56 protein-coding genes and 1 pseudogene (1 of these 57 running past the window's edge) are annotated in these 57,671 nt (G+C 45.0%); 5 read left to right on the top strand and 52 right to left on the bottom strand.

The window, feature by feature from the left end; translation table 11 throughout:
- From WJQ40_RS13020 to WJQ40_RS12965, 12 genes are all read right to left on the bottom strand, one after another.
- A protein-coding gene (locus WJQ40_RS13020; protein ID WP_337540736.1) for a sugar ABC transporter substrate-binding protein crosses the window boundary here: on the bottom strand, positions 1-838 show its 5' portion. It extends 497 nt beyond the left edge of the window; 838 of the gene's 1,335 nt are visible here — the first part of the coding sequence; the start codon lies at positions 836-838; its stop codon lies off the left edge, out of view.
- A 61-nt stretch (positions 839-899) separates the two neighbouring features.
- A complete protein-coding gene (locus WJQ40_RS13015; RefSeq protein ID WP_337540734.1) occupies positions 900-2,729 on the bottom strand; it encodes a TIM-barrel domain-containing protein in 1,830 nt (609 codons plus the stop codon).
- Positions 2,726-3,757 carry a LacI family DNA-binding transcriptional regulator gene (locus WJQ40_RS13010; protein ID WP_337540733.1) on the bottom strand — a complete coding sequence of 344 codons (1,032 nt, stop codon included), beginning with the start codon at positions 3,755-3,757 and terminating at the stop codon, positions 2,726-2,728. Before WJQ40_RS13010 ends, WJQ40_RS13015 begins: the two co-directional genes overlap by 4 nt.
- A gap of 207 nt (positions 3,758-3,964) precedes the next feature.
- Entirely contained in the window at positions 3,965-4,741 is a 777-nt protein-coding gene (trpA, locus tag WJQ40_RS13005) for a tryptophan synthase subunit alpha (protein WP_337540731.1), read from the bottom strand.
- Positions 4,734-5,924, bottom strand: a complete 1,191-nt coding sequence (gene trpB / locus WJQ40_RS13000) for a tryptophan synthase subunit beta (protein ID WP_337540730.1) — start codon at positions 5,922-5,924, stop codon at positions 4,734-4,736. The genes trpA and trpB overlap by 8 nt, the downstream gene beginning before the upstream one ends.
- A 3-nt stretch (positions 5,925-5,927) precedes the next feature.
- Positions 5,928-6,524, bottom strand: a complete 597-nt coding sequence (locus WJQ40_RS12995; protein ID WP_337540728.1) for a phosphoribosylanthranilate isomerase — start codon at positions 6,522-6,524, stop codon at positions 5,928-5,930.
- The gene (trpC, locus tag WJQ40_RS12990) at positions 6,521-7,312 is read right to left on the bottom strand and encodes an indole-3-glycerol phosphate synthase TrpC (protein WP_337540727.1); all 792 of its coding nucleotides are present in this window, start codon (positions 7,310-7,312) and stop codon (positions 6,521-6,523) included. The genes WJQ40_RS12995 and trpC overlap by 4 nt, the downstream gene beginning before the upstream one ends.
- Positions 7,309-8,328 (bottom strand): anthranilate phosphoribosyltransferase, encoded by a 1,020-nt coding sequence (gene trpD / locus WJQ40_RS12985; protein ID WP_337540726.1) that lies wholly within the window; start codon positions 8,326-8,328, stop codon positions 7,309-7,311. Before trpD ends, trpC begins: the two co-directional genes overlap by 4 nt.
- 29 nt (positions 8,329-8,357) lie before the next feature.
- Positions 8,358-8,930: an aminodeoxychorismate/anthranilate synthase component II gene (locus tag WJQ40_RS12980; protein ID WP_337540723.1), complete on the bottom strand. Its 573-nt coding sequence runs from the start codon at positions 8,928-8,930 to the stop codon at positions 8,358-8,360.
- Positions 8,927-10,390 carry an anthranilate synthase component I family protein gene (locus tag WJQ40_RS12975; protein ID WP_337540721.1) on the bottom strand — a complete coding sequence of 488 codons (1,464 nt, stop codon included), beginning with the start codon at positions 10,388-10,390 and terminating at the stop codon, positions 8,927-8,929. The genes WJQ40_RS12980 and WJQ40_RS12975 overlap by 4 nt, the downstream gene beginning before the upstream one ends.
- A 360-nt stretch (positions 10,391-10,750) precedes the next feature.
- Positions 10,751-11,710 (bottom strand): D-2-hydroxyacid dehydrogenase, encoded by a 960-nt coding sequence (locus WJQ40_RS12970; protein WP_337540719.1) that lies wholly within the window; start codon positions 11,708-11,710, stop codon positions 10,751-10,753.
- A gap of 25 nt (positions 11,711-11,735) precedes the next feature.
- A complete protein-coding gene (locus tag WJQ40_RS12965; RefSeq protein WP_337540757.1) occupies positions 11,736-13,085 on the bottom strand; it encodes a glucose-6-phosphate isomerase in 1,350 nt (449 codons plus the stop codon).
- Positions 13,086-13,452: 367 nt separating this feature from the next.
- Between WJQ40_RS12965 and WJQ40_RS12960 the strand changes: the two genes are divergently transcribed.
- Positions 13,453-14,262: an Rpn family recombination-promoting nuclease/putative transposase gene (locus WJQ40_RS12960; RefSeq protein WP_337540718.1), complete on the top strand. Its 810-nt coding sequence runs from the start codon at positions 13,453-13,455 to the stop codon at positions 14,260-14,262.
- A gap of 6 nt (positions 14,263-14,268) precedes the next feature.
- On the opposite strand, the gene WJQ40_RS12955 is transcribed toward WJQ40_RS12960, so the two are convergent.
- The 3 genes from WJQ40_RS12955 to WJQ40_RS12945 form a co-directional block, all read right to left on the bottom strand.
- Complete coding sequence (locus WJQ40_RS12955; protein WP_337540716.1) at positions 14,269-14,862, bottom strand: TIGR01440 family protein; 594 nt, start codon at positions 14,860-14,862, stop codon at positions 14,269-14,271.
- Between the two features lie 15 nt (positions 14,863-14,877).
- Positions 14,878-15,705 (bottom strand): HAD family hydrolase, encoded by an 828-nt coding sequence (locus WJQ40_RS12950; RefSeq protein ID WP_337540714.1) that lies wholly within the window; start codon positions 15,703-15,705, stop codon positions 14,878-14,880.
- A 109-nt stretch (positions 15,706-15,814) separates the two neighbouring features.
- Complete coding sequence (locus WJQ40_RS12945) at positions 15,815-16,468, bottom strand: hypothetical protein (protein WP_337540712.1); 654 nt, start codon at positions 16,466-16,468, stop codon at positions 15,815-15,817.
- Between the two features lie 154 nt (positions 16,469-16,622).
- On the opposite strand from WJQ40_RS12945, the gene WJQ40_RS12940 reads away from it, so the two are divergent.
- Together WJQ40_RS12940 and WJQ40_RS12935 are read left to right on the top strand one after the other, a co-directional pair.
- Positions 16,623-16,871: a TIGR03905 family TSCPD domain-containing protein gene (locus tag WJQ40_RS12940; RefSeq protein ID WP_118798513.1), complete on the top strand. Its 249-nt coding sequence runs from the start codon at positions 16,623-16,625 to the stop codon at positions 16,869-16,871.
- A 28-nt stretch (positions 16,872-16,899) separates the two neighbouring features.
- On the top strand, positions 16,900-17,967 hold the full coding sequence (locus WJQ40_RS12935) for an undecaprenyldiphospho-muramoylpentapeptide beta-N-acetylglucosaminyltransferase (RefSeq protein ID WP_337540755.1): 1,068 nt from the start codon (positions 16,900-16,902) through the stop codon (positions 17,965-17,967).
- A 7-nt stretch (positions 17,968-17,974) separates the two neighbouring features.
- On the opposite strand, the gene WJQ40_RS12930 is transcribed toward WJQ40_RS12935, so the two are convergent.
- Complete coding sequence (locus WJQ40_RS12930) at positions 17,975-18,589, bottom strand: DUF4358 domain-containing protein (protein WP_337540710.1); 615 nt, start codon at positions 18,587-18,589, stop codon at positions 17,975-17,977.
- A gap of 107 nt (positions 18,590-18,696) precedes the next feature.
- Here WJQ40_RS12930 and WJQ40_RS12925 point away from each other — a divergent pair, with 107 nt between their 5' ends.
- Positions 18,697-20,193 carry an MBOAT family O-acyltransferase gene (locus WJQ40_RS12925; protein ID WP_337540707.1) on the top strand — a complete coding sequence of 499 codons (1,497 nt, stop codon included), beginning with the start codon at positions 18,697-18,699 and terminating at the stop codon, positions 20,191-20,193.
- A gap of 10 nt (positions 20,194-20,203) precedes the next feature.
- Positions 20,204-21,280, top strand: coding sequence for an SGNH/GDSL hydrolase family protein (locus tag WJQ40_RS12920; RefSeq protein WP_262575334.1), 1,077 nt, complete (start codon positions 20,204-20,206; stop codon positions 21,278-21,280).
- A gap of 34 nt (positions 21,281-21,314) precedes the next feature.
- On the opposite strand, the gene WJQ40_RS12915 is transcribed toward WJQ40_RS12920, so the two are convergent.
- From WJQ40_RS12915 to WJQ40_RS12740, 36 genes and pseudogenes are all read right to left on the bottom strand, one after another.
- The gene (locus WJQ40_RS12915) at positions 21,315-21,992 is read right to left on the bottom strand and encodes a P-II family nitrogen regulator (RefSeq protein WP_337540705.1); all 678 of its coding nucleotides are present in this window, start codon (positions 21,990-21,992) and stop codon (positions 21,315-21,317) included.
- Complete coding sequence (locus WJQ40_RS12910) at positions 21,989-23,521, bottom strand: DUF1538 domain-containing protein (protein WP_337540704.1); 1,533 nt, start codon at positions 23,519-23,521, stop codon at positions 21,989-21,991. The genes WJQ40_RS12915 and WJQ40_RS12910 overlap by 4 nt, the downstream gene beginning before the upstream one ends.
- Positions 23,522-23,671: 150 nt before the next feature.
- Positions 23,672-24,769, bottom strand: coding sequence for an ABC transporter substrate-binding protein (locus WJQ40_RS12905; protein WP_337540703.1), 1,098 nt, complete (start codon positions 24,767-24,769; stop codon positions 23,672-23,674).
- 118 nt (positions 24,770-24,887) lie between these two features.
- Positions 24,888-25,913 (bottom strand): sugar ABC transporter permease YjfF, encoded by a 1,026-nt coding sequence (locus tag WJQ40_RS12900; protein WP_337405783.1) that lies wholly within the window; start codon positions 25,911-25,913, stop codon positions 24,888-24,890.
- Positions 25,913-27,013, bottom strand: a complete 1,101-nt coding sequence (locus tag WJQ40_RS12895; RefSeq protein ID WP_118798596.1) for an ABC transporter permease — start codon at positions 27,011-27,013, stop codon at positions 25,913-25,915. The genes WJQ40_RS12900 and WJQ40_RS12895 overlap by 1 nt, the downstream gene beginning before the upstream one ends.
- Positions 27,013-28,524 (bottom strand): sugar ABC transporter ATP-binding protein, encoded by a 1,512-nt coding sequence (locus tag WJQ40_RS12890; RefSeq protein WP_337540700.1) that lies wholly within the window; start codon positions 28,522-28,524, stop codon positions 27,013-27,015. Before WJQ40_RS12890 ends, WJQ40_RS12895 begins: the two co-directional genes overlap by 1 nt.
- A gap of 152 nt (positions 28,525-28,676) precedes the next feature.
- Positions 28,677-29,726, bottom strand: a complete 1,050-nt coding sequence (locus tag WJQ40_RS12885; RefSeq protein WP_118798506.1) for an ABC transporter substrate-binding protein — start codon at positions 29,724-29,726, stop codon at positions 28,677-28,679.
- Positions 29,727-29,881: 155 nt separating this feature from the next.
- Positions 29,882-31,327, bottom strand: coding sequence for a sensor histidine kinase (locus WJQ40_RS12880; protein ID WP_337540699.1), 1,446 nt, complete (start codon positions 31,325-31,327; stop codon positions 29,882-29,884).
- Positions 31,324-32,991 (bottom strand): response regulator, encoded by a 1,668-nt coding sequence (locus tag WJQ40_RS12875; RefSeq protein ID WP_337540698.1) that lies wholly within the window; start codon positions 32,989-32,991, stop codon positions 31,324-31,326. The genes WJQ40_RS12880 and WJQ40_RS12875 overlap by 4 nt, the downstream gene beginning before the upstream one ends.
- A complete protein-coding gene (locus WJQ40_RS12870) occupies positions 32,978-33,673 on the bottom strand; it encodes an L-ribulose-5-phosphate 4-epimerase (protein ID WP_118798504.1) in 696 nt (231 codons plus the stop codon). Before WJQ40_RS12870 ends, WJQ40_RS12875 begins: the two co-directional genes overlap by 14 nt.
- A gap of 56 nt (positions 33,674-33,729) precedes the next feature.
- Entirely contained in the window at positions 33,730-35,325 is a 1,596-nt protein-coding gene (locus tag WJQ40_RS12865; protein WP_337540695.1) for an FGGY-family carbohydrate kinase, read from the bottom strand.
- A 47-nt stretch (positions 35,326-35,372) separates the two neighbouring features.
- Positions 35,373-36,869 (bottom strand): L-arabinose isomerase, encoded by a 1,497-nt coding sequence (gene araA, locus WJQ40_RS12860; protein WP_337540693.1) that lies wholly within the window; start codon positions 36,867-36,869, stop codon positions 35,373-35,375.
- A gap of 105 nt (positions 36,870-36,974) precedes the next feature.
- On the bottom strand, positions 36,975-38,084 hold the full coding sequence (locus WJQ40_RS12855; protein ID WP_262575328.1) for a GntR family transcriptional regulator: 1,110 nt from the start codon (positions 38,082-38,084) through the stop codon (positions 36,975-36,977).
- Entirely contained in the window at positions 38,071-40,074 is a 2,004-nt protein-coding gene (locus WJQ40_RS12850; protein WP_337540690.1) for a PAS domain-containing protein, read from the bottom strand. Before WJQ40_RS12850 ends, WJQ40_RS12855 begins: the two co-directional genes overlap by 14 nt.
- A gap of 83 nt (positions 40,075-40,157) precedes the next feature.
- Entirely contained in the window at positions 40,158-41,792 is a 1,635-nt protein-coding gene (locus WJQ40_RS12845) for an AMP-binding protein (RefSeq protein WP_337540688.1), read from the bottom strand.
- Positions 41,793-41,794: 2 nt separating this feature from the next.
- Positions 41,795-42,586, bottom strand: coding sequence for an acetyl-CoA carboxylase carboxyltransferase subunit alpha (locus WJQ40_RS12840; protein ID WP_337540687.1), 792 nt, complete (start codon positions 42,584-42,586; stop codon positions 41,795-41,797).
- 1 nt (position 42,587) lies between these two features.
- Positions 42,588-43,442: an acetyl-CoA carboxylase, carboxyltransferase subunit beta gene (accD, locus tag WJQ40_RS12835; RefSeq protein ID WP_118798490.1), complete on the bottom strand. Its 855-nt coding sequence runs from the start codon at positions 43,440-43,442 to the stop codon at positions 42,588-42,590.
- Positions 43,443-43,446: 4 nt separating this feature from the next.
- Positions 43,447-44,754, bottom strand: a complete 1,308-nt coding sequence (locus WJQ40_RS12830; RefSeq protein WP_337540685.1) for an acetyl-CoA carboxylase biotin carboxylase subunit — start codon at positions 44,752-44,754, stop codon at positions 43,447-43,449.
- Between the two features lie 3 nt (positions 44,755-44,757).
- A complete protein-coding gene (gene fabZ, locus WJQ40_RS12825; protein WP_118798594.1) occupies positions 44,758-45,174 on the bottom strand; it encodes a 3-hydroxyacyl-ACP dehydratase FabZ in 417 nt (138 codons plus the stop codon).
- A 4-nt stretch (positions 45,175-45,178) separates the two neighbouring features.
- The gene (locus WJQ40_RS12820) at positions 45,179-45,601 is read right to left on the bottom strand and encodes a biotin/lipoyl-containing protein (RefSeq protein WP_337540684.1); all 423 of its coding nucleotides are present in this window, start codon (positions 45,599-45,601) and stop codon (positions 45,179-45,181) included.
- A gap of 4 nt (positions 45,602-45,605) precedes the next feature.
- On the bottom strand, positions 45,606-46,844 hold the full coding sequence (fabF, locus tag WJQ40_RS12815) for a beta-ketoacyl-ACP synthase II (protein ID WP_337540682.1): 1,239 nt from the start codon (positions 46,842-46,844) through the stop codon (positions 45,606-45,608).
- Between the two features lie 11 nt (positions 46,845-46,855).
- Entirely contained in the window at positions 46,856-47,584 is a 729-nt protein-coding gene (gene fabG / locus WJQ40_RS12810; protein WP_337540680.1) for a 3-oxoacyl-ACP reductase FabG, read from the bottom strand.
- Positions 47,578-48,477 carry an ACP S-malonyltransferase gene (gene fabD, locus WJQ40_RS12805; protein ID WP_337540678.1) on the bottom strand — a complete coding sequence of 300 codons (900 nt, stop codon included), beginning with the start codon at positions 48,475-48,477 and terminating at the stop codon, positions 47,578-47,580. Before fabD ends, fabG begins: the two co-directional genes overlap by 7 nt.
- Positions 48,465-49,406 carry an enoyl-[acyl-carrier-protein] reductase FabK gene (gene fabK, locus WJQ40_RS12800; protein WP_337540752.1) on the bottom strand — a complete coding sequence of 314 codons (942 nt, stop codon included), beginning with the start codon at positions 49,404-49,406 and terminating at the stop codon, positions 48,465-48,467. The genes fabD and fabK overlap by 13 nt, the downstream gene beginning before the upstream one ends.
- Positions 49,407-49,413: 7 nt before the next feature.
- Positions 49,414-49,635, bottom strand: a complete 222-nt coding sequence (locus tag WJQ40_RS12795; RefSeq protein ID WP_118798483.1) for an acyl carrier protein — start codon at positions 49,633-49,635, stop codon at positions 49,414-49,416.
- Positions 49,636-49,865: 230 nt separating this feature from the next.
- Positions 49,866-50,843 (bottom strand): hypothetical protein, encoded by a 978-nt coding sequence (locus tag WJQ40_RS12790; RefSeq protein WP_337540676.1) that lies wholly within the window; start codon positions 50,841-50,843, stop codon positions 49,866-49,868.
- Between the two features lie 120 nt (positions 50,844-50,963).
- Positions 50,964-51,524 (bottom strand): hypothetical protein, encoded by a 561-nt coding sequence (locus tag WJQ40_RS12785; protein ID WP_337540750.1) that lies wholly within the window; start codon positions 51,522-51,524, stop codon positions 50,964-50,966.
- A 30-nt stretch (positions 51,525-51,554) separates the two neighbouring features.
- Positions 51,555-51,736 (bottom strand): annotated as a pseudogene (locus WJQ40_RS12780) (hypothetical protein); the annotation flags it as partial.
- Between the two features lie 26 nt (positions 51,737-51,762).
- The gene (locus WJQ40_RS12775; RefSeq protein WP_337540674.1) at positions 51,763-52,605 is read right to left on the bottom strand and encodes an endo alpha-1,4 polygalactosaminidase; all 843 of its coding nucleotides are present in this window, start codon (positions 52,603-52,605) and stop codon (positions 51,763-51,765) included.
- Positions 52,606-52,620: 15 nt separating this feature from the next.
- A complete protein-coding gene (locus WJQ40_RS12770) occupies positions 52,621-52,914 on the bottom strand; it encodes a hypothetical protein (RefSeq protein WP_337540749.1) in 294 nt (97 codons plus the stop codon).
- Positions 52,915-53,048: 134 nt separating this feature from the next.
- Positions 53,049-53,624 carry a methylated-DNA--[protein]-cysteine S-methyltransferase gene (locus WJQ40_RS12765; protein WP_337540672.1) on the bottom strand — a complete coding sequence of 192 codons (576 nt, stop codon included), beginning with the start codon at positions 53,622-53,624 and terminating at the stop codon, positions 53,049-53,051.
- Between the two features lie 10 nt (positions 53,625-53,634).
- Positions 53,635-54,672 (bottom strand): YeiH family protein, encoded by a 1,038-nt coding sequence (locus WJQ40_RS12760; protein ID WP_337405761.1) that lies wholly within the window; start codon positions 54,670-54,672, stop codon positions 53,635-53,637.
- Positions 54,673-54,813: 141 nt separating this feature from the next.
- Complete coding sequence (locus WJQ40_RS12755; protein ID WP_262575310.1) at positions 54,814-55,455, bottom strand: nitroreductase family protein; 642 nt, start codon at positions 55,453-55,455, stop codon at positions 54,814-54,816.
- Positions 55,456-55,727: 272 nt separating this feature from the next.
- Positions 55,728-56,561 (bottom strand): carbon-nitrogen hydrolase family protein, encoded by an 834-nt coding sequence (locus WJQ40_RS12750; RefSeq protein ID WP_337540669.1) that lies wholly within the window; start codon positions 56,559-56,561, stop codon positions 55,728-55,730.
- A gap of 43 nt (positions 56,562-56,604) precedes the next feature.
- Positions 56,605-57,306, bottom strand: coding sequence for a hypothetical protein (locus tag WJQ40_RS12745; RefSeq protein WP_262575308.1), 702 nt, complete (start codon positions 57,304-57,306; stop codon positions 56,605-56,607).
- Between the two features lie 58 nt (positions 57,307-57,364).
- The coding region (locus WJQ40_RS12740; RefSeq protein WP_337540666.1) for a Fic family protein at positions 57,365-57,671 on the bottom strand (307 nt) is incomplete at its 5' end.

Raw genomic sequence — 57,671 nt, 5'->3', positions numbered from 1 at the left:
AGTCACCCATGCCTCCCATCTGTGCTTCTGTAGGCTGTACATTCGTATCTGTAACCTTACTGATCATCATGGTTGCTGCTTTCAGATTTTCTTCTGAATTAATAGTAAACTCTGTCTTATCTGCATTTAAGACACCTCCGCCATACTGGGCTGCCACCTTAAAAAATTCATTAAAGGTAATTGGCTGGTAAATGCCATAAATATCATCACCAAGCGCACTGATCTTCTCACAGGCATCCATGGCATCATCCCATGTCCAGTCGTCTGTTGGATAAGCAACTCCGGCCTGATCAAACAGGTCTTTATTATAAATTAGAACTACGTTTGAGAAATTTCCAGGAACACCGTACTGCTTGCCATTCACAGAAAACGCATTCAGTGCTGTTGCATTGTATCCACTGGTATCAATACCGGTCAGCTCTGCCAGGACTCCCTTATTTGCATAGGCAGCAAAATTTTCGATATTTAACTCATAACAGTCCGGTGCAGTACCGCCTGCTACTCTTGTCTGCATCTGTGTAAAATAATCATCATACCCGATTGTTTCAATATTTACTGTAATGTTGGGATACTCGTCATGAAAAGCCTCATACATTTTCTGAAGCGTTTCCTCATTTCCACCGGAAGCATTGAAATTCGCATAAGTAATTTCCACTGCTTCTTCAGTTGTCTCTGTTCCAGCCAGATCAACGGCTTCCTGAGCCTCTTCTGCTGAGGCTGTCTCTTCTGCAGCTGCTGTATTTTCAGAAGCTGCACTGTTATCTGTAGATCCGCATCCCGCAAGCAGTGATGCTGTTAATACGCCTGTTAATAAAAGTGAAATTAATTTTTTTCTCATAATTGTATGCTCTCCTTTTTCATTTTAAACGGTTAACCTCCCATGTTTCCCTGTATGAAATTCAGAATATGTCCTTTGTATCATCCCCCTTTACCATGATTGTTTTTCCATTATGATCCACAGGGATCATGGCATCTGCCTTTATATAAACCGGCAGTCTGGATTTTCTGTCTGATTCATGCCATTTCTTTCCTTCATAGCATCTGCCGGTAAAAAGATCATGCCATTTTCCTTCCGGCAGATATACCTTTCTGGATGTCTGATTCTCTTCCATAAAAGGAGCAACCAGCAGGCTGTCTCCAAACAGGTATTCATCCTCTATGTCTGTCACAGCTCTGTCAGCCTGATAATCAAATACAAGCGGCCGCATCATTGGTCTGCTCTCACGGACTGCAGTCTGTGCAGATTCATAAATATAGGGCAGTAACGCTTCCCTGAGCATATGCCAGTATCGCATTTCCTCGATAAATTCCGGCTTGTTATATGCCATTGCTATATTCCAGGGGCTTCTTTCATTATTGCCCTCAGCTCCCGGCATCAGTTCCCTGAACTGACCTCCATCCGGTTCTGAATGCCACTGCATAACCGGAGTAAATACTGCCATCTGGGTAGATCTTCTGTACAAGTCAAGACTGGGCAGCGGTCCCGCAAATCCCCCTATATCAAAGCTCCAGAAAAGAATCCCACTCATGGCAGATGAAAGAGCCGCCCGAAGTACATTCTTTAACTCATCATTGGTTGACTGGTGATCTCCTGCCCATAAGATAGGGGTTCCGGAAGCACCTGCATATCCGGCACGGCTGAACAATACCTGATCCTCTGTAATAAAGTGACTATACGCATTGATATAATCCTGACAGTACTGGTTCTTGCCCTCTTCTCCATCTGTTCCATCTGAAAATAATACATCTTTGGAATAAATGAACTCTCCGCCATCTGTTTTGAATCCATCCACGCCTATATCCGTCAGATACTGTCTCTTACGAAACCAGAATTCCCTTGTTTTTTCATTGGTAAAATCCGGTATGTAGGAGCCTTCAAACCAGTTTCCTTTCGGTATTTCATACGGTGTTCCATCCTTATTGAGAACTGCCAGTCCATGCTCTATGGCATATTCCTTATCAAGGTCAAGCTGCTCTGATGTTCTGTCAGGTTCCATTCCTTTAAATACCGGTATCTGCCAGAGTACCAGCTTCTTTCCTTTTTCATGAAGTTTTTCGATCATTCCTTTTGGATCCTTCCAGTAAGGACTGTTTCTGAAATCAAAATCCTCATAGCTGAATCCTTCTTTGGACTTCTCCGGCTTATATTCAGCTCCGTTCCAGATGTAAAAAGTCGCTTCATCACTCCATGCCTCCAGCACGATCACACTTGCAGGAAACCTATATTCTTCCAGCTCTGCAAGCAGCCTGTCTACATCTGCCTCACAGTTCCAGTGATTGGCCGATACCCAGATTCCAAATGCGTATCTTGGCGGCAGCTTAGGTTTCTGGAACAGACCCACATAATCCTGTATGATTTCTCCAATACTTCCAGTAAAAACAGTAACCTCTGCTTCTTTCGGGATCTCACATATAATTTCATCCTGCAGGGAAATCACTGTCTTTTTTCCGGTTTTGATATAAATACCAAGACCGGAATCTGTAATAAAAAACGGTGTCACGCAATAGCTGATATTTCCCTGATTACAGAACTTTTCAATTACCTGTGTCTCTACGGTCTTTCCTTTCTGATTAACAGAATCGAACTTTTCTCCAAGACCATACACACCCTGATATGGTACGTCGATCACAAGCTTTTCTGTTTCAGTCCGCCTGATCTGTGCATACAATCCGTTTCCCAACGGAATTCTCTTCTGATACCCCTGTCCTTTTATTATTTCAAAAATCATGTTGTCTCCACTCTTTTTCTGATACTTTGTCTTTCTATTAATTCTACCGGAAATACTTCTTCCACTTTTTCCATCTTGGGATTTTCTATATTCTCGATCAGTATTTCAACGGCACGCTCTCCCTTGGCTGATATGGGCTGTTTCACTGTCGTAAGTCCCGGCGTCGTGTACTTGGAGATATCAAGATCATCAAATCCTATAATGGATACCTCCTCCGGTACCCGGATGCCTTTTTCATAAAAACCCTTCATCAGGCCGATCGCCAGTACATCCGCTGTGGCAACGACTGCCGTAATATCTGCCTTCGTATCCGCAAACCAGTCAGCTGCCCGGACACCACTTTCATAATCCACAGTTGCTTCATACAGATTTTCACCAGAAAAAGTGAGTCCATTCTGCTCAAATGCCCGCAGGAAACCGCGATAACGTTTCTGCATAACACCATCTTCCTGTAGATGACCGGTCACCAGTCCAATCCTTCTGTGTCCCTGGCGGATCACATATTCTGTCGCCTGATAGGAACAGTCTTCGTCATCAATCCTCAGCTTATGAAAATAATCATATTTACAGTAACTGTCGATCAGCACAACCGGCACGTCCAGTGTTTTCAGTTCGCTGAAGAAACAATTCTGGTAGGTTCCAATGATGATCACCCCAGCCAGATTCCTTTCCTGGATCAGATGAAGGTAATCCTCTGTCACATCCGTAGCGGAAATAATAACATGATAGCCCCGCTGCCTTGCAGCATATTCGATGCTTCCCAGTAATTCACTGTAAAAAATATTATGGAACATCAGCTTGCTTCCCGGCTCTGTCTGGGGAACAACAACCCCAAGCAGCTTCGTATCCTTAACGGATAATCCACGGGCATTCAGATCCGGTACAAAACCAAGCTCATCTATCACTGCCAGTATTTTCTGTCTGGTTTCTTCTGATACTTTTTTCTTGCCGTTTAATACATAGGATACTGTGGCAACGGATACATTTGCTGCCGCTGCTACATCCCTGATGGTTACTCTGTTTTTCATATCTGCTCTTTTCATACATATGGGAATACGGTTTTGTTAACCGGTTAACTAAATTATATTCCATTTATGTCTGGTGTCAATCCGATTTCCATAAAAAAATACATTTTGTTTGAAATATACAAATTTCAGAATTATATTTTGGAACAATTTCCTATGACATAATAAATGCCCCGGAGGGTTCCGGGGCACTTACACATTTATTCAAATTTACAGTGCGTGAACCGCATCTGTCATGGACTTCACATATTCTCCGACAGGGCCTGCTGCCTCTTTCCCGTACTGGGCGATCAACTTCACGATCGCAGATCCTACGATCGCACCATCGGAAATACCGGCCATCTTTGCCGCCTGCTCCGGAGTGGAAATACCAAAGCCTACAGCACATGGTACGGAAGAATTTTCTCTTACCAGCTTCACGAGAGAGGAAATATCTGTTCGGATCTCGCTCCGCACACCGGTCACACCAAGGCTGGATACGATATAGATAAACCCTTCCGCCTCTCTGGCAATCATAGCCACTCGGTTTTCTGAGGTAGGTGCGATCAAAGAGATCAGCTCCACACCATATTTCTTACAGATATCTGAAAATTCTTCCTTTTCCTCATAAGGAAGATCCGGAAGGATCAGGCCATCGATTCCAATTTCTGCACAGGTGGAAATAAATTTATCTGCATCATAGGAAAATACCACGTTAGCATAGGTCATAAATACCATGGGAAGGGTGAGCTCTTTTCTCAGCTCCCGCACCATGTCAAAGATCTTGTCCGTTGTCACACCGCCGGTCAGTGCCCTTAAGTTTGCTCCCTGAATGACAGGACCTTCTGCAGTAGGATCAGAAAAAGGAATTCCAAACTCGATCAGGTCTGCACCATTTGCCGCCATACTCTTTACAACAGCCTTGGTGGTTTCCAGATCCGGATCTCCACAGGTAATAAATGGAATAAATGCTTTGCCTTTTGCAAATGCTTCTTTGATCTTACTCATTGATATCCTCCCCTCTGTAACGGGCGATGGCTGCACAGTCCTTGTCACCACGGCCGGAAATGGTAATTACCATAATTTTATCCTTATCATAGCTTCCTGCGATCTTCATGGCATGAGCCACTGCATGGGCGCTTTCGATCGCTGGGATAATGCCCTCGGTACGTGACAGATATTCAAAAGCGTTTACTGCTTCATCATCTGTTACCGGCACGTAGCTTGCCCTGCCGGTATCATGGAGCCATGCATGCTCCGGCCCGATCCCGGGATAATCAAGTCCTGCTGAGATCGAATAAACCGGGGCGATCTGTCCATATTTATCCTGGCAGAAATAGGATTTCATGCCATGAAAAATACCAGGCCGTCCGGTATTAATGGTTGCTGCTGTCTCGAAGGTATCGATTCCTCTTCCGGCAGCCTCACAGCCGATCAGTTCCACATTTTTATCTTCAATAAAGTGATAGAAGGTACCGATAGAATTGCTTCCGCCTCCCACACAGGCAAGCACAACATCCGGCAGCCGTCCTTCCTTTTCCATGATCTGCTGTTTGATTTCTTTGGAGATCACAGCCTGGAAGTCCCTGACCATGGTCGGGAAGGGATGGGGCCCCATAACAGAGCCAAGGCAGTAATGTGTATCATCCATCCTGCTGGTCCACTCTCTCATAGCCTCGGAAACAGCATCCTTCAGTGTCGCTGTACCGGTCTTTACCGGAATCACTTCCGCACCAAGGAGACGCATACGATATACGTTCAGTGCCTGACGCTTCGTATCCTCTTCACCCATGAAAACCACACACTCCATGCCAAGCAGAGTTGCTGCCGTAGCTGTGGCAACACCATGCTGCCCGGCACCTGTTTCAGCGATCAGTCTTGTTTTACCCATTTTTTTCGCCAGCAGAGCCTGACCAAGTACATTGTTGATCTTATGGGAACCGGTATGGTTCAGATCCTCTCTTTTCAGATAAATTTTGGCACCGCCCAGATCCTTTGTCATCTTTTCTGCATAATAAAGACGGCTGGGACGGCCTGCATAATCATTGAAAAGAGCAGTCAGCTCTCTGTTAAATTCCGGATCATCCTTATAATGGTTATACGCTTCTTCCAGCTCGATCACGGCATTCATCAGTGTTTCCGGAATATACTGACCACCATGTACGCCAAAGCGTCCTCTTGATTTTGACATCTGTTACCTCCTCACGGCATCCATAAATGCCTTCATTTTCTCATAATCTTTAAATCCATCTGTTTCCACTCCTGAGCTGACATCTACAGCATAAGGATGAAAACATTCTATTGCTTCTTTTACATTCTCAGGTGAAAGCCCGCCTGCCAGGAAAAACGGTTTCTCCTGCTCCTGAAAAAGTGACCAGTCAAAGGTTTCCCCGGTTCCTTTCCCATTGTCGAGCAGAGGATAATCTGCCGGAAAAGCAAAAGCTCTGTGGATATCCTCGCTGCTTCTGACTGCAAATGCCCGGATAATACAGTGATCACCGGCTCTTCTCAGTTCTTCAATATAAGCTTCGTCTTCCTGCCCGTGAAGCTGTGCGATCTGGATCGTTCCCGACTGAAGCAGCCGGATCACATTTTCTGCCGGTTCGTTGACAAATACACCAACCGCCGGAATTGCCGGATCCAGAAGGCTTCGAAGACGTGCCGCCTCTTCAAAGGTGACATACCGCATCTTCCCCTTCAGGAAAACAAATCCGATATAATCCGGCATCAGTTCATTGGCATAGCGGATATCCTGTTCCCTCCGAAGGCCGCATATTTTAATTTTTGTCATGACCGGATTCCTTTCAATGTATCAAGCATGGCTTTTTTATCCTGGGAACGCATCAACGTCTCCCCGATCAGCACACCATTCACACCGGCTTTCCGCAGTACACCAATATCCTCGGCTGTTTTGATCCCGCTCTCTGCTACGAAAAGAACAGAGGGAGGAACCAGACTGCGAAGCCTTTCGGAATTGTGGACATCTACTGTGAAATCCTTCAGATTTCTGTTGTTTACGCCAATGATCCTGGCTCCTGCCCGGAGCGCCATGGCTATTTCCTCTTCATCATGGGCTTCCACCAGTGCTGACAGACCAAGGCTGTCACAGATCCTGATGTACTCCCGGATCGTTTCCTCCGGAAGAAGTGCACAGATCAGAAGCACTGCGGATGCACCAAGAAGTCTTGCCTCGTAGATCATATATTCATCTACGGTAAAATCCTTCCGGATACAGGGAATGGAAACCGCTTCTGTGATCTCTTGCAGGTACCGGTCACTGCCAAGAAACCTCTTTGGCTCAGTCAGTACGGAAATACAGGATGCACCTGCTCTCTCGTATTCTCTTGCGATCTCCACATAGGGAAAATCTTCTGCGATCAGTCCTTTCGACGGGGATGCCTTCTTACATTCACAGATAAAACTGATATCGCCTTCTGCCAGTGCTTTTTCAAAAGGGAATCCGGAAAGAGGCTCCATAGCCAGTGCCTCCTTCTTTACCTCAGAAAGCGGCTTTTGCTTTTTGGCTTCCTCTACCCGCACCTTTGCATGCTCTGCAATGGTATGTAAAATGGATGTCATGAATTGCTCTCCTTAATAAATGCTTCCAGTGTTTCCAGTGCTTTGCCACTGTCGATCAGTTCTCCGGCAAGCCGGATGCCATCTGCAAAGCTCTCTGCCCTGCCGCCAATATAAAGGGCTGCACCGGCATTTAAAAGAACTGCATTTCTCCTTGGTCCTTTGTCCTCACCCTTCAGGATCGCACGTGTGATCTCTGCATTTTCTGCCGGTGTGCCGCCAAGCAGATCATCCTTTTTGCATGTTTTCATGCCAAATTCTTCAGGTGTAATGGTATAAGTCTGGTATTCTCCGTCTTTAAACTCGCAGATCAGAGTAGGGGAGCTTGCAGAAATCTCATCCAGCTTGTCGGTTCCATATACTACCATGCCTCTCTTTACACCAAGGCTTGTCAGTACTCTGGCAAGAGGCTCCACCAGTGACTCATCATAAACACCAAGAAGCTGCATATTGGGTGTTGCCGGGTTGGTCAGGGGGCCAAGGATATTGAATACGGTACGGATTCCAAGCTCCTTACGGATTGCACCAACATACTTCATGGAAGTGTGGTACTTCTGTGCAAAGAAGAAGCAGATACCCACCTTCTTAAGAAGCTCCACACATTTCTCCGGAGTCTGGTCAATATTTACACCCAGTGCTTCCAGGCAGTCTGCTGTTCCGCAGAGGGAGGAAGCTGCACGGTTTCCATGCTTGGCAACCTTCACGCCGCCTGCTGCGATCACAAGGGCAGAGGTTGTGGAAATATTGAAGCTGTGTGCATTATCACCACCGGTTCCTACGATCTCCAGCACATCCATATCGTGCTCAACCTTTAACGCATGCTCTCTCATAGCTGCTGCACAGCCTGCGATCTCATCGATCGTCTCTGCCTTGGTACTCTTGGTAGAAAGTGCTGCCAGAAAAGCAGCATTCTGTGTGGGGGAAGTCTTTCCGCTCATGACCTCGTTCATAACTGCATAGGCTTCGTCATAAGTCAGATCCTGTTTGTCAACAATTTTGATAATCGCTTCTTTAATCATGTTTTTCGTCCTTTCTCTTTCCTGTATTTTTATTTCTGAAGGTTTAAAAAGTTCTGAAGAATCACTCTGCCATCCGGCGTCAGGATTGATTCCGGATGAAACTGCAGTCCGTACACAGCTTTTTCCCTATGCTGGACTGCCATGACTTCGCCATCCTCTGTTTCTGCGATCACCTTAAGGCAGTCCGGGATCGTATCTCTGACTGCTGCAAGGGAATGATATCTGGCTACCGGGATCTTCTCATAAAGCCCCTTAAAAACAGGCGATGTGAGATCCAGCTCTGCCAGTGACTGCTTTCCGTGCATCAGCTCCTTTGCATAGGAAACTGTAGCTCCAAATGCCTTGCAGATCGCCTGGTGTCCAAGACACACTCCAAGGATCGGGATCTCCCCAGCCAGTTCCTTTACCACATCAATACAGATCCCTGCATCCTCCGGACTTCCCGGTCCCGGTGAAATGATGATGGAGGAAGGCTTCAACCTCCGGATTTCTCCCGGTGTGGATACATCATTCCGGATCACCTGGATATCCGGATCAATGGATCCCACGAGCTGAAACAGGTTATAGGAAAAGCTGTCATAATTATCAATTAAAAGGATCATTCCGTTACCTCCTTTGCCAGCTCCAGTGCCCTTACCACAGCCGTTGCCTTATTCAGACATTCCTGATACTCCTTTTCCGGAACAGAATCGGCTACAATGCCGGCTCCGCTCCGGATAAATACCTTATTATTTTTCTTGTAGGCAATCCGGATAGCGATACAGGTATCCAGGTTGCCAGTGAAATCTATATAACCAATGGCTCCGCCATAAATGCCTCTTTTATTGTTTTCCAGATCATTGATGAGCTGGCATGCCCGAAGCTTCGGCGCCCCGGAAAGTGTTCCTGCCGGAAGAATGGAATCGATCGCTGACAGGGCATCGCAGTCATCCCTGATCTCTCCCCGTACCGTTGATCCGATGTGCATAACGTGGGAATATCTTTCAATACAGTGATATTTCTCTACTTCAACGGATCCGAACCTGCTGATCTTTCCAATATCATTTCTTCCAAGATCTACCAGCATATTGTGCTCTGCCAGTTCCTTTTCATCGGCAAGCAGCTCCTTCTCCAGTCGGAGATCCTCTTCCTCTGTCTTTCCTCTTGGCCTCGTGCCTGCAAGCGGGAAGGTATGCAGTACACCATCCTCCAGCTTGACCAGAGTTTCCGGTGAAGCTCCTGCTACCTCCATATCGCTGCTGGAAAAATAAAACATATACGGTGAAGGATTTAACGTACGCAGGATCCGATAGGTATTTAAGAGACTGCCTTCAAATCCAGCTTCCAATCGGTTGGATAATACGATCTGGAAGATATCTCCTTCCTTGATATGGTGCTTTGCGTTTTCCACCATTTCGCAGTATTCCTCTTTCTGGAAAAGCGGAGTTACCGGTGTAGTGCAGTGTCCCGGGATATCTTCCTTTGGCTCACCGTTCTTGATCAGATCTGCCATACTGCAAAGCTCCAAAGAAGCTCTGTTATATTCTGTTTCCAGATGCTCCAGATCAATGTTGACCATCAGGATGATCTTCTGTCTGAAGTTGTCAAAGGCGATCACCTTGTCAAACAGCATCAGATCCACATCCTTAAAGCCTTCCGTATCCTCAGCATCCAGTCGCAGTGTCGGCTCTGCATACTTTAGATAATCATAGGAGAAGTAGCCTACCAGTCCGCCGGTAAAGGAAGGAAGGTAGTCAAACCTCGGACTCTTGTGATCTGCAACAACCTGTCTGATATAGCTTCCCGGATCCGTTGTTTCAAAGGTAAGGGATCCAATCTTCATCTGTCCGTTCAGGCAGGTGATCTCAAGACTCGGATCATATCCAAGGAAGGTATATCGGCCCCACTTCTCGTTGTCTGCAACAGATTCCAGCAGATAACAGTGATCTGAAACATTTTTCAGGATCTTAAGTACCTCTATGGGTGTTTTGATATCGGAAAGAATCTCCATGCTGACTGGTGCTGTTCTGTAGATTCCCTGTTTTCTGATTTCCTGTAAGTCATTGAGAGATGGTGTGATCATATGTCCTCCTGCTTCTTCCTTATGGCAATAAAAAAATCCCTGACAGAATCTATGATTCTGTCAAGGACGAATAAGCTTTACTACTATCCGCGGTGCCACCTTGATTTACAGCCTGCGCTGTACTCTTACGAGATACTAACATATCCCTGACAACTGACGTATGTCTCACGTTGCAGAATACTCGGCTCTTAAATATATGCCTTTCCCTGCACCCTCAGCGGTCCATTTGATGACTTGTTTTCCACCTGCTCTCAGCAATCACAGGCTCTCTGTAGGAGCATCATCACCGTTATCTCCGCTTCAACGGTTTCGGTGTTCTTAAATTTTCTTTATCATACTGCTTCTGTATGAAATTGTCAATTACAAATTCACAATATTTCTGTTCTCGCCGCTTAAGAAAGCTTTGATGTTTTCTGCAGTCTCGTTGACACATCTGATCCGTGCTTCTACACTGGCCCATGCCATATGCGGCGTAATGATCAGACGGCTGCTGTCCTGAATCCTGCTTAAAGGATTAGATTCCTTCATAGGCTCGGTACTTGTTACATCAAGTCCGGCTCCTGCAATCTCACCCTCCACCAGCGCTTCGTAAAGATCCTCATCACAGATGACGGGGCCTCTTGCCACATTAACCAGAACTGCAGATGATTTCATCTTTTTCAGTGCCTCTTTGTTGATCAGATGTCTTGTCAGATCACTTAACGGGCAGTGCAGGGAAAGAACATCAGATTCTGTAAGAAGAGTATCAAAATCCACTCTCTCATAATCGGTACAGCTGCTCTTTCCGGTTACAGAGTAAAAGATTACCCTGCATCCAAAAGCGGCTGCGATCTGGGCTACCTTTCTGCCGATATTTCCCATGCCGACAATACCCCATGTCTTTCCTGCAAGCTCAAAGAACGGAAGATCAAAGTTGGAAAAACGGCTCTGGGCTGCATAGGTTCCTGACTTTACATAGTCATCATAACGTTTTAATTTCTCCAGTACATACAGGCAGAGTGCAAAGGTGTGCTGTGCAACAGAATCGGTAGAATATCCTACGATATTGGCAACCTTGATCCCTCTGCTCCTGCAGTATGCAATATCCACATTGTCAAAGCCTGTGGCAAATTCACAGATCAGCTTTACATTCGGTGCATCCTTCAGGGTGCCTTCATTTAAGGGTACTTTATTAGCTACAATGATCTCTGCGTCATGGATACGCTCTACGACTTCATCCGCTACGGTATTTGGATAAACCACTGCTTCTCCAAGGGAAGTGATCCTCTCGATGGAAATGTCAGTCCCAACGCTGTTTCTTTCCAGTACTACAATCTTCATAATTTTTCTGTTCCTTTATCTGTTATTACAGTCTCTTTAACAGTTCTTCTCTCTGTGCCTCATAGCCGGGCTTGCCAAGAAGAGCAAACATATTCTTCTTATAGCTTTCCACACCAGGCTGGTTGAAAGGATTTACGCCAAGCAGATATCCGCTGACACCGCAGGCAAACTCAAAGAAGTAGAACAGCTCACCAAGATAGAACTCATTTACTTCAGGAACCTTTACCATAAGGTTGGGAACCTGTCCGTCTGTATGTGCAAGAATGGTTCCGTTCATAGCGCTCTTGTTTACAAAGTCAACGCTCTTTCCTGCCAGATAGTTAAGTCCATCCAGATCAACAGGCTCTTCCTGCAGTACGAGCTCTTCTCTGCTTGTTTCAATATTGATCACGGTCTCAAACATATTTCTGGAACCATCCTGAATGAACTGCCCCATGGAGTGAAGGTCTGTGGTAAGGTCTACACTTGCCGGGAAAATACCCTTCTGATCCTTGCCTTCGCTCTCACCGTAAAGCTGCTTCCACCACTCAGATACATAGTGAACGCTGGGTTCATAGTTTGCAAGGATTTCGATCTCCTTACCCTTTCTTAACAGAATATTACGGATTGCTGCATATTTCAGGGAATCGTTCTCTTCAAAAGGCGCATTTAATGCTGTTTCACGTCCTGCTCTGGCACCCTCCATCAGCTTGTCGATATCAGCACCGCTGACTGCGATCGGAAGAAGACCCACTGCGGTAAGTACAGAGAAACGTCCACCGATATCATCCGGAACAACGAAGGTCTCATAGCCCTCCTCTGTTGCAAGGTGCTTTAAGGATCCCTTTACTCTGTCAGTGGTTGCATAAATTCTCCTGGCAGCCTCTTCCTTGCCATACTTCTTCTCCATCATTTCCTTGAATACACGGAATGCAATGGCTGGCTCAGTTGTTGTACCTGACTTACTGATCATGTTGATGGAAAAATCCCTGTCTCCGATCACATCCATCAGATGTCTGATATAAGTAGAGCTGATAGAATTTCCTACGAAATAGATTTCAGGAGTCTTTCTGATCTCTTTGCTTACCACGTTATAGAAGCTGTGACGTAAGAACTCAACGGCTGCTCTGGCACCCAGGTAGGATCCGCCAATACCGATCACAAGCAGTACCTCGGAATCGCTCTGGATCTTGGCTGCTGCCTTCTTGATTCTTGCAAACTCATCCTTGTCATAATCTACCGGCAGATCGATCCATCCAAGGAAATCATTGCCTGCACCTGTCTTTGATACAAGCAGTTCCTTTGCATCTTCTGCCAGTTTCTTCATGGAATCAACTTCATGATCCTTAATGAAGGGAGCCGCTTTGGAATAGTCAAATGTTACTTTGCTCATAATATACACTCCTTTTATTATTATATTGATAAAACTTTCCCTTTAAATCTTTTCTAGTGTATCAGAGAATATCGATTTTTTCAAGATTTCTGCATTTTTACCGGACTGGCAGATTGCACAATACAAAATCTTGATCTCCTTCCGTTCTTTCCTACATCCTCTTGTATAAAAACTGTATATCTGACTGTTTATGCTTCCCGGTGCAGCAATTTTTTTCTACTTGCACGATATAGAGCTGGCTGATATACTGCATTCAACACAGAAGAATTATTTCAATTTCACTCTTGTTCCTTTTGGAACATCCTTCCGGTTTTCACCGGATATTTTCGCTTATTACTTTTCACACCATTCTAAGGAGGATCTTATTTTCATGTCTGACAATCAAAACAACTTCCAGCTCCCGGAACGTGGTGCTCTCACCATCCCTATGACCAATGACTACCTGTTCCGTGCTCTCCTGCAGCGAAACAACAGGGTACTTACCGGCCTCATTGCCTCGCTGCTCCACCTTTCTCCATCAGAAATTTCTTCCGTGGAGATTACGAATCCTATCGTACTTGGCGAATCCACCAGTGATAAGACCTTTTTCCTTGATATCCGGGTAGTTCTTAACCAGAATACCCTGATCAACCTGGAAATGCAGGTCATTAATGAACATAACTGGCCGGAGCGCTCCTTAAGCTACCTCTGCCGGGAATTTGATCAGCTTTCTGCTGGACAGAGCTACGAATCGGTGAAGCCTGCCATCCAGATCGGTCTTCTGAATTTCACACTGTTTCCAGAACATCCGGAATTTTATGCCACCTATAAACTTTTGAATGTAAAAAATCATACTGTTTATAGTGACAAACTGCAGCTGTCTGTGTTAGACTTAACGCAGATACACTTAGCAACTGATGAGGATAAGGCCTGTCATATCGACTTCTGGGCTTCCCTCTTCAAAGCCAGAACCTGGGAGGAACTGCATATGCTTTCTCAAAACAATGAATATTTAAAAGAAGCTTCAGAAACTGTCTATCATCTGACACAGGAGGAAAAGGTACGCCTGCAGTGCCAGGCCAGAGAAGATTACTACCGGAGAATGAAGGGCATTCAGGAGAAGATTGAGGCACAGGAAGAATTGCTTGCTCAAAAGGATGCTGAAATCGCTGCATTAAAGAAGCTGCTTGCAGAAAAATAGAGGCGCTTACAAAAGCGCCTCATCATATACTGCCCTGCTGCCACCTACGAACTTTGCCCGTGTTCTGGCACATACCAGATGAGCATTTCCGATCTGTTTCACTTCTATTCTTACGGGTACTGCCACAGGCTGCAGATGCATACCGATCAGGGTATCCCCGATATCCATACCTGCCTGTGCTGTGATCTTTTCTACTGCTACAGGCTCCTTAAACCGTTGATAGGCAGTAGTTCCAAAGGATCCGCCGGCCTTGGGCTTTGGTACGACATTTACTCTGGTCAGATGATCCCGTTTCATCAGTTCCTTTTCCACGATCACTGCACGGTTCAGATGCTCACAGCACTGTGCTGCCAGAAACAGCCCATGTGCCTGCGTTACCTCATAGATTCCTTCAAAAACCGCCTGTGCCGTCTCCACGCTGGAAAAGGTTCCGATCCGCTCTCCCACAATCTCACTGGAAGAACAGCCAACGATCAGAATATCACCCGGCTCTGTTTTCGCCTGCAGGAGCAGCTGCTCTGTTGCCCTGCCGGCTTCCTCTTTTACTTCCTCCAGAAAGGAAGCTGTCATTTTTCTGTCTGCCATCCCTTTTGCTGCCATATATCCGTTCCTCCTTCATTTACCAAGCAGCTGATAGATCCCTGCTGCCACACCATCTCTGTCATGATGGGGCACGACCATATCTGCCGCTTCCATAGCCAGCCCAGAAGCATTCCCTACGGCAATTCCAACGCCTGCCTCTTTCAGCATATCCGCGTCATTGTCCGCATCGCCAAAGGCTGCCACTTCCTCGATGGACAGGCCAAGCTGATCTGCAATAAATCTGACTCCATTGTGCTTTCCACTGTATAATGAAGAGATTTCTATAAGCTGTACTATTGAGGATGTAATGTAAATATCTGGAACCTCTTTTTCCAGAAGCGCCCAGATGGCTTCCTTGACATCCTCATTTTTCACGATAATATCCATGCTGTTCAGCTCTTCTTTATGGGAAAGCAGAAATGCCCTGATATCCGGCTCCATCTGTCTGGTTCTCTGAACATAATCAACCGCCTGTCTGGTCGCTCCAAAGCGTACCGGATCCTTCACATATTTCTCTCCGGCAAAGGCTTTTCCCCGGATAAAGCCTTCATATGTCACGTCACCTTTCTCTGTCAGTGAAAGAATCCTTTCCACACTTTCCGGTGAAAGACAGGAGCTCTTCAGACATTTCCCTGTGGAAATTTCATAAACCTCTGCCCCGTTACAGGTGACCGCATATTCAATTCCGGGAATCCCTGTCACTTCCCCGGGCAGAGAGGAAAAAGCACGTCCACTTGCTATGACCACGTGAACCCCCTTTTCAATAGCAAAGCATATCGCTTTTCTATTTTCTTCCGACAACATTCCCTGTGCATTTAATGTCGTTCTGTCCATATCCAGGGCAATACATTTTACAGACATGTGATGAGCCGCCTTTTCTTTTGTACTCTGCTCTAATAGTATAAAATCCTGCCCCAAAAGTCAAACACCCGGTCTGCTGCTTCTGCATATAAAATATATGTCAGCACTTCTATCCTATCAGTTCCCGTAGAAGCTCCTCCAGTTCATCCCTACGTATCTGTGACAGATCAAGCCTGTTCTCCTCCTGTACAAATTCTTCTGTATCTGCTGGCCGCTTCTCTTTTTCCCTGCTTTCTTCCTCCATCGTTTCCTGCAGTCTTGGCATCAGATGATTCTCCAGATAATCCGTAAGCTCTATTTTCAGGGCTTCCTTCCGTCCTGCTATATCTACCGCTCCAGAAAGTGTAAAATAGAGATAAAGCTCCAGTATACTGATCACATAATAGGGAATAATCTGAAACAGAGTCCCACCCGCTGAAAGACACCGGCAGACACAGATCCCTGTGACCAGTATGGAAAGCATCATCATCTGTCCTGCCATATTGCTTATCCTGTTCAGAGAAATCCCTGAAAAGGTGAGCTTTCTAATAAACCTGTCCACAAAAACGCCAGTATTGACTACCCTTCCGTTTAACTGACAACAATTGATATATTTCAGCCTGCACTGTTTCAACGGTCGGTTCTTAGTAGCTGCCATATTCTCTGTTTCCTCAAGGAGATGGGAAAGGATCACTCCCGGAACGATCTGGCATATAATACTACAGACAAAGAATAAGATGATCAGAAACAGTAACAGTTTATATTTCCATAATGAGTACAACATAACATTCCTCCTTAAAAATTCTTCTTCTATTATATAATTGCTGTCTGCAAAGCGGTGCATAAATGCATCACCATTTCTCGACAAATTCTTACATGCTACTTTAAAAATTGCAGATCATTGGGTATAATACTTTATCAGAAAGGTGGTACTTATTATGAAATATCAGACAAAAGGAACCTGTTCCACTTCTATTGATGTAGAGGTAGAGGACGGAATTATTAAATTTGTACAGTTCTATGGCGGCTGCAACGGAAATCTTCAGGGAATTTCCCACCTTGTAGAAGGTATGAAGATTGATGATGCCATCAGTAAGCTGAAGGGAATCCGCTGTGGTTTCAAACCAACCTCCTGTCCTGACCAGCTCGCCAGGGCACTGGAAGAGATCAAAAACGGCAATCAATAAACAGGAGGCTCTCATGAGCGATACAGAAATCAAAAAAATCGTGCTGACAGGCGGTGGAACCGCCGGGCACGTTACCCCCAATATTGCGCTGATTCCCCATCTGAAGGAGCTGGGTTATGAAATATCCTATATTGGCTCCTATGACGGAATTGAGAAGAAGCTGATCACAGATTTTAATATCCCTTACTATGGAATTGCGACCGGCAAGTTCAGGCGCTATCTGGATATGAAAAATCTGACTGACCCCTTCCGTGTCATCAAGGGCTTTGTACAGGCCAGAGATCATCTGAAGAGGATCCGTCCCGACATTGTCTTTTCCAAAGGCGGTTTCGTCAGCGTACCTGTCGTAAGGGCAGCTGCAACTCTGCACATTCCCTGTATCATCCATGAATCCGATATGACACCGGGCCTTGCCAATAAGCTGTGTATCCCGGTTGCCAAAAAGGTATGCTGCAACTTCCCGGAGACGGTATCTGCCCTTCCTGAAAGCAAAGCTGTCCTGACCGGCTCCCCGATCCGTGAGGAACTGCTGAAGGGTGATAAGGTTGCTGCTCTTGATATCTGCGGCTTTACAGCCAACAAGCCTGTCATCCTTGTAATAGGCGGAAGTCTTGGCGCCGCTTCCATCAACAAAACCGTACGGGACGCACTCCCGGAGCTGTTAAAGGATTTCCAGATCGTCCATATCTGCGGCAAGGATAAAATTGATAATATGCTGCTTCATACAGAAGGCTATGTGCAGTTTGAATATGTAAAGGCAGAGCTGAAGGATCTCTTTGCCCTTGCAGACGTAGTCATTTCCAGAGCCGGCGCCAATTCCATCTGTGAGCTGCTTGCCCTAAGGAAACCGAACCTCCTGATCCCCCTTCCTGCAGCCAGCAGCAGAGGTGACCAGATCCTCAATGCCAGATCCTTTGAAGCCCAGGGGTACAGCATGGTCATGAATGATGATGATCTTTCTCCTGCCCTTCTTACAGAAAAAATAACAGAGCTCTACTTTACAAGACAGACCTATATTGAGGCCATGAGCAGAAGCAATCAGCTCCATGCCATAAAAGCCATTACTGACCTGATCGAGGAAACCGTTAACCGCTGAAAAGCGGCTAATCCTCGAACAGGGCAATTTTTCTCTCCATCATATCGATCGCTCTCTCATTTTCTTCCTGACAGCGGCGTACCATTTCCTCCCGTCCGGAATCCTTCAGATCACTGATATTTGCTCCAAGCTGCACAAAGCAGACATAATTTCCAATAGTTTCAATTCGGGAGGCAAAGATCTTTGCCTCATCCATGGGCTGTTTTTCATAAATGTTCAGCAGAACCTCCCTGTAATCATTCAGATACGTTTCCACATCCTCCACATAGTCTTCCTTTGCCTTCACCAGTATAAGCATATCCACTCCTGCTTCAGAACGCTGGTATTCTGCCAGAAAGCAGTCGTACATACTTTCTGATATGCCGGTCCGTTCCGCGAATTCTTCCTCCGTAAGCATTGTATCTGGCCAGTAATCCTGCAAAAGGATCCCTTCCACACTGTCACGCAGCTCCATGACATCTGTGACGATCCTGTATTTACTGCCTGAAACCAGTGTATTTACCGCTTCACTCCCGGCTTCATCCTCTGCATAGGCCCGGCTGTCCTCTCCGGTATGATCCCTCTGACAGCCTATTGCCGTAACACCCAAAAACAAAAGTACCATGAACCAGTATTTACCCATTTTGTGTACCCTCTTTTCTTATTTCTTTCCGTTCACAGTATTTCCATGCATTAGACAAATTATGCCGGTCCATGCTATACTATAGCGAAGGTTCTGGAGGATATTTTATGCTTTTTAATTCCTATATATTTATCTTTATATTTTTGCCGCTCGTACTGGCTGGCTGGTACTTCCTGAATAGCAGAGGCTTCTATCAGACCGCCACCTGTTTTCTTGCCGCCATGTCACTCTGGTTCTACGGCTATTTTAACCCGTATTATCTGGGTATCATACTGGTCAGCATACTCGGCAATTATCTGCTCAGCTTCCTGCTCAGGTTTTCCAGGACAAAGCTGTCCGACCGCATTTTTCTTCTGGCAGGACTTGCCTTTAATCTGGGCTTTTTATTTTATTTCAAGTATTATGATTTCTTCTTTGAAAACATCAATACCGTTTTCCATACAAATGTGGCCATGCATAATATCCTGCTGCCTCTTGGTATCAGCTTTTTTACCTTCCAGCAGGTTTCCTTCATCGTAGACAGATGCCAGCATAAGGCTGAACATTATCCTTTCATTGATTACGTCACCTTTGTTACCTTTTTCCCACAGCTTGTTGCCGGTCCTATTGTTCTTTACAAAGAAATGATGCCGCAGTTTGCCGATAAACATCTTCGGAGCTTCAATCGGGAGAATTTTGCAAAAGGCATCGCCCTCTTTACTCTCGGACTTTCCAAAAAGGTACTGCTGGCAGACGTTCTTGCTCTCCCTGTAAATTACGGTTTTACCAACACTGCTTTTCTGGATTCGCCCTCTACACTCCTTGTGATCCTGGCATATACCTTCGAAATTTATTTTGATTTCAGCGGCTACAGTGATATGGCCATGGGCCTTGGTCTTCTGTTCAATATCAAGCTGCCGGTGAACTTCAATTCCCCTTACAAGGCCTGTACGGTCAAGGAACTGTGGCAGAGATGGCATATCACCCTATCCCGTTTCTTTATCCAGTATGTGTATATTCCCCTTGGTGGAAGCCGTAAGGGAAAGGTGCGGACCCTGATCAATACCTTCCTCGTGTTTTTCTTAAGCGGTCTGTGGCATGGCGCCAACTGGACCTATGTGGCATGGGGTTCCATGCAGGGACTTCTTGTGGTATTTGACAATCTGCATCTGATCGGTGTCAGAGGCAGCAACGAAAAAGAAAAAGCCAGATTTTATATTCCAAAATGGCTTGGTGTTTTCTTCACCTTTACCTTTTTCAATCTGTCCCTGTTCTTTTTCCGCAGCGACAGCATGACAAACGCCTTTACTATGTTCCGTAATCTTTTCTCCTTCCGTTCTACCGGATACCTGACAAAGATTGCAGCTCAGCTTGATATCCCTGAGTTTTACCTGATCAAACAGGCGATCAATCTGTTCCAGCCTTCCCTGCTGAACACTGCCTACCTGATCCTGTTTGTTCTGCTGCTTGTGATCAGTGCTGTTCTGATCAGCCGGAAAAATGCCCTGCAGCTCGTAGAGGAGAAATCCCTGACCGGAAAATTCTCTCTGGTGATCGTTGTTCTCTTCTGCTGGTGCATCATTTCCTTCTCTCAGGTCAGCACCTTTATTTACTTTAATTTTTAAAAGGATTTTTATGATGGCAAAAAGATTTTTGAAATATTTTTTTACAGGAACTGCAGTTTTACTTTTATTGTGTATCCTTCTGGTTGTGACATTTGATCCCTTTTATCAGTATCACAAGCCCCTGCCGGGACTGAAGGCAGTTCTGACAGACAAGGAATACCAGTGCGCAGGCTCGTTGAAGAACTTTGACTACGATGCCGTGATCGCCGGTTCTTCTGTATCTGAAAACTACAATAATCACTGGTTCGACGAAGGTTTTAACTGCACCTCCATCAAGGCGATCCGGTCTTATGGCGCTACCGCAGATCTCTGCTATCTGCTGGATATCGCTTTCCAGGATCATTCGATAAATTATGTTTTTTATAACCTGGACCCCTCCGCCCTCTGCGCCGACCCGGTCACTACCTTTGAAAGCACCGGCTGTCCTATGTACCTCTATGATGACAATCATCTGAACGACATTGAATATCTCCTGAATAAGGATGTGCTTTTTGAAAAGATCCCCTACATGATCGCCCAGTCACTGACCGGTGACTACGACGAGGGGAACTCCTACAACTGGGCTCAGTGGAAATCCTTTAATGAGGATATGATCCTGGGACTTTATATCCGGAAAATGAACATTGAAGACATGAAGCCGGAAACCTGCTATCAGGATAAGCTTGACGGAAATCTTGCCCTGCTCTGTGCAGAGATCGAGGCCCACCCTGAAACACAATTTAAAATTTCCATTCCACCATATTCCATGCTCTGGTGGGACAATATCTACCGGAACGGAGAAACGGAAAGCTACCTGTACAACATGGAGCAGGCCATGGAAAAACTTCTTACTTATGAGAATGTGGAACTGTATTATTTCCTGAATGACAGAGAGATCGTAACAGATCTGGACAACTATATGGATCTGCTTCACTTCTCCCCGGAGATCAACCAGTACATCTGTGACAGTATGATCAGGAATGATCACAAAGTCACAGAGGCAAACTGCCATGAGATCATAGAAGATTCCCGCTCTCTGGCTTATCAGGCCGTTAACGAGCTGATAAAGCCCTATGAGGACAGGATCAAAGTGGATATTTATGACTGATATGAGAGCCTGCCACTTCTGACCGAAAACCTGCTTAGTCCTCCAGCAGTCGCAGGCCTGCGGTATCAGTAACAGGCAGGGAAAATACGATGGATTTTGCCTTGGTATCCAGTCCTGCCTGTTCCATCACAGCCTTCATGATATCATTCTTCTGCTCCTTCTTTGCCACGATAAAGATCATTTCCTTCTCGGCCGCCAGAGACACGCCCATAAATTTCTCGGCCTGCTCCATACCGGTGCCCTTGGCATGGATCACCGTGCCGCCATAAGCTCCGGCTCCTCTTGCTGCGTCCATAACCATTTCAATATATCCCTGATTGGCGATCACAATCACAAGTTCATATGTAGTATCCTTCAAGGCTGATTCCTCCTCTTTCTGAAAATCCTGACCCACTGTGAAAAACTGTAGTGCTTTCTTCCCCCCGATACTGCTGAAGGGCACGATAAAGGCAATACCGCCTCCCGGTGCATCGATCTGCAGCTTTTTCTGCAGACTCTTCTTCGTCTTATAAAAATTCTCATCTGTCAGTGCAGAAAAGATCACTGCCTTTTCTGTCGCTTCCAGTCCCAGATAATCAAGCACATCTCCTGAGGCAGTTCCATCTCCCAGGGTGACAAGCATGATCTGCAGCCCCTCCTCCTCATAAAGATGAAGGTATTTTCTGACCTGGTTCCTGTCCACGATCGTTGTCATCAGATTTAGTTTACTCATAATTCAATAATCTCCATATCTCCATAGGCTTCCAGTGTCGCTGCCATACCTGCTGCATGCTTCTTCAGATTCTCTGCCTTAATTCTGTAGATCACACCAAGGATCTGGATCGTGATCAGCGGTGTCATGGCTACCATGGCCACTACACCAAAGGCATCCGTAATGATATTACCACCCACACTGCTGCAGGCACCCATGGCAAAGGGCAGCAGGAAGGTTGCCGTCATAGGTCCGCTTGCCACACCACCGGAGTCAAAGGCAATCGCTGTAAAGATCTTCGGTACAAAAAAGGTCAGTATCAATGCTACGGCATAACCGGGAATGAGAAACCACATAATAGAAATCCCTGTCAGTACCCGGATCATTGCAAGGCCTATGGAAACTGACACACCAACAGAAAGACTGGTTCCCATGGCTCCTGCCGAAATTGCCCCATCCGTCAGCTCCTCTACCTGTTTGGTCAGGACAAATACTGCCGGCTCCGCCTGTACAATGAAATAACCGATGATCATACCGATCGGTACGATAATAAACCGGTAGGGCAGTCCTGCGATCACCTGTCCCAGATAATTGCCGGCCGGCATAAATCCTACATTGACTCCTGTTAAAAACAATACCAGACCTACATATGTATAAACAAGACCAATCCCGATCTTGATCAGAGTCTTTTTCTTGATATCCCTTGCGATCAGCTGAAAAATGCCAAAGAAAACAATGATCGGCAGAAGAGAGACCACCATTTCTTTCATATACTCCGGAATTTCTGTCGCGAACATATGCCAGAGCGCTACAGAGTCCTGGATTTCCGGAATAGCCTGCGGTACATAATCCATACTGTCCGGATGATAAATAAGTCCAAGGATCAATACAGCGATGATCGGTCCGACAGAACAGAGTGCCACCAGGCCAAAGCTGTCATCTGAGGCATGCTTATCACTTCGGATCGCACTGATACCAATACCAAGAGCCATAATAAAGGGAACTGTCATAGGTCCTGTCGTCACACCTCCGGAGTCGAAAGCAACTGACAGAAAATCTGCCGGTACAAACACCGCCAGCCCAAAAACGATCAGATAACAGATCACCAGCATTTTAGGAAGTGAAATAGAAAGCAGCATACGGAGTAATGCTGCTACCAGAAAGAAGCCGACCCCTGCCGCTACCGCCAGGATCAGTACCATATTGGGAACAGAAGGAACCTGCTGTGCCAGCACCTGCAGATCCGGTTCTGAAAGCGTTATCACAAATCCCATGATAAAGCCAACCAGAATCACAATGCTCAGCTTTTTACTCTTTGTCATTGTTGTTCCAACCCTCTCTCCCATAGGTGTCATGGAAAGATCCACACCAATAGAAAAAAGCAGCATTCCCACGATCAGAAGCACTCCGCCTATAAGAAACGCCATCACAATACTTGGTGAGATCGGCGCAATGGTAAAGCAAAGCAGAAGTACAATCGCTATGATAGGAAATACTGCCTTTAGGGTTTCTACAAATTTTTCTTTGAATTTCGATCTGTTAATTCTCAATAATAATCGTCGCCTTTCTGTTATGCTCTTTCCTTTGTTGATTTTCAGTATAACATAAGAAATTGCTCACATTAAGCGGATTTACAGAATTTTAATTATTCAGACTATTTTTTAACATTTTCTTTACAGAGGCAACAGCTGACAAGATTCTTATTCCTGTATCATCTCCCCGGTTACTACAGTAACCGGGTATTTTTTGCCACCGACCATCACTTCAGGAACCGTATCATCATGGGTCAGCATCCCCTCCTGGACATAGGAAAACTTCTCTGGTGTCTCTCCCCGCTCCAGCTTTCCGATCACCTCCTGTACCATGGCTCCCTGCTCTGGATTACACTCTCCGATGCACGATATCTTATCCTCATATACATACTCCATGGCTTCCTTTTTCACACCGTCAAAGGATATCACCATGATCTCACCCGCCTGAAGATCCGAACCTGCTTTCTTTCCCGCTGCTTCAATCGCTTCAATGGCTCCAAAAGCCTCATTGTCATTTTCACAGTAAACAACATTCAGATCTTCATACATGTTAAGAAGTTCCGCCATCACTTCCCGGCCTTTAGTCTGGGTAAAGTCTCCTGGCACCTCTGCCAGAAGCTCCCAGCCGTTCTCCTCTGCTGCCCTGGCCAGTCCCTTTGTTCTTCCGATCTGTGCAGATGCTCCGATCGTCCCCTGGATATTGACAATGTGGATTTCAGATGGATCAATGCCCTTCCGGATCGTATACTGTCTGAGCCATTCTGTGACCTTCCGTCCCTCCAGTTCAAAATCTGAACCGACCCAGCAGGTAAACAGGGAATCATCCGTAGCATCTACCTGTCTGTCCAGAAGGATCACGGGAATCCCGGCATCCTTTGCTTCCTGGAGCACCGTATCCCATCCGGTCTCTGTCACCGGTGCCAGCACAATATAATCCACATCCTGCTGGATAAATGTCCGGATCGCCCGGATCTGATTTGACTGCTTCTGCTGTCCGTCTTCAAAAATAAGCTGGTACCCATTTTCAGCTGTAAAGGTCGTTTTCATGGACTGTGTATTGGCACTTCTCCAGTCTGATTCTGCTCCAAGCTGGGAAAATCCGATCACGACCGGCTTCGGCGCCGGAGAGGTTTCTGCTGGAACCATTTCGCTCTTTTTGTCACAGCCTGTAAGAAGAGAAACTGCTGCCAGCAGACAGATACCTGCCTTTAAGATTCTGTTCTGTAAACGCATTTCTTTTTCCCGTCTTTCTGTAAACTTATACATGCTATTATACCTGATTCACCGGGATCTGGAAACAAAAAGAGGCAGCTGCCGGTAGAACTTTTCCGCCATCAGGCAAAAAAGACATCTGTCCCTGCAGTTACCTCTGCTGTCTGTTTCCTTATTCTGATTTCAGCGCTTTTTTCTTCTTGGCAATTACCACACTCTGTACAACAAGGAAGAGACAGAGCATTGCTGCAATGGTAATTCCTGTCCACCACGCCTGGTCAAGACCTGCAGAAGATACAATGTTCTGAATGGTGCTTAAGGAAAGAACACCAAAGAATGTACCGATGATATTTCCAACACCGCCTGTCAGCATGGTTCCACCGATAATGGAAGAAGCAATGGCATTCATTTCCATACCGCTCGCATGGGAAGCGGAGCCGGAGCCTACATGCAGGAAATATACGAATCCACCGATTCCTGCCAACAGTCCGCAGATCAGATGAGAAAGGAATCTCGTTCTCTTTACATTGATACCAAGCATCAGGGCACTCTGTCTGTTGCCGCCTACTGCATAAAAGCTTCGTCCAAGCTTTGTCCAGCGGAGGACACAGAACAGAACGATCACAATGATCAGGGCAGCTACCACACCTATTTCCACGTAAGCATTTACATACTTGCCAAGCTTGTTTACCGATCCCATACCTGGTACGATCACGCGGGTTTCCTTCAGTGCGACAAAAGCCTCGTTGGCTACGTTGAAGGGAGCACTGTTTACGATAGTTGTCATGCCTCTTGCAAAAAACATGCCCGCCAGTGTTACGATAAACGGCTGGATATCCAGATACGCTACCAGATAACCCTGTACCGCGCCGAAGGCAAGGCCGATAGCCAGTGCGATCAGCATGGATACGAATACATTTCCCTGGTGATAATCCAGATATACCGCACAGCACATGCTGACAAGGGCTGTCACACCACCCACGGAAATATCAATTCCTCCTGTGATCATAACAATGCTCATTCCACAGGAAAGTATGATAAGAGAAGCATTAGCATTTAAAATATTAAAAAATGTCTGCGGCTTTAAAAAGCCCTTTCCCTGAAACAGGATCGCTCCAATATACATGGCAAAGAATACAACAACAGTGATCGTCAGAAGCAGATTGGTGTCTGACATATTGGATATTTTCTTTTTCATTATGCTGCCTCCCTTCTTCCTGCTCCTGCTTTGATCTTCTTAAAGGTGGCAGTGAACCAGTCACGTACTACCGGTGTACTGAGTACCACCAGTACGATTACCACTACTGCTTTATAGGCAGAAAGGGCATCTGACTGTACATTGAACTTGTACAGTGTAGTTGTCAGGAACTGAATAACATAAGCACCAAGAATAGATGCTGTCATATTGAATTTGCCACCACTTAAGGAGTTGCCGCCAAGTGCAACTGCCAGAATGGCATCCATTTCAATATCCTTTGCAATAACGGAATAGTTAATGGAGGACAGACGGCTTACCTTGATCAGACCGGCTACTGCTACACATACCCCAAGAATAACGAAGGTCAGGAACTTGATAAACGCCGGGTTCAGACCATTTAGTCTTGAAGAGTTTTCATTGATTCCCACTGCCTGAGTATACAATCCCAGATTGGTGAACTTCATCACCAGCATGATCACTGCCACACAGGCTGCTGCAATAAAGAACGGTGTAGGGATCGGGATTCCCGGAATAAATCCTCCAAAATAGGAAAATGTCGGATCACTGATGATCGGCAGTTCATTGTTGTTGACCCATGCTGCAATGGAACGCCCTGCCGTAAACAGGATCAGCGTGGCAACCATCGGCTGGATCTTGAAATAGGCTACCAGGATCCCATTAAAGGCTCCACAGAGCATTGCTGCCACACAGGCTACCAGAAATGCCACGATGATCGGTGCCTGCAGAGTATCCGGTCTTGAATTTGTTCCACAGAGAACTCGTAGTATCACACTGCCGCTGATAGCGATCGTTGCACCCACACTGATGTCCTGTCCACCAGATGCCGCTGTAACCAGTGTCATACCGATCGCCAGGATTGCAAGCTCTGATCCATAGTCCAGGATCGTCATCAGATATCCTGAAAGAACCGGATCTCCTGCACTGTTATATCCCAATGAGATCTTATAAAAGGACGGATCAGCGATCAGATTGAAAACTGCCAGAAGCAACAGCGCTGCAATGGGGATAAATATCTGTTTACGCAGCAGACTGCCAAAGAAATCAGCCGCCCCGGATTTTTTTCTTACTTTCGTTGTCATCATTTTTCACCTCCGGCAATCGTGCTCATAATCTTATTCTGTGTCAGATCCTCTCCGGAAAGCTCTCCTACCACCTTGCGATCCCTCATAACGATCAGTCTTGAACAGGTACGGAGCATTTCATCTGTTTCCGAAGAAATAAAGGTAACGCTCATTCCTTCACCGGCAAGCTTTAATACCAGCTTCTGGATATCCACCTTGGTTCCTACGTCAATTCCTCTGGTCGGCTCATCCAGGATCAGATATTCCGGATGGGTCATAAGCCACCTTGCCAGGATAACCTTTTGCTGGTTTCCTCCAGACAGAGATTTGATCGGTGTCTCAGGAGATGCAGTCTTAATATCCAGCAGCTTGATATATTCTTCTGCAAACTTTTCTTTTTCTGCTTTTGAAAAAGGCTTAAAGAATCCACGAAGCACCTGCGCCGCCAGAATGATATTTTCCTTTACGGAAAGATCACCTACGATACCATCTCTCTTACGATCTTCAGGCAGATAAGCGATTCCATTTTTCATGGCTGCCAGCGGACTGGTGATCTTCACTTCTTTTCCATTCTTCTTTACTATGCCGCCAAGCACCTTGTCGGCTCCAAAAATAGCACGGACGCATTCACTCCGTCCAGATCCCAGAAGTCCAGTGAAGCCATTGACTTCTCCCTTCTTAATATAGAAGTCAAAGGGCTTGATCCCGGCATTGCTGTACAGCCCTTTCGCTTCCAGCACCGGTACAGAGTCATCTGAAGCTTCTGCTTTACTCTCACCCTTAATATCAGAAAGATCATCCAGCTCCTTGCCAAGCATTTTGGAAACAAGCTGTACTCTTGGAAGATCTTTGATTTCATATTCTCCTACCAGCTTACCGTCACGAAGTACGGTGATCCGGTCACAGACCTCATAAACCTGATCCAGGAAATGGGTAACGAACACAATTCCTACCCCTCTGGACTTCAGATCCCTCATGAGTCCAAAAAGCTTTTCCACCTCCTGCTCATCCAGGGATGAGGTAGGCTCATCCAGGATCAGCACCTTACAGTTCATATCTACAGCCCTTGCAATCGCTACCATCTGCTGTACTGCGATCGAGCAGCTTGCAAGCTGCTGGGTTGCCTTTGCAGGAATATCCAGATTTTTCAGGATCTTATCTGCATCTGCATTCATCTTTTTCCAGTTGGTCAGGGCACTGCTCTCCCGGCCGATATACATATTCTCAGCCACGGAAAGATTCGGACAGAGTGTGATCTCCTGATACACTGTACTGATTCCGAGCTTCTGCGCTTCCTGTGGAGAATGAATGGATATTGCTTTCTCTTTTCCTTTGATGAAAATCTCCCCTTCATCCTTGGTATAAACACCGGTCAGTACCTTGATCAGGGTAGACTTTCCGGCACCGTTCTCTCCCATCAGTGCATGGATTTCTCCCTCCCGGAGAGTAAAGTCCACTCCCTGCAGGGCACGTACACCGGGAAAGCTTTTATGTATGTTCTTTACTTCTAATACCGCATTGTCTTTCACTGTCTGTTCACCCCTTATTTCTGATTTCCAAATGATCCGCAGAACCATTTATTTTTGGCTCTTCCTGGAGAAAAAAAGCGCAGTGCATGCGTACCACCTTCATTTACTACGCCGCGCTGCGCTTACTTTCTGTCGTCTTTCTTCAGTCCGTTTTAGATACCGTACTGATCTACATCTGCCTGGGTAATGGTAGAAGCATCGAATCCCTTCTCATCCATGATGATTGTCTTCTCGGAGATTGTCTCGCCTGCTTCAATCTTCTTGATGATATCGTCAATATAGGAAGCCTGGAAAGGATTGCACTGTCCATCATAGTTCCAGTTCTGGTTCAGCAGCTCTTCCAGAGCCCACTTGTTACAGTCAAAGCCCATTACGATGACATCCTTGCCTACACCGTGAGGAATGTTTGCCTTATCCAGTGCTGCAACAGCACCCTTTGCCATATCGTCATTCTCTGCATAAATTACGTTGAAGCTTTCACCGGAGTCAATGACTGACTGTACGATCTGCTGTGCCTTCTCTGCGTTCCACTCTGCTGTCTGCTGGGTAACCAGTGTCCAGCCGTCATTTGCTGCTGCATCATTCAGAGCACCGGTACGTCCCTGCTGTGCAGCTGAACCCATAACGCCCTGTAAGTGGATGATCTTATACTCGCTTAAATTCTGTCCCTTTAACCAGTCAACTGCCGTCTGTCCTTCCTTTGCCATATCGGAAACGATAGAAGCTTCATAAAGACTCTCATCCGCGTCAATGGTACGGTCAAAGAGGATAACTCTGATTCCTGCATCCTGTGCATCCTTTAATACAGAATCCCATCCAGCTGTATCAGCTGCAGAAAGAAGAAGATAATCAACACCGTCCTGGATAAACTTCTGGGCTGCTGTGATCTGCTCATCATTCTTAAGGCTGTATGCAAAGGATGCTTCATATCCGTTTGCCTCTGTGAACATGTTCTTCATATCCTTGTCATTTGCTGTACGATAACCGGATTCATTAGGATCATTATTGATGATGCCAACCTTGATCAGCTCACCTGCTGCAGATGTATCTGCCACCTCTGCTGTCTCTGTTGTTTCTGTTGTTTCTGTTGTGTCAGCAGCGGCTGCATCAGAAGATGCTGCGGTATCTGCTGAACCTCCGCATGCGGTAAGTCCAAGTACCATGGCTGCGGTTAAAATAGCTGCTAAAAATTTCTTCTTCATGGAAAACCCTCCCTTAAAAAAGTTTTACTGTGTTTTGATGATATTATCTTATCCTCAAAACACAGTAAATTCCATGCACATACTTCTTACGAAGGTTCAATATTCTATTCAGCTCAGACCCGGGGTTGATTTTTTTCCGAATTCGGTTTGATTTTTTATTTCCACTGATCCGGCAGGCTTATGCTTACACATGTTCCTTCTCCGTAAGTACTTTCAATGGAAATTCCATACGTCTCTCCAAAGTTCAGCCGGATCCTTTCATTCACATTATAAAGACCATAGATCTCCTTACCGGTATAGGAAAGCTTCTGTATCCCGGCACGTACCTCATTAAGCCGCTCCTGTATCATCCCGATACCGTTATCCCTTACATACAGGACAAATCCATTTTCACTCCTCTCTCCGGTAATGGTGATCGTTCCCTGCCCTCTTTTATTCTTGATCCCGTGATAAAGGGCATTCTCCACAAGGGGCTGGATCGTGATCTTAGGAATTTTATATTCATAAAGATCCTCAGGTACAGTAATTTCATAACGCAGGATGTCCTGATATCTGACCTGCTGGATCTCCAGATAGCTTCTGACATGGGCAAGCTCCTCCCGGATAGGGATAATATCCTTGCCCTGATTCAGACTTGTCCGGAAGAAATCTGAAAGATTGCCCACCATGCTGACGACCCGCTTCTGATCCCCTGCCTCTGCCAGCCAGACGATCGTATCCAGTGTATTATACAGAAAATGTGGATTGATCTGTGCCTGCAGCAGTTCAAATTCTGCCTTCCGCAGCCTTATCTGTTCCGTTGTCACCTGATCCAGGAGTTCATTGATCTTATCTATCATGGCATTCAGGGAATCACTGAGCATCCGCGCCTCTGCACCGCTTTCCGCTGCAGCCCTGACACTCAGATTTCCTTTTGCCACCTGATTTGTTACCCTGCTGATCCTGGTGATCGGCATGGTAATACTTCTGGGGATATAATAAGAAAGGATAATGACAAGGAGCAGGAGCAGACCCATTCCCAGCAGGGAAAAACGAACCAGATTCATGAAAAATGTCTGATATGCCGCCCTCGACTGCTGAATCCCCCTGACCTCATAGTATATGTACTGGGACATCGTATCTCCAACCAATGAGGTGACGATCTGGACATCATTTTCCCAGATTTCCATATTGTCCTCATAACGGCTTTCCTTCTGGAGATTTTCCTCGATCCTGTCTACATAAATCCGCAGATTGCTCAGATATTTATTCACACTGTCGAGCCTGGCTATATTATCCTCTGCCTCTGTTATCTCTTCCAGTCCGACTACGATTCTTTCAGCCTCTTCTATCATGGAATCCAGTTCAGATTCCTCCACAGTCTTATTTCCTACGATAAGAAGATAGGTTTCATAGTCGAAATCCTTCTTGAAGTCCAGGCTGAATTCACTGGCAACTACAGTAGAATTGACCATATCCTCATAATTATGGTTCATGTCCCACAGATTATAAAAAGTAAATACCAGAAAGATCAGAAGCGGAATCAGCAGAAACAGATAGGAATACCGGATCTTGGTGGCAAGAGAAGATCTGTAATAAATATCCTTCAGTCTTCTGATCATAAATCCTCTCCCTCTGCTGCCCTGCCTCCTCTGTACTGAGTTGGTGTCATTCCCTGTGTTTTCTTAAAGAGATAAGAAAAATAATGGGGATCCTTATACCCTACCTCCATACTGATCACACTGCTCTTCTTACTGCTGCACCTAAGCAGCTCCTTCGCCCGGTTCATCCGGTAATCGGTCAGATACCTGATCAATGTCTGTCCTGTCTGCTGACTGAAGATCATACTCAGATGATTAGGGGAAAAATTCACATGGGACGCCAGAAGATTCAATGACAGCTCTTCCTGCGCATAATTATCTTCAATGTAATGGATGACTTCGCTCACCACATCCTCATAGCGGCTGCTCGCCTTTTTCTCACGCAGCACAAGTGCCTTTTCCATAATCCTGACAATATAATCCATGGCACTTTTTTCATCCTGCAGAATGGAACTGTCCTGATCCGGTGCCTCGATCTCGTCTTTCTGCAATCCAAGCCCCTTTAGGAAATCCACAATACTGAAATACGCATCCATGGTGATATACTGACGGAAGATCCTGGATTTCATGGCACCTCCGTCCAGCTTGCCGAAAAATTCATCTACAAAATAAACAACCTCATCCAGATCTCCTGTCCGCAGAAACTCCTGCATTTTCGTACGGTCGATCTGTTCCGGATTCACAGCGCTGATCCTAAAGTCCTCATGCTCTGCAGCACCTTCCTGCATAAGCAGACTGCTGTCCAGGATACAGCTTTCTGCTACCAGGTACCTGTGCGCAAAGGCATGACTGGCATCCTCAAAGGACGCAGGGATCTCCCGCAGCCTGTTGACCGGAGTGCCGATTCCACCAAAATAACGCAGATTCACATAACTGGAGAGCACCTCTTTCACATCGCCCAGATATTCCTTCTGGTAAGCAAGCAGCTCATCTTCAGAATCTGCCTTAAAAAGAAATGCTCTGCCCTCCAGCGCCCTGTCGAAAATAAGCACATGCTCAGGCTCTGCCAGCTTTGCAATTCTTTCATCCACGACAACAATGCTTCCGGAATACTCCTCATAATCATGCTTCATAGACTGTATCTTCAAAAGGACGATGCTGTACCAGGGAGCCATGATCTTCAGATCAAGCTTATCCGCTACAGAAAGAAGCTCCTCCATGGAACAGTCCCCCGTTACCAGATGCTGGAACAGATCCATCTGATCCCGCAGGGAATTTTCTTCCATTTCCTTCTGATACTTTTCACGGATTTCCTTTTCCTTCTGTTTATCCAGGATGATTTCAGCTACTGAATCAATCTCCTGCAGCAGCGTCTCGCCATTAACAGGCTTCAGCAGATATCTGGCTACTCCGATTTGGATCGCCTCTTTGGCATAATCAAATTCCTCATACCCGGAAAGAATGATGATCTCTGTTTCCGGAAGCTCCTTTTTTACGAGACGGCTTAATGCGAGTCCGTCTACAAAGGGCATTTTAATATCTGTGATCAGGATATCCGGTCTTGTCTTCTGAATCAAAGGAAAGGCAAGCTCTCCATCGCTTGCCTCTCCACAAAACTCATAGCCATGAGCCTGCCAGTCTATATTGTTTTTGATCCCTTCCCGGATGATAAATTCATCCTCAGCTAAAAATACCTTCAGCATATTCTCTTCCCCTGTCAGACAAAAGCTTTTAGTTCTGCCCATAATAGGCATTTGCACCATGCTTTCTGTAATAGTGCTTATCCTGCAGCTCCTGCGGTGCCGGTGCAACCTTAGGATTGATGGTTTCTGTCCGGTACGCCATTTTAGCAACTTCTTCGAGGACGACAGCATTGTGTACCGCATCCATGGCATCCTTACCCCAGGCAAAGGGACCATGGTTCTTGCACAGAACTGCCGGTACTGCCATGACCTCCTTATTCATTCTCTGGAATTCATTGACGATCAGATGACCGGTATTCTCTTCATAAGCCTCATCGATTTCTTCCTTTGTCAGGCATCGCAGACACGGAACCTCGCCGTAAATATAATCTGCATGGGTCGTTCCATAGCAGGGAATACTTCTGCCTGCCTGCGCCCAGCTTGTCGCATAGGAAGAGTGAGTATGTACGATCCCTCCGATCTCCGGGAATGCCTTATATAGCTCCAGGTGGGTAGGAGTATCTGATGAAGGTCTCAAATCTCCTTCTACTTTATTTCCCTGCAGATCCATGACAACCATATCAGCCGGTGTCATCTTCTCATAATCCACACCGCTTGGCTTGATAACAAACAATCCGCTCTCGGTATCAATGGCGCTGACATTTCCCCAGGTAAAGGTAACCAGTCCATACTTTGGAAGCAGCATATTCGCTTCGTATACTTTTTGCTTTAAATCTTCTAACATTCTTCTGTCCTCCGGATTCTTCTTTTCCTCTGCAGGGCCGACTGCCCTGAAACAGCTCAGCCCTTCAATGCCTCCACAGCTGCTCTCTCTGCGGAAAGCCCCTTCATATAACGCTCCATGAAGCTTTCAAAGCCCTTCACCTCAACAGGATCCGGTGAAATACTGCTGCCGCTTTCTCCGGCAAAGACCTCTCTGTTTAGAAATGCCTGCAGCTCTTCATTCTGCTCCTTTTCCTGCATATAAGCTGCAAGGAGAGCGATTCCCCATGCACCGCCTTCTCCTGCTGTCTCCATGACAGAAACTGGTGTATTCATGGCTGCTGCCGCGATCCTCTGTCCGACTTCTTTGGTCTTAAACAGACCGCCGTGGCCAAACATCCTGTCAACCTTCACATCCTCCTTCTCAAACAGCAGATCAAGTCCTGATTTTAATGCTGCCAGGGAAGAATAAATATGGGTTCTCATAAAGTTTGCCAGGGTAAAGTGATCCTCAGCCTTTCTCATAAAGAGAGGAGCCCCTTCTTCAAAACCGGTAACCGGCTCTCCTGAGAAATAATTGTAGGAAACAAGACCGCCGCAGTCTGCATCTCCTTCCAGTGCTTTCTGGAACAGGGTTGTATATAAGGTATTCTTGTCTACCTTGTGGCCAATGCTCTCTGCAAATTCATCAAAAATATTGACCCATGCGTTGATATCAGAGGTACAGTTGTTGCAGTGTACCATGGCAACGGGTGCCCCATCCGGTGTAGTTACCATATCGATCTGCGGATAAACAGAAGACAGAGCCTTTTCCAGTACGATCATGGCAAAGATACTGGTTCCTGCAGATACATTACCGGTTCTGACCCCGACACTGTTGGTTGCTGCCATGCCGGTTCCTGCATCTCCCTCCGGAGGACAGAGCGGAATTCCCGCCTCCAGTCTGCCGCTGACATCCAGAAGTGCTGCTCCCTCCTTTGTCAGGACGCCAGCCTTTTCTCCGGCTGTCAGGACACCCGGCAGGATCTCTGTCAGCTTCCAGGAAAATCCACAGGATGCGATGAGTTTATCAAACTTATCCACCATTTCCGCATCATAGGTGCCGGTTGTGCTGTCAATCGGGAACATACCGGATGCATCACCTACACCAAGCACCTTTTCCCCTGTCAGCTTATAATGCACATAGCCTGCCAGTGTGGTCAAAAATGCGATATCCTTTACATGTGCTTCCTGATTCAGGATCGCCTGATACAGATGGGCAATACTCCATCTCTGTGGAATATTAAAGGAGAATTCCTTTGTCAGCTTCTCTGCCGCTTCCTCTGTAATGGTATTTCTCCAGGTACGGAACGGTACCAGCAGCTCATCCTTTGCATCAAATGCCAGATAGCCGTGCATCATGGCTGAAAATCCGATGCCCTCAAATCTACTGACAGAAACGCCGTAGGTTTTGTCAATATCCTTCAGAAGATCCTGATAGCAGTCCTGAAGCCCGCCCCAGATATCCTCAAGGGTATAGGTCCAGATCCCATTATCAAAGCGGTTCTCCCACTCATGGCTTCCACTGGCAAGGGGCTTTCCTTCCTCATCAATCACAACTGCTTTGATCCTGGTAGAACCAAATTCTATTCCGAGGAAAGATTTTCCCTCTTCAATTAATTTTTTTGCTTCCATTTCACAAGTAACCTCCTTTTGCTTCTCTTATTACCATACCACAAAATTTAGCGGTAAAACACCTCTCCGAGCATCAAATCTCTCTTAAAATCACGGATTTTTGTGTCCTTGTCAATATAAACAGCCTCTACACCCATAGCAGCTGCAAAATCACCAATCTGCTCTGCTGTCAGATCATAGGTGAATGCCGTATGATGGGCGCCGCCTGCCAGGATCCATGCTTCTGCTCCGGTATACATATCCGGCTGTGGTGTCCAGAAGCTGGTTGCAACAGGAAGCTTTGGCATAGGCTTTTCCACCTTCTTGCACTCTACATCATTGATGATCATACGGAACCGGTTGCCGAGATCTATAAGGGATACTGCTATACCGCTTCCTTCCTTGGAGGTAAATACCAGTCTTGCCGGATCCTCTCTGTCACCCATGCTTAAGGGCTGACACTTGATACTGATAGGGCCATCTGCGATAGAAGGGCAGATCTCCAACATATGGGCTTCCAAAATGCCTTCCTTTCCCTTCACCAGATTGTAGGTATAGTCCTCCAGCATGGAAGTTCCCTTCGGGTTCTTCATGTCACCGGTCATGATCTTCATCAGTCTGACCATGGCTGCCACCTTCCAGTCACCCTCTGCACCAAAGCCATAGCCCTTTTCCATCAGTCTCTGGATGGCAAGCCCGGGAAGCTGCTTCAATTTCCCAAGATCACCAAAGTGCGTTACGATCGCCTGATAGTTCTTTTCCTCCAGGAAACGCTCAAAACCGATCTCGATCTGTGCCTGGACAGCCACATGCTTCTTAAATTCCTCCGGATCTCTTCCCTCCAGAAGAATATTGTATTTCTCATAATACTCATCCACCAGCGCATTGACATCAGAAGCAGAAACCGCATCCACACTTTCTGCGATCTCATTGACAGGGTATGCATCTACTTCCCAGCCAAATTTGATCTGTGCTTCTACCTTGTCACCTTCGGTAACCGCTACATTTCTCATATTGTCTGCCACACGCATGACACGGATATGGCTGCTCTCCACGATACCTACCGCTGTTCTCATAAAGGATGCGATTCTGCCGACTACCACAGGATCAGACCAGTGGCCAACAACAACCTTTCTCTCGATCCGCATTCTGCTGACAATATGACCATATTCCCTGTCACCGTGGGCAGACTGGTTTTCGTTCATAAAGTCCATATCAATGCTGTCATAGGGAATTTCTTCATTGAACTGGGTATGGAAATGCAGCAGGGGCTTACGATACTCCTGCAGACCCAGGATCCAGGATTTTGCCGGTGAAAAGGTATGCATCCATGTGATCACACCGGCACAGCTTTCATCAAGATTTGCCTCATTAAAGGTTCTGCGGATCAGTTCATTAGTGATCAGCGTAGGCTTCCAGACCACCTCATAGGGAAGAAGTCCGGATGCATTCAGTGCATCTACGATCTTATGGGAATGCTCTGCTACCTTTGCAAGGCACTCCTCTCCATAAAGATCCTGGGAACCGGTGCAAAACCAAAATACATAATTCTTTTTCTGTAACATACAAGATACCTCCTTACAATACATGAAATAATCGTCTTTTATACTGTAATGGTATAACTTGTATGCTTATCTTTACAAGTTGTTTTTTCGCAGCCGCCATCCTTGTCAGCGTCTGTCAAGACAGGAATTTCCGATCACCAGCTCCGGCTCAATCAGGATCTGTTCGCTCTCCAGACCTTCCCTGTGGTGGATCAGATCAAGCAGAAGCTCTGCCGCCATCTCTCCCAGCTTTTCCTGCGGGTGAACAATGGTCGTCAGGTGAAAGCCGTCACCTGCAGCCATAAAGGAATTGTCGTAGCCGGTAACAGAAATGTCCTCCGGCACCCTTTTTCCCATATCCTGCAGTGCCTGTATCACCTTCATGGCAATCTGGTCATTGTAGCATACGACGCTGTCCATGGCAGCCTGCTTCTGTACCAGCCTGCATATCCCATCATAAGGGTGCACCCTTCTGTCCTCCGTATAAAACCAGATCACCCTGTCCGGATCATAGACAAGTCCGGCCTCCTGCAGCGCCTGTACATAGCCACGGTGCCTGTTCTGTCCCTGCATATCATCTGACTTGAACACGCCAATGATATTCCTGTGCCCGGTCTCGATCAGATATTTCGTGATCAGATAGCCACCAAGGCAGTCGTCCATCAGCACCTTTGGCTTTTCACTGAGCTGATCAAAGCACCCCTGGATAAACACATAAGGAATCCCGTATTCCTCCAGCTTCCCATAAAGCTCCGTATGACGACAGTAAATATGGCTCTTGCTTGGCTCTATGATGATCCCCTCAATGTCCTTCTGTAAAAGCTCCTCCAGGCACTTCGCCTCCTGGCTTCTGGAGTTCTTTGTATTTTTCAGGATAATACTGTACCCCTCTCTGGTCAGTACCTCATCGATCCCCTGAATGACCCGAGGAAAAATATAGTCCGACAGATAAGTAGTGACAACAGCAATATTTCTGGAATTTCCTGTGTGCATCACTCTTTCCCGGCAAAATGTTCCCCTGCCATGCTCGGCATAAATATAGCCTTCACTATCAAGTACTGCCAGCGCTTTCCTGACCGTCTGACGGCTGATCTGGTAAGCCGCTGACAGTTCATTTTCAGAGGGAAGCTTATCGCCTGGTCGGATCTCGCCCTTTGTCACCTTCTCCTTCAGATCTGTCATAAGCTGATAATACTTGGGCTGCTTCTGCCCACAAAAGCTTTCACCTTTCGTCATTCATCAATTCTCCCAACGTTGTTTCACCCCAGCTATAGTTCGTCAGGTAGCTTCCCTTAAATAGCTGTGAATATTCCTCTTTCCCTGAAAGATAATTATACAGATCACACTCGACCTTATCCATGACAATACGTCGTTTTCCATCGACAGCTTCCACAATACCGGAAATTCCATATTCCTCCAGTGTGCTTTTCAAACGCAGCGCAACTTTCCGGTATCTCGAAAGAGTCAGCGTATTTGCCGGCTCATCCTCCCACAGGAAACTGACAGCCTCTTCAGAAGTAACATATCCCCCTTTACGGTCAACAAGCAGTGCAAAAAGCTCCTTGGATTTTTTGTTGCGGAATGCAATAGGCGTGTCTCCTACAAACACATCAAAGTAACCAAAGGTGCGGATGGACACCGTACGTTTCTCCGCCAAGGTCGATCTGTCCGGTTCCAGACCTCCATCTACTGAATAAAGCATAACATAACGGGAAAAATTTGTGTTTGGCTCTTTTTCGGAACAAATTGCCTTGATCTTACATTCTTTCTCAGACTGATAATCAAAATAAGCAAACTCTGCTTCCCCGGCTCTTAGTAATTCCATATATTTTTCATAAGGAACTTCGCTGTATGCAACAAACCTTTCTAAGGGAGTGAAGCATTCCATCAGTGGAAGCCATTCTTCCTCCGTATAGCCAAAAAATTCACAGACATTTTCAGTTGCATACAGCGGCTTTACCAGACCCTTTGCTGTAACTTCAAAAGCTGCAATGCCATCCGAAAATTTTGTGACTAAATTTCGCATTTTTTCTTTCAGCTGATTGTTTTCTTCCTTCAGTGCAGCAGAATTCCCCGTCTCTTTTGTCTCTCGACAGCAATAGAGACTGACCGATTCATCAACTTTGATAAATATACCCGTATATTGCCTGATGCTGTTATTGGTAGAACGGGCCTTATAGATGACTTGCGGCGGTCTGCCGTCAATTCCATCCAGCCTCTTTTGACAATAATCCCTGAAAAAATGCCGCACAATATCCTGCTGTTCTATATTTACGGATGCGATCAGCCACTTTTCCAGTGCATCCTCAATTTGCATCGCTATATTTTCAAATCTCTTAAAATAAGATGTCTCTTCACAATACAGGCATTTCACGGTGCCGGCATCAAAATTAAATTCAAAAATCTTATCATAAACATCAGTAAGAGCCCGCAGATAGCGTTTGCTTTCATTCGCCTTCCGTGCCTGATAACGCTCCGTAATATCCATACAAACACTTTGAAACTCTGCTTCCCCATGTTCATTGACACACTTCGTAACCCACCCGAAAACATGTGCACGGTATCCGTCACAGCAAAGCAATGTCATATCTCCAGCGATTGGAGCATCCGCAGAAAAAACACGGTTCAGATATTTTGAAAATCTGCGTCGTTCCTCCATGGGGATCATCAGGAAGATATTGCTTTTATACATTTCCAGATAATCAATTTCCCCCTCTTTTGCTTCTGGAAAACGCAGGATTTCAAGCATCTTTGAATTGATATATGTAATTCTCGGCTGTTTTTCACAGGTATATCTTAAAATTCCGCAAGGAACAGTTTCATTCAAAAATACCAGATCAGTATTCCTGTTTTTCATATCGGTGATATCTGTTAAAACAGAATGCCCGATGAGTGTTCCATCATCCAGTCTCCCGGGTGTAACGGTATCTCTTACCCAGATAACTGTACCATCTTTTTTTATAAGACGGTACTCACCTGTAAGCGTCTGTTCTTTCAGAATTATATTCTGGATAAAATCAAGATACTTTTCAAGATCTGCAGGATGTACCATTTTTGCATAAAGATCTGTTCTGTCATCCAACAGTTCATTTTGCTGGATCCCAAGCATTGCACACAGATTACAGCTGACATAATTCAGGTGTACAGGAGATGTCAATATATACTGATGAAAACCACATATTTGATGGTCAAGTATTTTCTCCATGTTATTCAATGCGTTATTCATACTATCTCCTTTTACAGAGTTTCCTCCTCTGCCAACGGTATTATAAATCAATCCATGTTATATTACAACTAATGCGGTACCTGCTATTTCTGACCACGAAGCACCGTCTTTTGTATCTTACCGCTGATGGTTTTAGGCATTTCAGTTATGAATTCCACGAAACGGATCCATTTGTATTCTGAAAGCTTCTGATTGCAAAAATTTTTAATTTCCAGCTCAAGCTCCTGTGACGGCTCATATCCTGCCCCAGGAACAACAACTGCCTTGATCGCCTGACCCCGCAGAGAATCCGGTACGCCGATCACACTGCATTCTACAACGGCAGGATGCTCCATCAGCACATTTTCCACTTCATAAGGTCCAACCCTGAAGCCGCCTGTCTTGATGATATCATCAAAACGTCCATGGAACCAGTAATGGCCATGTTCATCCATATATGCCGCATCACCCGTATGATATACCCCATCACGCCAGACATATCCGTACTGTTCATCATCGTCTAGATATGTAGTAAATACACCCGGCTGTTTACCAGCCTTTTCGGGAATAATAACAACCTCCCCTATTTCGCCAATCCCTGCAGGTTTTCCGTCCTTTCCCCGAAGCTCAAGATTGTAAAAGGGGGACGGTGTTCCCATGGAACCCTCCACGGCATCATAGCCTTTGAAATTTGCCATTAATAATGTTGTCTCAGTCTGTCCGTAGCCCTCACAGAGTTGAAGCCCGGTACGTTCTGTAAACTTATGAAACACCTCAGGGGCTAACATTTCACCTGCTGTGGTCGCATGTCTGAGCGTTGGCATGTCAGGAATGCCTTTACGCACAAGGTAACGATAAACTGTGGGAGGTGCACAGAAGGAGGTTACACCATAATGGTTGATAACTGCAGTCAGCTGCTTTGGCTCAAAATTATCAAAATCATACACCATAACCGCACAGCCAACCAGCCATTGTCCATAAAGCTTACCCCAGGATGCTTTTGCCCATCCTGTTTCCGCAACAGTAAAATGCAGGCCGTCTTCCTCTGCCTGATGCCAGTACTTTGCCGTGACGATATGTGCAAGCGGATAACTGTGATCATGAATTACACCTTTAGGATATCCTGTAGTGCCGGATGTAAAATACAGCATCATAGGATCCGCCGCCAGGGTCTGCACACGTTCAAATTCTTCAGAAGCTTCTTTCATAGCTTCTGTCATATTTTCAAAGCCGTCTGCATCCCCCTGTACACACCAGAGCTTTGCTGTCATGCCAGCCTCTTCCAGCGCTTCGGTAATTTTTCCCGGGACCTCGTTCTGGGTAGTGCATACAAATGCCTTTGCCTTAGAAGCTTTCATGCGATATACAAGATCGCTGACCGTCAGCATATGCGTTACCGGTATCATCACTGCACCCAGCTTGTGCAGTGCCACTGCAGCAAACCAGTATTCGTAATGCCGCTTCAGGATCAGCATAACACGGTCTCCGTGGCCTATTCCTGCACTTTGAAACACATTCGCCATCTGATTGCTGTACTTTTTTATATCTGCAAATGAAAAAATATGTTCTTCACCTTCTACGTTGCACCAGACCAGCGCACGTTTTTGCGGTGTTTCATCTGCAATTTTATCAACAACATCATAACCGAAATTAAAGTTATCCGGATATTCGAGTGTTATTTTTTGTAACCTGCCGTTTTCATCAACAATTTCACTACAGTATTGTTTATATATACTCATTTTCACTCCTTAACAACTGCGCTTACACCCAGCTTACGGAATCTGTCATAGCGGCTCTGAATCAGGTCAGCTTCCTCAGACAATACTTTTAGCTCTTCCATCAGTAGGGTGCGGATACGGTCATAGAATTCCTTTTTCCCGATATCATTTTCGGAAAGGATGCGTTCAATCACACCGATACTTTTTGCATCTTCAGCCGCTAATTTCAAGCTTGCTGCTGCCATTTCTGCTTTGGCAGCATCTTTCCAGAGAATACTTGCGCAGCCTTCTGGGGAAATGACAGAATATACGGCATTTTGCAGCATCCAGACTCTGTCGGCAACTGCAAGACCAAGAGCACCTCCACTGCCGCCTTCACCAATTAAAATAGAAATGATCGGAACACAAAGCGTGGACATTTCCAGCAGATTTTCAGCGATCGCCTGTCCCTGTCCCCGTTCCTCAGCCCCGACTCCACAGTATGCACCGGATGTATCGACAAAACAAATAACTGGTCTGCCGAATTTTTCAGCCTGTCTCATAAGCCGCAGGGCTTTGCGATAGCCTTCAGGCTGAGGCATACCAAAATTCCGATAGGAACGCTCCTTTGCCGTATGACCTTTTTCAATTGCAATTACCGTCACGGGAATATTACAAAGCTTTGCAATGCCACCCACAACAGCGGGATCATCTGCAAAACGGCGATCACCATGAAATTCAATAAAGCCGCCGAAAACATTTTTAATGTAGTCAAGCCCTGTCGGTCTTTTACTATCACGGGCAAGCTTCACCCGTTCATAAGCAGCCAGGCTCATATCATAATCCTCCACCATGCATTTTCAACAGCTCATTCAGATACTTTTTCTGGCTGGAGCGTTGAATAATGCTGTCAATAAATCCATGCTTCAGTACAAATTCAGACTTTTGAAATCCTTCCGGCAGAGTCTTCCTTGTCGTCTGTTCAATCACTCTTGCCCCTGCAAACCCGACAGTTGCACCGGGTTCAGCAAGAATAATATCTGCTTCCATAGCGAAGCTCGCCGTCACACCACCCGTTGTCGGATCAGTAAGAACAGCAATATACAAAAGACCTGCATCACTATGCCGTTTTACCGCTGCGCTTATTTTGGCCATCTGCATCAGAGACAATAAGCCTTCCTGCATACGGGCACCGCCAGATACAGTAAAGCCGATAACCGGCAGGCGGTGCTGCACGGCATACTCAAATAGTATCGTTACTTTTTCACCAACAGCACTACCCATGCTACCCATCATAAAGTACGGTTCCATAACAAACAGACAGCATTTTTGTTTCCCAATAGCAGCCGTACCGCAGACCACGGCCTCCTTTTCGCTGCTTGCTACACGGACAGTTTCAAGCTTCTCCTTGTATCCGGGAAAATTTAACGGATTATCAGCTTTCATATTAGGATATAGCTCATGAAAGCTTCCCTTATCCGTGATCATCTGTATACGCTGACGTGCTTTCATACGAAAATGATAACCACAGGAACAGACAAGATCATTTGCCCAAAGGCGGCTCAGCGGAATATCCTTGTGACAATTCGGACATTTCTTTTCAGGCTCACCGGCATCACGCTGGACAGGAGCAGAAGAACGTCCGCCTTCTTCTAATTGATTTTTAGGTTTTAAAAAATTAAGTAATGCCATTTCATCACCTGTTTCCCATAAACGCTAAATCATAATTACCGGATATAAAGCGCTCATCCTCTACGATCCGCAGTTGTTCCTCAATGTTAGTCGATATGCCGCCAATTACCAATTCGCAAAGTGCCGCCCTCATTTTGCGGAGGGCTTCTTCCCGTGTTTTAGCATATACGATCAGCTTGCCAAGCAATGAATCATAATACGGGGATACGACAGTGCCTGTGACCAGACAGGTATCAAACCGTACAGACGGTCCGCCCGGAACATGAAGCATTTCCAGCGCTCCACAGCTGCCTGCATTGATACGGCATTCAATGGCAGAGCCTTTTATTCTAACATCCTTTTGTATAAAATTCAGCGGTATACCAGCCGCAATGCGGATCTGCCATTTTACAAGATCAAAACCTGTCAGCATTTCTGTTACACAATGCTCAACCTGCAGCCGCACATTCATTTCCATAAACCAGAAGTTTCCCTCCCGGTCAAGCAGGAATTCAAGCGTACCCGCACCTACATAGCCAATTTTTTTTACAGCATCCACTGCCAGCTCTATAATCCCCTGACGCTGCCCGTCATTAACGGCAGGAGAAGGAGTTTCTTCCAGCAGCTTTTGGTTTCTTCTTTGGAGAGAGCAGTCCCTGTCACCAAGGCACACTGCATTTCCGTGTTCATCAGCAAGAATCTGCAATTCAACATGTCTTGCAGGAAAAATATATTTTTCAAGATACACACTGCCGTCGCCAAATGCACTGACCGCTTCACTGGTTGCCTGATAGTAGGCATCCTCCAGTTCATCCTCCGAATGAATCAGACGGATTCCCCTTCCGCCTCCACCTGCACAGGCTTTGAGCATAACAGGATATCCGATTCCGTCAGCTGCCTGCCTTGCTTCTGCGGCAGAAGCTACTGTTTTTGTTCCGGGAATGACCGTCAGGCACGTGCTTCGAATCAGTTCCTTCAACAGTGCTTTATTACCAATACGCTCCATGCTTTCGGGATCCGGGCCGATAAATACCAATCCGTTCTTTCTGCAGGCACGGGCAAAGTGTGCATTTTCAGAAAGAAAACCATAGCCAGGATGAATTGCCTGCGCTCCCGCCAAAATAGCGGTGCTTATAATTTGATTTTCGTTCAGATAACTTTCCGAAGCCTCGGGACCACCGATGCAATAGCTTTGATCAGCAAGAGCCACGTGAAGGGCATTTTTATCCGCCTCAGAATATACAGCAACCGTAGCCACACCCATTTCCTTGCAGGCACGGATGATACGGACAGCAATTTCGCCGCGGTTGGCGATCAGTATTTTTGAAAACATAGTTTACACTCCTGTGATTGCAAAGGAAAATTCAGCTGAAGCGCAAAGTCTTCCATCCACCGTAACAGTACCCTCTGCAAAGTAGAAAGGATGCTTTGCGCGTTTAATACGGCACTGTGCTTCGACTGTATCCCCTGGCTTAACAGGAGAACGGAATTTCACATTGTTAAGCCCTGTATAAACGGGCAGTTTCCCTTCGCTCATTTTATCCTTCATCAGTACACATGCAGACTGAGCCAGTATCTCGCAGAGAATAACTCCGGGCACAACAGGATTATCCGGGAAATGTCCCTTAAGGAAAAATTCATCGCCACGAACAGTATAATGCCCGACAGCTGTACTCTCCTTATTTTCTGCATCGTCAAGAAGCAGCATATTATCTCTGTGAGGTAATATAGTCATTATTTCTTCTCTGTTCATATTCTTATCTCCTGATACGGAAAAGCTCTGTTCCATATTCAACAACCTGCCCGTCAGTAACACAGATCTCCGAGATGATACCATCTTCATTGGAAGCAATCTCATTCATCAGCTTCATTGCTTCCACAATGCAGAGAGTTTGTCCCTTTTTCACTGTATCACCAATAGAAACATAGGGATCGGCATTTTCTGCCGGTGCCGTATAAAATATACCAACGATAGGTGATTTTACGCTGATATAATCCTTTGACCCAGCTGCTGTCTGCATATTGGCAGCAGCACCGGGAACAGAATATAAAGTTTCTCCTGCAGGCGCTGCAAGGGAACGCTCCAGACGGACCTTACTGTTTTCCTCTGTAATTTCAAGTCCTGTCAGCCCAAGCTCCTTCATCAGCTCGGCATATTTGCGGATATTTGTTTCTTTCATCTTATTACACCTTTCTGAAAGCAAGGCATGCATTATGACCACCAAATCCAAGGGAGTTGGAAAGTGCCAGCGTGATATCTGCTTTTACAGCAATTTTCGGGACACAGTTCAGATCACAATTTTCATCCTGTTCATCCAAATTGATCGTGGGCGGAATAATACTCTCATTCAGTGCAAAAAGACAAGCCAGTGCTTCAATAGCGCCCGCTGCCCCAAGCATATGTCCTGTCATGGATTTTGTGGAGCTTACATAAGCCTTCTTTGCATTATCTTCTCCAAGGGCTTTCTTGATAGCAGATGTCTCAATTACATCATTCATCGGTGTACCTGTTCCATGTGCATTGATATAAACAGTATCTTTATCTGTGTATCCGGCTTCTTTCATAGCATCCTTCATTGCCTGTGCACCTCCGCGCGCATCTGGATGAGGGGCAGTGATATGACAGGCATCGCAGGTAGAACCATAGCCACATACCTCGCCATAAATTTTTGCACCGCGTTCCTTTGCATGCCCATACTCTTCAAGAATAAGCGCAACAGCTCCTTCACCGATAACAAAGCCGCATCTGCGTTTATCAAAAGGCAGAGATGCCGCATCTGGATCTTCAGCTGTGGAGAGTGCCTGCATATTGACAAAGCCTGCGATAGCAGAAGGAACAATAGCAGCTTCAGCACCGCCGGTGATCACAGCATCAGCATAACCGTGACGAATAAGGCGCATTGCTTCACCGATGGCGTTGGAACCAGAAGCACACGCAGTAACGGCAGGCATGACAGATCCCCGGCAATCATGACGGATAGCAATCGTACCGGCTGCCATATTACCGATCATCATGGGCACAAATAAAGGAGAAACCCGACGCGGTCCTTTCTCTATCAGCTTTGTATGCTCTGTTTCAAAGGTGCTGATACCACCAATGCCTGAACCAAAGATAACTGCGAAGCGTTCTGGCTCAACATTGCCTTCAACACCGCTATCATCTACTGCCTGCTGTGCGGCTGCAACAGCAAACTGTGCATAGCGGTCAGTACGGAGGACCTCATTAACCTCCAGGTACTCCTTGGGATCAAAGCCCCTGACTTCAGCTCCCAGCTTTGCTTTGAATTTTTCTGTATCGAAAAGCGTAATGGATCCAATGCCGTTTTTACCGTTCTTCATATTCTCCCAGGTATCAGAAACACTGTTTCCCAAAGGGGTAATTGCACCGATACCGGTAACAACAACTCGTCTGTTTTCACTCATAGTTTTTCTCCTTACATAGCAATGCCTCCGTCGACACGGAGCACCTCGCCGGTTACATATTTTGCAGCTGCAAGATATGCAACTGCGTCTGCCACATCCTCTGGTTCACCCATCTTACCGAGTGGGATCATATCCAAAAGAGGATTGTCTGTCTGATTTCCTGTCATATCTGTTGCGATAAATCCGGGAGCAACCGCATTACAACGGATACCTTTTGGTGCAAGCTCCTTCGCTACAGACTTTGTAAGTCCGATCAGACCAGCCTTTGATGCAGAATAATTGCATTGTCCTGCATTGCCCATCATGCCCGAAACGGATGTGATATTGATAATACAGCCTTCGCGTGCCCGGATGAACAGTCCTGCCATATGGCGGATCATATTGAAAGCACCTTTAAGATTGGTGTCCAGAACCGCATCAAAATCTTCTTCTTTCATCATGGCAAGAAGTCCGTCATGCGTAATTCCCGCATTATTCACAAGGAACTGTGCCGCACCAAAATCAGCCCTGATCTTTACCACAGCTTCCTTGACAGCCGAAAAATCAGCAACATTGCATTGATAAGCCCGCGCTTCTACACTGTACCTCTGGCCGCATTTTTTACACACCTTCTCTGCGGCGGCAGCATTACCTGCATAAATAACGGCTATATTAGCACCCATTGAAGCCAGTTTATATACGATCGCTTCACCAATGCCACGGGAGCCTCCTGTCACAACTGCGGTTTTTCCGTTCAACATCCTTCCACCTCCGCAAGATATTCGATAACATTTACAGCCTTTATGTCTGTACTTATTTTCTTAATCATGTTAGTAAGCGTTTTACCAGGACCTATTTCAATGAAGGTATCAATTCCATCTGTGATCATATTGCAGATAATCTTTTCCCACTGTACCGGACTGCATATCTGCTTGGAAAGCAGTCCTGCCACATCATTGGTATAGACTTCAGCGGTCACATCCGAATAAAGTACTATGTTTCTTTCCTTAATAGCCGCCTTGTTCAGCTCTCTTTCAAAAGCCTCTGCTGCCGCCTTCATAAAAGGTGAATGAAACGCTCCCTTTACTTTAAGCGGGATTGCTCTGCCACCGGCTGCTTTTACATCTGCAAGGAAATCTGTCATTTGAGAGGAAATACCGGATACTGTGATCTGCCCGGGACAGTTAAAGTTTACAGGATAAACATCAGGATATCTTCTGCATATATCCTGCACCTGTTCTGACGTCAGCTTCACAACAGCAGCCATAGCTGTGTCGAACTTCTCAGCCTCGCCCTGCATCAGTTCTCCACGCTTGCAGACAAGACGAAAACCTGTTTTATCGTCAAATATTCCACTGACCGTTGCCGCAACAACCTCACCGAGAGAAAATCCTGCTAATGCATCCGGGACAACACCCTTTTCGATCAGAATGCTTGCTGCAGCTAACTCCATTGCAAAGAGGCAGGGCTGTGTATTCCTTGTTTCCCTTAGTTCCTCTTCTGTACTATTGAAGCACTGGGTGGATGTTCCAGGCCGTATGCTATCGCAAAGATCATAAATCCTTTGAGCAACCGGATATTCTTCGTACAGATCTTTCCCCATCCCAGGAAACTGATCGCCCTGACCCGAAAAAACAAATGCTATTTTATCCATTGTGATGCCTTCAGAAGGACAGCCTCAGCTTCCTCCATTACCTCCTTAACTATTTCTGCTGCCGGCTGCTCTTTTTTTACCATTGCCGCTATCTGGCCGGACAGAAAACAACCCTTTTTATCGTCGCCCTCCTGCACAGCAAGTCTTAATGCCCCTGTTGCCAGCTTTTCCAGCTCCTCATCCGGCATTCCACCATATTCAGCCTTGGAATATTCTCTTGCAAAGGGTGTTCTCAGACTCCGGACCGGATGTCCCAAACGCTTACCGGTTACCATCGTACAAAGGTCAGTTGCTTTAAGTATTTTTTCTTTATATACAGGATGGATGGTACACTCATTTGCACTGAGAAAACGGGTTCCCATCTGCACGCCCTGTGCGCCAAGCATAAATGCTGCTGCTACACCCCTGCCATCGGCAATACCACCGGCAGCAATAACAGGTAAAGTAGTTGCATCACAAATCTGCGGGATCAGTACTATTGTAGTAAGCTCGCCTACATGACCACCGCTTTCACCGCCCTCTGCAATAAGGGCAGAGGCACCAAGACGAGTCATCAGCTTTGCCATCGCAACAGAGGCTACTACAGGAATTACCCTGATTCCTGCATTCAGCCATTCCTTAATATATTTGGAGGGATTACCTGCACCTGTGGTCACAACCTCAATCTTTTCTTCTATGACAACCTTTGCTACCTCATCCGCAAAGGGACTAAGCAGCATAATATTAACGCCAATAGGTTTATCAGTAATACTCCTGGCAGCCTGGATCTGCTGTCTGACATAATCGCCTTTAGCATTTCCTGCTGCAATAATACCAAGGCCGCCACCGCAAGAAACAGCAGCGGCCAGTTTTCCGTCAGCGATCCAAGCCATACCGCCTTGAAACACTGGATATTCGATACCAAGCATTTCACAAATTGTTGACCTGATCATAATACTAGCCCTTTTTACTTTGGATAAACCTATCCAGGTCATCAACAGTTTCTACCTTCTGATCCAATTCGATCTCAATACCAAGCTCATCCTCCAGATTCATCAGGAGCTCTACCGTATCAAGCGAGTCGATGCCAAGCTCAGAAAATCTGCTTTCCGGTTTTACAACAGAAACATCACAGCCTGTGCGTTCTGAAACGATTTTTGCGATAATGTCAAAGTACATGGTTAAATGCCTCCAGAATAATTATTTCAGGCAATTTTCTGCTGCCTGTTGTTATTTATTATACAGAGCTTCCGTTCCTCCAAAGAAACCGGCGCGTTCCAAAAGCGTTCCTGCTTTGTACACAATTTAAAAAACGGGAGTGCATCAGTTAAAATGCACTCCCGTTGAGTTCAAAATTTTCCACAGTGATTTTGCAGCTGCTCATGGTGTATTATAGATAATAAAGGCTGTTAAGAACTATATCCGCATTTACAGACTCCCGGTGTTGTATGTGGTTCCGAAGAGGCGAAGTTGCATAAGGTGCATCTTTTTATATGATATTTATCATCAAAGTTTAATACATAGTAGTCATGCTCATGCCGATATCCGCATACCGAGCATATGTAATCGTTAGTAGGATACTGATGCTTATCGGAATCCATAAGCCTGTCACACCCCTTGCATTTATGCATGTGGTACATCGTATCTATTATGTATCTGTCCTCTGCTTCGCAAAGCTCCTGCTTTTGTTCGTCTATGTATCCACAGCTTTCACACACCGGTGCGTGTGATCTTGTATTCTCCAGTTGTTTTGTTATATATTGATGGGTACATACAGTAGCAGAAGGGACAGGAACAGGCTCTGGAGAAGGAGTTTCCGGTATGACAACAGGGTTACCGGTTTCTTCGTGATTTGTTTCTTCGTGATTTGTTTCTTCCTGATTTGTTTCTTCAGTCGGAGTGATCACAACGGGTACCGGTCTGGCAATTACCTGTCCGCGTAGTCCTGTTACCGTTATGCCGGCTTTTACAGCCTGAGGAACTGTTGTAATTGATCTGTTTTCCTGCATTCCATGAGTGGCATAATGGATATAATAAGCAATAAGATTGTTCCCGAATGCTTCCTGAAGATCTTCATATGCGTCACGGTATGCAAACACGTGAAAGCTTTTGCTTAAAGCTCTTCCCTCCGATAACCCATATGTTACAAAGTGATCCCAAAGAGCAGCTTCTTCATTCCCGTGGGCTTTTACCACATCAGGATATAATTCAGCATATTCCTCAGCAGAAAATAATGTTTTGATAATGGATAGTTCTTCAGCAGTTGCATTGGTTGTAAATTGTGGCTGGCTCTGCAGCTGATCCGCCTGTGGAGAGGCATAAGCCGTCATGGTGATACCTATACACATGATAAAAACCAGAGCCGGTGCAAGAAATTTTCTTCTCATAAAGTGTCCTCCTTTACACTGGTAGTATTGGTTAATATGATTCTATAAATATAGGTACAAAAAATTAAGAAAACTCTCACCCTTCAATTAAAAAATTTCTTCCTGCCACATCAAATATGCTTATTGTTGAGCTGATACCCTTTTGTATATAATCGGAGCATCATATCCGAAGGTTCTCTTTCCGTTCACTTCCATACTTTCGGAAACCTCCAGGCATGTTTCAGAAAACCTCTCCCATAACCTGAAGGTCATAACCGGAGAAAAGTGACTCACACTGCCACCTTCCCAGCCGCCATCTGTTTCCTTATATAATGCCGGTGTAAACTTCTCAGATTTTTTCAGCTCATTATAGTCTACGGTCTTCATAGAAGCATAAGAGAACGTATTCTTGTCTTCTCCTGCCGGTAATTCATAGGAGGAAAGCAGGATCCCATCGCAACTCTCTGTAATTAGAAATAAATGTGGTGACGCATGCTCTCTTCCATCCGTCTCATAATAGCTTTCTTCTACTATGAATATTCCCGCGAAATCTTCAGGAATATTTTTTACCTTATCATTACAGACTGTATTCACATGCTGTGCATACGGATAGATCTTCCCGGCTTCTTTCATCGCGGTAAACTGTTCTTTATTATCAAAATGGCCTGTCATGAGCTTTACAAATTTTTCTATTTTCATTATATTGTCCTTCCTTTCCGTTACGCTTCAGCTTTAAAATAAAAGCTGAAGTCCCATTACAATGATCCACATATATGCACAGGTCTTTGATTTCCTAAAATAGCATACAGACAGATTACCCCTATACCGGTTACTGCGAAGACTGCATTTCTGATAATGGATAATTTCATATTTCCTTCATCTGTACACCAGTTATTCTGTGGAAACATACATATATTTTTGATAAATATATACTTAACGTTTACTCTAGCTCAAGAGAATCTGAAATATAAAAATGAAAGCCTTGTTTCCTGCAGTATTTTTCTATTTTCCGGATCAGCTTCCGGTTGGCTGTATATTCCAACAGATACACTTCCATTCCATCTGCCTTACATGATTCCAGATATCCGCAGAAATACTCCCTCTCCTCCCTGTTCTGCTCGTTAAAGGTTCCCTTAGCAAAATCAATATGGCTCCATACAGTCTCCTGGTTTACACCTGTCATAATAGGATCAATAGTCCCATAACGTTCCTTATATTCCGTCACATAAGTATCACCACCATTGATGATGACTTCTTTTCCCAATGTCATGATGTACTGCAGGATGACTGTAAGACCATCAAAAATATCCTTTCGCGGAGCATAATAATATACGTCACAATTATCAATAAAAAAACCATCAACATCTTTTTCATATAGCTCCCGTGCCAGCTGCATTATAAACCTCTGCCAGTCCGGGCTTGCTGCATCCACCCATTTTTCCTCATCCCAATGTTCATAACTGCCAATTGCCAGTTCCTCATAGGCCGTATAATATTCCCTGAAGTTCTCGATAGAACCAATATTAAGATAAGTATATACGGTCGTTCCATTTTCATGCAGCTGTTCAATGTCCTTCTTTGTAAAATACTGCGCATCGATCACTATCGTTTCATACATTTCAAGCCGTTCCAGAGATGAGTCATCTACATTTAAAAAAACTCCATAATCCCTTTTTCCTAATGTTTCCGCTTTACAGCCTTTTATAAAAAGTCCCTCAATAATAAACGTGAGAACAAGCAGCACAGTCAAAGCTGTTGATTTTTTCTGTGAAATATTTAACATCTCCTTTAAACGGTTTTATTCTGTTTTTTCAACAGATATTACCTCTCCCTCAAACGGATCCACCTCAGATATTGTTCCTGTATATTTTACGATTACAGTATCCCCTTCGCTTACATTCTCCAGACCTTCCGGCTTCTCCTCAAAGGTAAAGCTATATGGCGTATCATTTTCATCTGTAATGACAAACATGAAATCCTTTATCTCATCGATCGTTCCCGTCAATTCCTTTTCTTCCGCCTGTCCACAGCCTGCAAATAATGCTACACAAAGCATTGTACTAATTACAATCGTCATCAGTTTCTTCATTATCAACATACCTCTTTCCTGTTATCAGCATTCTCTGAATAATTTTTAAAAAGATTACTCTACTATTTGATCTATGTAAATAGTATCTCTCCATAATTAAGGAAATATTTATATTTCTCTACCATCCTCGTGCCTCGCTAAAGTAATTCGCCATAGTGACAGATATATGCTTTTTTCAGACCTGTTGCCAATACCATATACGGCAGTTGATCAGTGTAGTTTTTAGCATGTTCCAGCTCAAGCAGGAAAATTTTTTTGTCAATTCCTGCAGCATATCCTGTCAGACTCCCCTTTACACCCACTACACGATGACATGGGATGATAATGGAAATTTTATTATGTCCCACTGCACCGCCAACTGCCTGTGCGGACATATGAGAAATATTTTTTAATTCTCCCATTCTGCGCGCTATTTCTCCATATGTAACTGTCTGTCCATAGGGGATCTCTGATAAAATCTTCCACACCTCCTGTCTGAATGATGAGCCGGAGGGATGAAGCGGTGGCGTAAAGTCAGGCTCATCACCGGAGAAATATATATCCAGCCACTTTTTTGCTTTCGTGAGGACGGGCGTTTCCTGTGAAACATGCTCATCCGGAAGTGTATCCGCAAAATATTTCTGCCCTTCAAACCACAAACCGATAAGTCCGTTTTCATCCGCAGCCATCAAAATATCACCTAACGGTGACCTATATCCACATGTGTATACCATATTTTTTTACCTACCAGATCTTCATCACATGCTGCATGATCAGACTTACGACCGTTATTCCACACCAGCAGGAAGCACCAACAATAATGGGTTTGCCACCTGTTTTGATGAGCTGTACCATATTACTGTTCAAGCCGATCGCAGCCATAGCCATGATGATCATAAATTTAGACAGCTCCTTCATTGGCTTAAATACTTCCGCATTGACTCCCATATGTACACAGACTGTCGTGATGATCGCTGCTATCACAAAGTAAAGTATAAACATTGGAAATGCACGTTTTAAGCTGAACTTTGCGGCCTGCTTTCCTTCCCGTACACTCTTTTTCGCCTGTATGAATGATAATCCAAGCGTGATCGGTATGATAGCAAGCGTTCTCGTAAGCTTCACAGTCACTGCTTTATTCAGTGTCTCACTTCCAAGGTTCCACATACTGTCCCAGGTTGATGCTGCAGCAGTTACGGATGAGGTATCATTAATCGCTGTCCCTGCAAAAATACCAAATGCATCACCGTGCATAGTATCGAACCCAATTGCTTTTCCAAGCATAGGGAAGAAAATGGCTGCAAGCACATTAAAAAAGAAAATCACTGCTATGGACTGTGCGATCTCATCATCATCTGCACCTATGACAGGAGCAGTCGCCGCGATCGCAGAGCCTCCACAGATAGATGAGCCGACACCTACCAGTACAGATGTATTCGCTGGCACCTTAAGAACTCTTTGTAATATCCACGCGATGACAAGAGATGCTGTGATCGTGCAGATAATAATTGGCAGTGACTGCTTTCCAGTCTGGAAGATAACCCCAAGATTCATTCCAAACCCAAGCAGAACAACTGCAGTCTGAAGAATCACCTTTGAAGTCCATTTAATTCCTGATTCTGCTTTCCCTTTATTTTTCCAGAACATGGTAACGATCATTCCTGCTATAATAGCGATCACCGGTCCTCCTGCCACCGGAAAAGCCTTTCCAAGCAGCCACGACGGAATTGCTATCACAAGGCAGACAAGAATGCCACTCCCGTTTTTCTTCATAAAATTCATTTATTAATAACCTCTCTTTCTTATCATTTTCTTTTTTATCACATTATGTTCAAGCTTAAACCCATGCAGCTTCAGCAAACAGTATTTTCTGATACCGCTCAAAATCTGCTGTCGGTTTATCTATATCTTTCTTTGTCTACATCATTTTACTTCATGCCCGGTTACTGCCTCAAAATGATATTTGGCAATTCCAAGATCAATCTTAGAATAAAATCCTCCAAGATTTTTGGCTGTGACTTTTCCATTTTTCAGTTCAAAAAGGAACTTCTGCTGATTTACAGCAGTAGGTGCCAGACTTACTGCTTCCATACCTCTGTCAAACCATTCTGTACTCTGGTCTGCCTTTCCAAGTTCTGCTATTCTCTTGCCTTTATGTGGAACTCCCTGTGTTTCCCCATATCCCAGAGAAATAATGATCAGCAGTTTCTGTCCTCTGTTTATTTCTGCTTTTGATTTACCATGCGTCATTGCTACCCAGCAGGTATTAAGGCCAAGTTCCTGACACTTCAGCACAATCTTCTCACCATAATATCCTGCCTTTTCCTGATCATTTTTATTTCCGACAATAGCAATATAGTTTTTTACATTTTCAAACTTCCCATAATGAGCCATAAAAGAATTAAAACATTTTGGTTCGTCATAAAAAACCTGAATTGATAATTTACTCTCTGCATTGACAGCATTTATCAGGGAGTTGATTTCTTCTCTTTTAGATGATTCGATAGTCTGATTTTTATATTGCCTTACGCTGTGTCTTTCTTTCATAAGCTCTAATATATCCATTACAGTATCCTCTCTTTTGTTCCTTCGTCATATAGTTTCTGTATATTTTTTGGAAGCTTGTCAGGTAACATGGCATTTATACCATCTTCGTTACCATCTTTCATTGCCGTTTCATAATACCAGCACTTGAATTTTAAGAGGGAGAGAGTTTTTTGAAGTTCCTGGATTTCAGTTTCAACAGCTGATTTTCTGCTTTCACTGTATCACCCCACTCTTCAGCATTTGCATCAAATTGCCAGACATACGTCTATTAGGAGCTGACCCCAAGGCTCTTATAAATAAAAATCCGGTCTTCTAAGCTGTGTATACGGTTTTGCATTTCGTATTTTTAAGGATTCCTGCATATCTATATCCACATATAAAATCTGTTCCGTATCGTCTGCTTTTGCAAGAACATCTCCCTTTGCATCTACGACTATGGATTCTCCCGAAAAACACATATTTCCTTCTGTGCCAACACGATTACACATTGCCAATATAACACTGTTTTGAAATGCCTGTACCCGAAGTTCCCACTCAAACATCAGCGATGGCTCTGCTTTTGTATTAACGGTCGGTATCAGAATCAAATCTGCTCCACGCAGTACTTCTGTCCGTATGCTCTCAGGATAGTGTCTGTCAAAGCATACAACAAGACCTATTTTTCCAAATTCCGTATCGAAAACCTTAAAGCCCTCATCAGATGGCGTATAATAATCCTGCTCGTAAAATTGCTCTGCCTGTGCTATATGCACCATTTTCTGCGTGCCTTTTACTTCACCGTTTTTATCAATGAAAATACTTGCATCATATGTCCTGTCATTTTCAAGAAGATATAGATTAGGTACTGCCGAAATCTTATTGTTCCTGCATATGTCGCAAAATTTTTTTACAGTCTCTCCCTCAATTGTTACTGCATACTTATGTGCATCCTGACCTGGATACTGTGGAAAAAATTCTGTCAGCTGTACTTCTGGGAACAGTACAAGGTCTGCCCCTTGCTTTGACGCAATCTCAATTGCCTGCAAACTTTTATATAAATTTTCATCCTTACTGCCGTAATTCGGCATTTGAACTAACGCTAACCGCATACCTATCCCCTTTCTCGCTTCAAGCTCCAATTTCATTTTTTAATCTCCAGAGGCTCATCTCTGTACAACAAGCTTGAATTTATATGGCATTCCAAATAAAACAAAAGGCAAATACGCACCCCCATGCGTTGCCAGTTTTCTTCTTTACCATTAACATTCCGTAAATTGCAATAACTGTGGTAATTATTTCTACAATCCCCCAAAAAGAAGTGCTAAATGGGTGGAAAAGTATACACACGATTGCACAAGTAATAGCTCCATAATCTAACCATTCGTTTGTAGTAGGGTATCTTCTATTGATTTTGTCACAAATAACAACATAATTAAATCCTTCAAAAAAGCCCCACACAAGAACGATAAGAGCCATTCCTAATATTGAAAATGGAATACCACTTGCAATTACATCATCTGTGATTAAAATACTGAAAGATTGGTAGCCATTGAATTGACCTGATAAAAAAATATAACAGATGGACGGGACAAAGCATATAATCGTCCCGATGATTGCTTTGAAAATATTTTTTCGTATCAATCCAAAATGCGTGAAACTTTCTTTTCGCAAAATGCAAACGATTGTAATTCCCAATCCAGCTACGCCAAATTGTACTCCCGCATTAAGTAATAATCTTGGAATAACTGAAATATTGCTGTTCGCAACAAAACTCATTAGTTGTTTACCTGTTGCAGCGTAAAATAGGAAAACTCCCAATGTTACCAAAGCTATAATCCAAAGATCTGTTTCTAATCTTTTTTGTTCCGCTGAAAGTTGTTGTTTCTTCATATATGCTCCTTAAATACCGATTTACCAATTTCATTAAATAATAAATTTCATGAACTAACTACATTGTCAAAAAATTCATTACAAGATTCACCATTATATCTTTTTCTTCTGGTCTTGACTCTGCAATCATAAGCGTAATCGCAACCAATGCTCCATCACTGATTATCTTATTATCATCTCTATATAAAGCATTATTCCGAGCAAGGAATTCCAAAAATAACGATGCTGCTATTCGCTTACATCCATCTGCATATGGATGATCCTTAATCATAAAATATAATAAATTAGCAGCTTTTTCCTCTAATGACGGATATACATCTCCACCAAACACACTCTGATAAACTGCTGCCAAAATACCCTCAACT

The organism is Suilimivivens sp. (assembly GCF_037359455.1).
Lineage (GTDB): Bacteria > Bacillota > Clostridia > Lachnospirales > Lachnospiraceae > Suilimivivens > Suilimivivens aceti.
This window is presented reverse-complemented; position numbering and strand designations above follow the sequence as displayed.

Coding starts and splice junctions, on each gene's coding strand:
- WJQ40_RS13015 (WP_337540734.1), bottom strand. CDS start 2,729: ATGATTTTTGAAATAATAAAAGGACAGGGGTATCAGAAGAGAATTCCG.
- WJQ40_RS13010 (WP_337540733.1), bottom strand. CDS start 3,757: ATGAAAAACAGAGTAACCATCAGGGATGTAGCAGCGGCAGCAAATGTA.
- trpA (WP_337540731.1), bottom strand. CDS start 4,741: ATGAGTAAGATCAAAGAAGCATTTGCAAAAGGCAAAGCATTTATTCCA.
- trpB (WP_337540730.1), bottom strand. CDS start 5,924: ATGTCAAAATCAAGAGGACGCTTTGGCGTACATGGTGGTCAGTATATT.
- WJQ40_RS12995 (WP_337540728.1), bottom strand. CDS start 6,524: ATGACAAAAATTAAAATATGCGGCCTTCGGAGGGAACAGGATATCCGC.
- trpC (WP_337540727.1), bottom strand. CDS start 7,312: ATGACATCCATTTTACATACCATTGCAGAGCATGCAAAGGTGCGGGTA.
- trpD (WP_337540726.1), bottom strand. CDS start 8,328: ATGATTAAAGAAGCGATTATCAAAATTGTTGACAAACAGGATCTGACT.
- WJQ40_RS12980 (WP_337540723.1), bottom strand. CDS start 8,930: ATGATCCTTTTAATTGATAATTATGACAGCTTTTCCTATAACCTGTTT.
- WJQ40_RS12975 (WP_337540721.1), bottom strand. CDS start 10,390: ATGATCACACCATCTCTCAATGACTTACAGGAAATCAGAAAACAGGGA.
- WJQ40_RS12970 (WP_337540719.1), bottom strand. CDS start 11,710: ATGAAGATTGTAGTACTGGAAAGAAACAGCGTTGGGACTGACATTTCC.
- WJQ40_RS12960 (WP_337540718.1), top strand. CDS start 13,453: ATGTCTGACAATCAAAACAACTTCCAGCTCCCGGAACGTGGTGCTCTC.
- WJQ40_RS12955 (WP_337540716.1), bottom strand. CDS start 14,862: ATGGCAGCAAAAGGGATGGCAGACAGAAAAATGACAGCTTCCTTTCTG.
- WJQ40_RS12950 (WP_337540714.1), bottom strand. CDS start 15,705: ATGTCTGTAAAATGTATTGCCCTGGATATGGACAGAACGACATTAAAT.
- WJQ40_RS12945 (WP_337540712.1), bottom strand. CDS start 16,468: ATGTTGTACTCATTATGGAAATATAAACTGTTACTGTTTCTGATCATC.
- WJQ40_RS12940 (WP_118798513.1), top strand. CDS start 16,623: ATGAAATATCAGACAAAAGGAACCTGTTCCACTTCTATTGATGTAGAG.
- WJQ40_RS12930 (WP_337540710.1), bottom strand. CDS start 18,589: ATGGGTAAATACTGGTTCATGGTACTTTTGTTTTTGGGTGTTACGGCA.
- WJQ40_RS12925 (WP_337540707.1), top strand. CDS start 18,697: ATGCTTTTTAATTCCTATATATTTATCTTTATATTTTTGCCGCTCGTA.
- WJQ40_RS12920 (WP_262575334.1), top strand. CDS start 20,204: ATGATGGCAAAAAGATTTTTGAAATATTTTTTTACAGGAACTGCAGTT.
- WJQ40_RS12915 (WP_337540705.1), bottom strand. CDS start 21,992: ATGAGTAAACTAAATCTGATGACAACGATCGTGGACAGGAACCAGGTC.
- WJQ40_RS12905 (WP_337540703.1), bottom strand. CDS start 24,769: ATGTATAAGTTTACAGAAAGACGGGAAAAAGAAATGCGTTTACAGAAC.
- WJQ40_RS12900 (WP_337405783.1), bottom strand. CDS start 25,913: ATGAAAAAGAAAATATCCAATATGTCAGACACCAATCTGCTTCTGACG.
- WJQ40_RS12895 (WP_118798596.1), bottom strand. CDS start 27,013: ATGACAACGAAAGTAAGAAAAAAATCCGGGGCGGCTGATTTCTTTGGC.
- WJQ40_RS12885 (WP_118798506.1), bottom strand. CDS start 29,726: ATGAAGAAGAAATTTTTAGCAGCTATTTTAACCGCAGCCATGGTACTT.
- WJQ40_RS12880 (WP_337540699.1), bottom strand. CDS start 31,327: ATGATCAGAAGACTGAAGGATATTTATTACAGATCTTCTCTTGCCACC.
- WJQ40_RS12875 (WP_337540698.1), bottom strand. CDS start 32,991: ATGGGCAGAACTAAAAGCTTTTGTCTGACAGGGGAAGAGAATATGCTG.
- WJQ40_RS12870 (WP_118798504.1), bottom strand. CDS start 33,673: ATGTTAGAAGATTTAAAGCAAAAAGTATACGAAGCGAATATGCTGCTT.
- WJQ40_RS12865 (WP_337540695.1), bottom strand. CDS start 35,325: ATGGAAGCAAAAAAATTAATTGAAGAGGGAAAATCTTTCCTCGGAATA.
- araA (WP_337540693.1), bottom strand. CDS start 36,869: ATGTTACAGAAAAAGAATTATGTATTTTGGTTTTGCACCGGTTCCCAG.
- WJQ40_RS12855 (WP_262575328.1), bottom strand. CDS start 38,084: ATGACGAAAGGTGAAAGCTTTTGTGGGCAGAAGCAGCCCAAGTATTAT.
- WJQ40_RS12850 (WP_337540690.1), bottom strand. CDS start 40,074: ATGAATAACGCATTGAATAACATGGAGAAAATACTTGACCATCAAATA.
- WJQ40_RS12845 (WP_337540688.1), bottom strand. CDS start 41,792: ATGAGTATATATAAACAATACTGTAGTGAAATTGTTGATGAAAACGGC.
- WJQ40_RS12840 (WP_337540687.1), bottom strand. CDS start 42,586: ATGAGCCTGGCTGCTTATGAACGGGTGAAGCTTGCCCGTGATAGTAAA.
- accD (WP_118798490.1), bottom strand. CDS start 43,442: ATGGCATTACTTAATTTTTTAAAACCTAAAAATCAATTAGAAGAAGGC.
- WJQ40_RS12830 (WP_337540685.1), bottom strand. CDS start 44,754: ATGTTTTCAAAAATACTGATCGCCAACCGCGGCGAAATTGCTGTCCGT.
- fabZ (WP_118798594.1), bottom strand. CDS start 45,174: ATGAACAGAGAAGAAATAATGACTATATTACCTCACAGAGATAATATG.
- WJQ40_RS12820 (WP_337540684.1), bottom strand. CDS start 45,601: ATGAAAGAAACAAATATCCGCAAATATGCCGAGCTGATGAAGGAGCTT.
- fabF (WP_337540682.1), bottom strand. CDS start 46,844: ATGAGTGAAAACAGACGAGTTGTTGTTACCGGTATCGGTGCAATTACC.
- fabG (WP_337540680.1), bottom strand. CDS start 47,584: ATGTTGAACGGAAAAACCGCAGTTGTGACAGGAGGCTCCCGTGGCATT.
- fabD (WP_337540678.1), bottom strand. CDS start 48,477: ATGGATAAAATAGCATTTGTTTTTTCGGGTCAGGGCGATCAGTTTCCT.
- WJQ40_RS12795 (WP_118798483.1), bottom strand. CDS start 49,635: ATGTACTTTGACATTATCGCAAAAATCGTTTCAGAACGCACAGGCTGT.
- WJQ40_RS12790 (WP_337540676.1), bottom strand. CDS start 50,843: ATGAGAAGAAAATTTCTTGCACCGGCTCTGGTTTTTATCATGTGTATA.
- WJQ40_RS12775 (WP_337540674.1), bottom strand. CDS start 52,605: ATGTTAAATATTTCACAGAAAAAATCAACAGCTTTGACTGTGCTGCTT.
- WJQ40_RS12765 (WP_337540672.1), bottom strand. CDS start 53,624: ATGGTATACACATGTGGATATAGGTCACCGTTAGGTGATATTTTGATG.
- WJQ40_RS12760 (WP_337405761.1), bottom strand. CDS start 54,672: ATGAATTTTATGAAGAAAAACGGGAGTGGCATTCTTGTCTGCCTTGTG.
- WJQ40_RS12755 (WP_262575310.1), bottom strand. CDS start 55,455: ATGGATATATTAGAGCTTATGAAAGAAAGACACAGCGTAAGGCAATAT.
- WJQ40_RS12750 (WP_337540669.1), bottom strand. CDS start 56,561: ATGAAATTGGAGCTTGAAGCGAGAAAGGGGATAGGTATGCGGTTAGCG.
- WJQ40_RS12745 (WP_262575308.1), bottom strand. CDS start 57,306: ATGAAGAAACAACAACTTTCAGCGGAACAAAAAAGATTAGAAACAGAT.